The 54177-nt window shown below is 28.3% G+C and carries 38 protein-coding genes and 1 rRNA gene; 21 read left to right on the top strand and 18 right to left on the bottom strand.

Annotated elements, in window-relative coordinates; genetic code table 11:
* The first annotated feature begins 137 nt into the window (after nucleotides 1-137).
* From rrf to argH, 9 genes are all read left to right on the top strand, one after another.
* Nucleotides 138-254 (top strand): 5S ribosomal RNA (gene rrf / locus D9T19_RS13260).
* A gap of 301 nt (nucleotides 255-555) precedes the next feature.
* Entirely contained in the window at nucleotides 556-3132 is a 2577-nt protein-coding gene (locus D9T19_RS13255; RefSeq protein ID WP_121628728.1) for a TolC family outer membrane protein, read from the top strand.
* 13 nt (nucleotides 3133-3145) lie between these two features.
* On the top strand, nucleotides 3146-5305 hold the full coding sequence (locus D9T19_RS13250) for a type I secretion system permease/ATPase (protein ID WP_121628727.1): 2160 nt from the start codon (nucleotides 3146-3148) through the stop codon (nucleotides 5303-5305).
* Nucleotides 5298-6677: an HlyD family type I secretion periplasmic adaptor subunit gene (locus D9T19_RS13245; protein ID WP_121628726.1), complete on the top strand. Its 1380-nt coding sequence runs from the start codon at nucleotides 5298-5300 to the stop codon at nucleotides 6675-6677. Before D9T19_RS13250 ends, D9T19_RS13245 begins: the two co-directional genes overlap by 8 nt.
* Entirely contained in the window at nucleotides 6677-7276 is a 600-nt protein-coding gene (locus tag D9T19_RS13240) for a response regulator transcription factor (RefSeq protein ID WP_205588725.1), read from the top strand. Before D9T19_RS13245 ends, D9T19_RS13240 begins: the two co-directional genes overlap by 1 nt.
* A 123-nt stretch (nucleotides 7277-7399) precedes the next feature.
* Complete coding sequence (locus D9T19_RS13235; RefSeq protein ID WP_121628724.1) at nucleotides 7400-21496, top strand: T1SS-143 repeat domain-containing protein; 14097 nt, start codon at nucleotides 7400-7402, stop codon at nucleotides 21494-21496.
* Nucleotides 21497-21559: 63 nt separating this feature from the next.
* Nucleotides 21560-22162: a transglutaminase-like cysteine peptidase gene (locus D9T19_RS13230; protein ID WP_121628723.1), complete on the top strand. Its 603-nt coding sequence runs from the start codon at nucleotides 21560-21562 to the stop codon at nucleotides 22160-22162.
* Nucleotides 22159-24048 (top strand): bifunctional diguanylate cyclase/phosphodiesterase, encoded by a 1890-nt coding sequence (locus tag D9T19_RS13225; RefSeq protein WP_121628722.1) that lies wholly within the window; start codon nucleotides 22159-22161, stop codon nucleotides 24046-24048. The genes D9T19_RS13230 and D9T19_RS13225 overlap by 4 nt, the downstream gene beginning before the upstream one ends.
* 115 nt (nucleotides 24049-24163) lie before the next feature.
* Nucleotides 24164-25555: an argininosuccinate lyase gene (gene argH, locus D9T19_RS13220; protein ID WP_121628721.1), complete on the top strand. Its 1392-nt coding sequence runs from the start codon at nucleotides 24164-24166 to the stop codon at nucleotides 25553-25555.
* A 29-nt stretch (nucleotides 25556-25584) separates the two neighbouring features.
* Here the strand turns inward: argH and D9T19_RS13215 are convergent, their stop codons facing one another.
* Nucleotides 25585-26490 (bottom strand): chemotaxis protein CheV, encoded by a 906-nt coding sequence (locus D9T19_RS13215; RefSeq protein ID WP_121628720.1) that lies wholly within the window; start codon nucleotides 26488-26490, stop codon nucleotides 25585-25587.
* Nucleotides 26491-26552: 62 nt separating this feature from the next.
* Nucleotides 26553-27203, bottom strand: coding sequence for a tRNA threonylcarbamoyladenosine dehydratase (locus D9T19_RS13210; RefSeq protein ID WP_121628719.1), 651 nt, complete (start codon nucleotides 27201-27203; stop codon nucleotides 26553-26555).
* 60 nt (nucleotides 27204-27263) lie between these two features.
* Here D9T19_RS13210 and greA point away from each other — a divergent pair, with 60 nt between their 5' ends.
* From greA to nth, 7 genes are all read left to right on the top strand, one after another.
* Nucleotides 27264-27749: a transcription elongation factor GreA gene (greA, locus tag D9T19_RS13205; protein ID WP_121628718.1), complete on the top strand. Its 486-nt coding sequence runs from the start codon at nucleotides 27264-27266 to the stop codon at nucleotides 27747-27749.
* Nucleotides 27749-28753, top strand: a complete 1005-nt coding sequence (gene argC / locus D9T19_RS13200) for an N-acetyl-gamma-glutamyl-phosphate reductase (RefSeq protein ID WP_121628717.1) — start codon at nucleotides 27749-27751, stop codon at nucleotides 28751-28753. Before greA ends, argC begins: the two co-directional genes overlap by 1 nt.
* Complete coding sequence (locus D9T19_RS13195) at nucleotides 28743-29441, top strand: UDP-2,3-diacylglucosamine diphosphatase (protein WP_121628716.1); 699 nt, start codon at nucleotides 28743-28745, stop codon at nucleotides 29439-29441. Before argC ends, D9T19_RS13195 begins: the two co-directional genes overlap by 11 nt.
* 18 nt (nucleotides 29442-29459) lie before the next feature.
* Complete coding sequence (locus tag D9T19_RS13190) at nucleotides 29460-30320, top strand: DUF808 domain-containing protein (RefSeq protein WP_121628715.1); 861 nt, start codon at nucleotides 29460-29462, stop codon at nucleotides 30318-30320.
* A gap of 148 nt (nucleotides 30321-30468) precedes the next feature.
* Nucleotides 30469-31035 (top strand): YceI family protein, encoded by a 567-nt coding sequence (locus tag D9T19_RS13185; RefSeq protein WP_121628714.1) that lies wholly within the window; start codon nucleotides 30469-30471, stop codon nucleotides 31033-31035.
* 162 nt (nucleotides 31036-31197) lie between these two features.
* Entirely contained in the window at nucleotides 31198-33171 is a 1974-nt protein-coding gene (gene uvrB, locus D9T19_RS13180) for an excinuclease ABC subunit UvrB (protein ID WP_121628713.1), read from the top strand.
* Between the two features lie 10 nt (nucleotides 33172-33181).
* Nucleotides 33182-33829 carry an endonuclease III gene (nth, locus tag D9T19_RS13175; protein WP_121628712.1) on the top strand — a complete coding sequence of 216 codons (648 nt, stop codon included), beginning with the start codon at nucleotides 33182-33184 and terminating at the stop codon, nucleotides 33827-33829.
* 56 nt (nucleotides 33830-33885) lie between these two features.
* Here nth and D9T19_RS13170 read toward each other — a convergent pair whose 3' ends face one another.
* Together D9T19_RS13170 and D9T19_RS13165 are read right to left on the bottom strand one after the other, a co-directional pair.
* Nucleotides 33886-34284 (bottom strand): hypothetical protein, encoded by a 399-nt coding sequence (locus D9T19_RS13170; RefSeq protein WP_121628711.1) that lies wholly within the window; start codon nucleotides 34282-34284, stop codon nucleotides 33886-33888.
* Nucleotides 34275-34532 (bottom strand): hypothetical protein, encoded by a 258-nt coding sequence (locus tag D9T19_RS13165; RefSeq protein WP_121628710.1) that lies wholly within the window; start codon nucleotides 34530-34532, stop codon nucleotides 34275-34277. Before D9T19_RS13165 ends, D9T19_RS13170 begins: the two co-directional genes overlap by 10 nt.
* Before the next feature lie 149 nt (nucleotides 34533-34681).
* Between D9T19_RS13165 and D9T19_RS13160 the strand changes: the two genes are divergently transcribed.
* Nucleotides 34682-36631: a TonB-dependent receptor plug domain-containing protein gene (locus D9T19_RS13160; RefSeq protein WP_121628709.1), complete on the top strand. Its 1950-nt coding sequence runs from the start codon at nucleotides 34682-34684 to the stop codon at nucleotides 36629-36631.
* Between the two features lie 167 nt (nucleotides 36632-36798).
* Here the strand turns inward: D9T19_RS13160 and rpiB are convergent, their stop codons facing one another.
* The 3 genes from rpiB to folD are packed head-to-tail and all read right to left on the bottom strand — an operon-like array spanning nucleotide 36799 to nucleotide 38901.
* Nucleotides 36799-37254 (bottom strand): ribose 5-phosphate isomerase B, encoded by a 456-nt coding sequence (gene rpiB, locus D9T19_RS13155; protein WP_121628708.1) that lies wholly within the window; start codon nucleotides 37252-37254, stop codon nucleotides 36799-36801.
* Nucleotides 37255-38040 carry a signal peptidase I gene (gene lepB / locus D9T19_RS13150; protein ID WP_121628707.1) on the bottom strand — a complete coding sequence of 262 codons (786 nt, stop codon included), beginning with the start codon at nucleotides 38038-38040 and terminating at the stop codon, nucleotides 37255-37257.
* The gene (gene folD, locus D9T19_RS13145; RefSeq protein WP_121628706.1) at nucleotides 38041-38901 is read right to left on the bottom strand and encodes a bifunctional methylenetetrahydrofolate dehydrogenase/methenyltetrahydrofolate cyclohydrolase FolD; all 861 of its coding nucleotides are present in this window, start codon (nucleotides 38899-38901) and stop codon (nucleotides 38041-38043) included.
* Nucleotides 38902-39058: 157 nt separating this feature from the next.
* On the opposite strand from folD, the gene D9T19_RS13140 reads away from it, so the two are divergent.
* Genes D9T19_RS13140 through D9T19_RS13125 form a run of 4 tightly spaced genes read left to right on the top strand, consistent with a single transcriptional unit; the run spans nucleotide 39059 to nucleotide 41686 of the window.
* Nucleotides 39059-39595 (top strand): 50S ribosomal protein L25/general stress protein Ctc, encoded by a 537-nt coding sequence (locus D9T19_RS13140; RefSeq protein ID WP_121628705.1) that lies wholly within the window; start codon nucleotides 39059-39061, stop codon nucleotides 39593-39595.
* A 9-nt stretch (nucleotides 39596-39604) separates the two neighbouring features.
* Nucleotides 39605-40156: an aminoacyl-tRNA hydrolase gene (gene pth, locus D9T19_RS13135; protein WP_121628704.1), complete on the top strand. Its 552-nt coding sequence runs from the start codon at nucleotides 39605-39607 to the stop codon at nucleotides 40154-40156.
* 1 nt (nucleotide 40157) lies between these two features.
* Nucleotides 40158-41225: an LptF/LptG family permease gene (locus tag D9T19_RS13130; RefSeq protein ID WP_121628703.1), complete on the top strand. Its 1068-nt coding sequence runs from the start codon at nucleotides 40158-40160 to the stop codon at nucleotides 41223-41225.
* Nucleotides 41226-41239: 14 nt separating this feature from the next.
* Nucleotides 41240-41686: an NUDIX domain-containing protein gene (locus D9T19_RS13125; RefSeq protein ID WP_121628702.1), complete on the top strand. Its 447-nt coding sequence runs from the start codon at nucleotides 41240-41242 to the stop codon at nucleotides 41684-41686.
* On the opposite strand, the gene D9T19_RS13120 is transcribed toward D9T19_RS13125, so the two are convergent.
* The 11 genes from D9T19_RS13120 to D9T19_RS13070 all read right to left on the bottom strand — a co-directional run bounded on the left by D9T19_RS13120 (nucleotide 41683) and on the right by D9T19_RS13070 (nucleotide 54066).
* Nucleotides 41683-43293, bottom strand: coding sequence for an N-acetylmuramoyl-L-alanine amidase family protein (locus D9T19_RS13120; protein ID WP_121628701.1), 1611 nt, complete (start codon nucleotides 43291-43293; stop codon nucleotides 41683-41685). The two genes, D9T19_RS13125 and D9T19_RS13120, sit on opposite strands and share 4 nt — an antisense overlap.
* A 101-nt stretch (nucleotides 43294-43394) precedes the next feature.
* Complete coding sequence (locus tag D9T19_RS13115) at nucleotides 43395-44474, bottom strand: nitronate monooxygenase (RefSeq protein ID WP_121628700.1); 1080 nt, start codon at nucleotides 44472-44474, stop codon at nucleotides 43395-43397.
* Nucleotides 44475-44485: 11 nt separating this feature from the next.
* Nucleotides 44486-45694, bottom strand: a complete 1209-nt coding sequence (gene tyrS, locus D9T19_RS13110) for a tyrosine--tRNA ligase (protein WP_121628699.1) — start codon at nucleotides 45692-45694, stop codon at nucleotides 44486-44488.
* Nucleotides 45695-45712: 18 nt separating this feature from the next.
* Nucleotides 45713-47860, bottom strand: coding sequence for a RelA/SpoT family protein (locus tag D9T19_RS13105; RefSeq protein WP_121628729.1), 2148 nt, complete (start codon nucleotides 47858-47860; stop codon nucleotides 45713-45715).
* Nucleotides 47861-47899: 39 nt separating this feature from the next.
* Nucleotides 47900-48115, bottom strand: coding sequence for a DNA-directed RNA polymerase subunit omega (locus tag D9T19_RS13100; protein WP_121628698.1), 216 nt, complete (start codon nucleotides 48113-48115; stop codon nucleotides 47900-47902).
* Nucleotides 48116-48135: 20 nt separating this feature from the next.
* Nucleotides 48136-48843 carry a UMP kinase gene (pyrH, locus tag D9T19_RS13095; protein WP_121628697.1) on the bottom strand — a complete coding sequence of 236 codons (708 nt, stop codon included), beginning with the start codon at nucleotides 48841-48843 and terminating at the stop codon, nucleotides 48136-48138.
* 64 nt (nucleotides 48844-48907) lie between these two features.
* Entirely contained in the window at nucleotides 48908-49975 is a 1068-nt protein-coding gene (locus D9T19_RS13090; RefSeq protein ID WP_121628696.1) for an ATP-binding protein, read from the bottom strand.
* Between the two features lie 17 nt (nucleotides 49976-49992).
* Complete coding sequence (gene pdxA, locus D9T19_RS13085; RefSeq protein WP_121628695.1) at nucleotides 49993-50916, bottom strand: 4-hydroxythreonine-4-phosphate dehydrogenase; 924 nt, start codon at nucleotides 50914-50916, stop codon at nucleotides 49993-49995.
* A gap of 10 nt (nucleotides 50917-50926) precedes the next feature.
* Complete coding sequence (locus D9T19_RS13080; RefSeq protein ID WP_121628694.1) at nucleotides 50927-51703, bottom strand: pyridoxine 5'-phosphate synthase; 777 nt, start codon at nucleotides 51701-51703, stop codon at nucleotides 50927-50929.
* Between the two features lie 16 nt (nucleotides 51704-51719).
* Nucleotides 51720-53129, bottom strand: a complete 1410-nt coding sequence (locus D9T19_RS13075; RefSeq protein WP_121628693.1) for an anthranilate synthase component I family protein — start codon at nucleotides 53127-53129, stop codon at nucleotides 51720-51722.
* A gap of 13 nt (nucleotides 53130-53142) precedes the next feature.
* Complete coding sequence (locus tag D9T19_RS13070) at nucleotides 53143-54066, bottom strand: SPOR domain-containing protein (RefSeq protein WP_121628692.1); 924 nt, start codon at nucleotides 54064-54066, stop codon at nucleotides 53143-53145.
* Nucleotides 54067-54177 lie beyond the last annotated feature (111 nt).

Raw genomic sequence — 54177 nt, 5'->3', positions numbered from 1 at the left:
AAGTATACATTGTGTGACTTTAACATTAAAATATCTTTTACTCAACATATAAGTTGAGTAATGAGTATATTAGATTAAGATTTATAATTTTCATATTTATAGATTTTATTTTATATATATATTGATTACTCAGTTTTGCTGGTGGTTATAGAGAAGAGGAAATACCCAGTCCCATTTCGAACCTGGAAGTCAAGCTCTTCATCGCTGATAATACTGCAGGGTCCCCTTGTCGGAAACGTAGGTCACTGCCAGCTCTTGAGTATTTATTCAAATTAGCTTAGCTTTTTACACTTATTCTAGTGTTTTAAGCTAAGCTTTTTTTTTGCGCGCGGTTTCTAAAATTATTAAATTATTTATATATTTAATAATTTAAATAATAATAAAGTCTTTACTTATATACTATCTTCTATAATGTACCTAGTATTAAAATAATTAATATATGTCTCAGTATAAATATATTAAGTATAGATTTCCTTTATTGTATCTTAAATATTTCTCTTCTTTATTAGCTATTTTATGTTAAAGTAATAATAATTATTTAATCAAGGGTTAAAAATGAAACTAAAAAATAAAAAGAGGTTATTTAGTGTAATAGCTAGTAGTGTGTGCATATTAAGTATAAACGTACAAGCATTGACACTAAAAGAAAGTGTGTTAGAAGCATTACATACAAATCCTGTAGTTCAAGAAAGATTAAAAAACTTTAATGAAACACAACAAGATTTAGAAATTACAAAATCTGAATGGCTACCATCTTTGGATTATGTGGGTACATTTGGAATAAATAGTGCAGGAAATATAAAAGATTCAGCAGGTGGAAAATATGATCACCAAGTAACTGATGAAAGCTATAATAGCTATACAAATTCACTAAAATTAACACAAAATTTATTTAATGGATTTAGTACAACACATAAAATAGATTACCAAGAAGCAAGAATATTAGGTGCAGCATATAATTATTTAGAAAATGCAAATGATATAGCATTCCAAATGGTAGGAGCATATTTAGATGTAGTAAGAAGTTATCAATTGTATCAAAATGCAAAAGATAATGTGGTAGTGAATGAAAAGATATATGAAGATGTAAACTCACTTTTTAAACAAGGATTAACAACAAAATCAGAGATGACAAAAATATATGCATCCTTGTCATTAGCAAAATCAAATATGATTGTGCAAAAGAATAATACAGTAGATAAAGAGTTTAGATTTAAAAGATTGTTTGGACGAGATGCAGACGTGTCAACATTTACATTACCAAGCTTAAATTATGCGATGCCAGAGAGTATTGAACGTGCAACAATGTACGCAATAAAAAATAATCCTTCAATTTTAGTAAGTAATTTTAATATAAAAGGTGCACAAGCATTATATAAAGAGAAAAAAAGTAATTTTTACCCAACAATAGATTTAGAATTAGAACAAGTGTTTGATGATTCAAATCATACAAATAGCTTTGACTCTCCAGATGATAGATCAAAAGCATATGTAGTAGTAAACTGGAATCTATATAGTGGTGGAGCACATATATCAGATATACAAAAAAGTAAAAGTACAATAAATAAAGAAGTAGAAATACAAAGAGACCTAAAAAGACAAACAATTGAAGGACTAGAATTATCGTGGTCTGCATATAAATTAATAGGTAATCAATTAGAAGAATTATATAAATACTATAATTATTCACAAGAAACATTAGAAAGTTACCAAAGTGAATATGAATTAGGAAGAAGAACACTACTTGACCTACTATCAGCACAAAATGACTTAGTAAGCTCAAAAAGTCAAATAATAAATGCACAAATGGATAAATTATACTCACAATATAGAATATTAGATGCAATGGGATTATTAGTAAATACAGTAGTAGAAGATAGTGCAGAATATAATAAAATAGCAGCTCCAACATTAAAACCATTTACAATAGTAAAAGATAAATTGCCAGTAAATCAAGATGTAGACTCAGATAAAATAGTAGACTCTTTAGATATTTGTGATAACTCAATAAATAATAATGATATAACGCCATATGGATGTTCTCAAAAAGAAGAAGACTCAGACTTAGATGGAATAATTAACTCTAAAGATAAATGTCCAGAAAGTGCATTTGGAGTAACAGTAGATGAAAATGGTTGTGAAATAGAGAATTCAATTAATAAATTTACAGTAAATAAAGAAGATTATGTAAATGAAGTAGTTTCATATACAAATGAAAGCCCAAAAAAATCAGATAAATTAGGACTGTATGATTATGAATTTAATGTAGCAGCAAATAAGAATGTGAAATCAACAGCCTTAGATAATCACCTAATGTATGATAAATTTGCCTTGATAAAAAGATTTGAATTCTTAAATATGGATAAATTTGATTTTAATGATAAGGGTTTATCAATAATAGCTAATGAAATCTCAAAATATAAAGATCAAAATATAAAAGTAACAATAATCGGTCATACACAAGAGATGAAAGATAAAAATAGAAGTTATGAAAAAGCAGCATCTTATTCAAAAATAATAAAAGATGAATTAGTAAAAAGAGGTGTAAATAAAGATGTGCTAATAGAAGAATCAAGAGTAGATTATGATAAAGCATACCTAGAAATAAATAAAGAAGATAAGACATTAAATAATGTAGTAGCAATAGCATTATATGTACCAAAAGCAATAGACGCACCAATAGTATTAGATGATGATAAAGATGGAGTAGTAAATTCATTAGATAAATGTCCAAATACACCAGCAGGATATACAGTAGATGAAAATGGATGTACAAATAAAATAAACTTAGAAGTATTATTTGAAAATGACTCAGCAATAGTAAAAACAAATACAAAAGAGAAAGTATTAGCATTTGCGAAATATTTAAAAGATAATAAAGAGTTTAATACAGTAATAACAGGGCATGCAAGTAAAGATAATATTAGATCAGGTGTTATTTACAATCAAAAGTTGTCAGAAAGAAGAGCAGAAGCTATAAAAAATTTATTAGTAGAAAATGGAATTGAATTATATAGAATAGAAGCAATAGGAAGAGGTTTTAGTGAGCCAGTTACGAGTAATGATACAGTAGAAGGTCGAGCATTAAATAGAAGAATTGAAGCTGTACTTAAAAGAGTAGAAAATAAATAAAGAAGGTTAATTAATGAGAAAAAAAATTTTAAAAACTGAAGACACTTTATTGGAGTCTTTAGTTTTATATACAAGGTTATTCCATAAACCTTTTTCTTCAGAATCTTTATTATCTGGTTTACCAATGGATACAAACTTAAGTTCTCCAATGCTTTTTTCAAAAACAAATTCTAAATCTTTATTTTCAAGAGCAGCATCAAGAGCAGGATTAAAAACAACTATTATTCAAAGATCAATTAAAGATATTTTAGCTCTACAATTACCTGTAATATTACTTTTATCAAATGGGAATAGTTGTATTTTAGAAAATTTCTCTGATGATAAAACAAAAGCAAAAATTATTTTTGCAGGTGTTGAAGAACCTTTAGAAGAGTGGATAGATGTAGATAAACTTGAAGAAGAATATTTAGGTTTTGCTTTTATGTTAAAAAAAGCTTATGAGTATGAACATGAAAATGGTAAAAAAACACTTGATTTAAATAATCAAAAACATTGGTTTTGGAGTACTTTAGGTTTTTCAAGAAAAATTTATATGGATTGTATTCTAGCCTCAATTTTAATAAATTTATTTGTTCTTGCTACTCCATTATTTACTATGAACGTATATGATAGAGTTATTCCCAATAATGCACAAGAAACTTTACTTGTGTTTACAATAGGTATAGTTGTTGTCTTCCTTTTGGATGCAACATTAAAATTTTTAAGAACATATTTTTTAGAAATGGCTGGTAAAAAAAGTGATATTATTATGTCTTCTATTATATTTGAAAAAGTTTTAGATTTACAAATGGATGCACATCCAAAATCTGTTGGTTCTTTTGCAAATAATTTAAAAAGTTTTGATAGTATTAGAGGTTTTTTAACAAATGCAACGTTAAGTGTACTTATTGATTTCCCTTTCGCAATACTCTTTTTATGTGTGATTTTTTATATTTCAGGTATTTTGGTTTTTGTTCCTATGATAATTATTCTAATAATAATAATTTATGCATTAATTGTTAAAAAACCTTTACAAACAAGTATTGAAAGTACTTATGAAGCAAGTGCTAAGAAAAATGGGATACTAATTGAAGCTTTACAAAATATAGAAACAATTAAAGCACAAGGAATGTCAGGAAATATTCAGTTTAATTGGGAAGAATCCACAGGTGAGATTGCTAATAAAAGTCTAAAATCAAGATTATTATCCTCTTCAATTCCAACGGTTACAGGTTTATTAGTTGGATTAAATACTGTTTTAATAATTGTTTTTGGAGTTTATCTTATCCAAGAATTTGAATTAACAATGGGTGGGTTAATAGCTACAATGATTTTATCAGGACGTGCTATTGCTCCAATGGGACAAATAGCAGGACTTATAACTAATTATGAAGATGCAAAAACTTCGTTTAATATGCTTGATGAAATAGTTAATAAACCATTAGAAAGACCACTTGCTAGAGAGTTTGTAAAAAGACCTTCTTTAAAAGGAAATATTGAATTTAGAAATGTATCTTTTAAATATCCTGATAGTGAAGCATATGCATTAAAAAATGTAAGTTTTTCTATAAAAGAAGGTGAAAAAGTTGCATTTATTGGAAGAATTGGTTCAGGTAAGTCAACTATCGCAAAATTAATTTTAAAATTATATGAACCTGAAAGTGGTTCTGTATTAATTGATGGAATAGATATTTCACAAATTGATCCTGCAGATTTAAGAAAAAAAGTAAGTTATGTACCACAAGATATTCATTTATTTAGGAATAGTATAAAAAATAATATATTGGGATCTTATAAATTTGTTGATGATGAATGGATGCTTAAATGTTCAAAAATTAGTGGTACTGATGAATTTGTAAAATTACATCCTATGGGTTATGATATGCCTATTGGTGAAAGAGGTGCAGGACTTTCAGGTGGTCAAAGACAAAGTGTTGGAATAGCTAGAGCCTTGATAAATAATTCTAATATGTATTTGTTTGATGAACCCACAAATGCAATGGATCAAACTAGTGAAAGTCATGTTTTAAATAATTTAAGAAAAGATATGAATGATAAAACCTTATTACTAGTTACTCAAAAAATGAATATGCTTGACTTAGTTTCAAGAGTTATCGTTATGCATAATGGAGAGAAAGTTTTAGATGGTGAAAAGAAAGATGTTATAAAAAAATTAGGAGAAAATAATGGCTGATATAAAAGAAATTAATTCTGCATTTTTTCAAAAAACTCCTAAAAGACCTAAAAAGTCATTGAGTAAAGATGATTATGAATTTATGAGTAGTGTTAGTGCTTCTGTGCTTTATCATAGAAATAGAAAATTACATTGGGTATTGATTGCTTTTTTTATAACAATAACTCTTTTTATAGTTTGGGCTTCATATGCACAAATAGATGAGATTGCAAGAGGAAATGGAAAAATAGTTCCTAATGGACAAAATCAAATCCTTCAAAACCTAGAGGGCGGGATAGTCTCTGAAATTTTAGTAAAAGAGGGTGATTTCGTAAAAAAAAATCAAATTCTAATTAAAATAAGTAATGAAAAATCATCATCAACAGATGCTTCTAATAAATTAAAATCTTTTTATTTACAAGCACAAATACAAAGACTTACAGCAGAATTAAAAAGAGAACCTTTTGTTTATAAAAAAACTGATAATCAACAATTAAATGCTTTTTTAGATAATGAAAATGAATTGTATCAAATAGATCAAAATGAACTTAAATCAAAAGTTTTGATATTAAAAGAACAAATTAAACAAAAAAACAATGAATTAAAAGATGCAAGACAAACAATCACTCATATGAGATTCTCAGTTAATGCAATTAAACAAGAAGTTGATATGACAAGACCTATGGTTAAAAGAGGAATACGTTCTCAAGTTGATTTCTTAAAACTTCAAAGAGAAGAAAGTGATGCTAAACAAAAATTACAAAGTGCTATTTTATCTATTTCTAAAACAAAATCAGAAATCTTAGAATTAAATAAAAAAATAGATGAAACATATCAAATGAATGATTCAGAAACTAGACAAAAACTTAATGAAACAATTACATCATTAAGAGATTTAGAAGCAAATTCAGTTGCTTCTACAGATCAAGTTTTTAGAACAATTGTTAAATCACCATCTAATGGTATTGTTCAAAAATTACATATAAATACTATTGGTGGTGCTGTTAAACCAGCACAAGATTTAATTGAAATTGTGCCAACAGACTATAAATTAATTGTAGAAGTAAAATTATTGCCAAAAGATATTGCATTTATTTATCATGGGCAAAAAGCTATAGTTAAATTTTCAGCATATGATTTTTCAATTTATGGAGGATTAGAAGGAAAAGTTATAAATATAAGTCCGGATACAATAACAGAAAAAGACGATAAAACTTATTATTTAGTACGAATTGAGACTGATAGAAACTACATCGGGGATGAAGATAAGCAATTGAAAATTATTCCAGGAATGGTTGCTAATGTTGATATAGTTACTGGTAAAAAAACAATTTTAGATTATATTCTAAAACCAATTTTAAAAACAAAACAATATACATTTACGGAAAGATGATGAAAATAGCACTCTATAGCAATGAAATTTCACTTATTAATAGATGGGAATCTTTTTTAAGTGCGTATAAGATTAAAATTATTGAGGATTATGAAGAATTATTTACACTCAAGGACTATTTATTAATTTTAAGTGATTGTGTGAATTTAAAAGATAATAATTTTGTGATTGCAACATTGTTAAAAAATTCAAATAAAATTTTAGTATTAAAAAGAGTTCCTGAAATCAATAATGCAAAAAAATGGTTAGAAAAAGGTGTTCATGGATATGGTAATTCTTTGATGACTTCATCGTATTTAAATTCTGCTGTTGAAACTATAGTAGATAACTATATTTGGTTATTACCTGAGATCACAAGTGAATTATTAAAAAATATAATAGCAAAAAAGGATAATAAAATTGATGAAGAAAAACTTTTTGCTGATTTAACAAAAACAGAAAAAACTATTGCACTTTTACTAAAAAATGCTTATACAAATAGAAATATAAGTGAAGAATTAAATATATCTATAAATACAGTAAAAACACATATAAAGCATATTTATGAAAAACTAAATGTAACAGATAGATTGTCTTTTTCTAACTTATCTAGTAACTAAAATAATCAAATAATTAAAAACTACAAAATTTAATTTATATCACCCAGTTGGGTGATATAAAAACTACAAAAATTCTACTATAATATAAATATAATTTAATAATAAAGTCTTAAAGGACAAACTATGGCAACAATTGCAGGAAGTATAATAAGTTTATCAAATGGAACTTTTAATGTAAAAGATGAAAATGGAAATATTAGAGTTTTAAAAGTAGGTGATGAAATCTATGAAAATGATACAATCTATGGTAATAGTGACAATTCATCATCTTCACGAATAGAAATTCAACTTTCAGGTAATGATGTTATCGTTTTAAGTCAAGGACAAGAACAATTAATAGACTCTTCTTTAATTGAAACTGCATTCGGAACAGAAGAATTATTTTTTACGAGAGAAAGCTTAAATTTAAACGGTGAAGATCAATCTTCAAATGTTGATATTATAAGTGATTTAAGAGATGCAGAATTTGTTGATGAAAAACTTGAATTAGAAGAAGATGGTAGTATATCAGATAATGATGATAATATTACTGAAGAAGAAACAGCAGAAGGTGAAGAAGAAGCTGAAGATGAAGCACTTGAAAGTGGTGAATTTGAAGCAAGAGATGGAACTGCAACAGATATTAATACTGATTTGAGAAATACGCAATTTGTAGCAAGAACTCAAACTTTTGAAGATTTAACTCAATTTGAGAGTGAATCAGAGGGGAGATTAACTCCAAATAATGCTACAGAAAGACCAGATTATACAGATTCTATTGTTAATACTCCTTCAGTACCAACAGTTAATCCTACACCACCATCTGTTATTCCTGTTGATAATACTGAAGAAGAAGTTGTTGAAACACCAGTTTCTACACCGATAATAGGAAACTTAAGTATTAATAATGCAACTAATTATGAAAATGATGGATTTTTAATATTTACAGTTACTCTTGATAGAAGTTTAAGTTCATCTGTAACTTTTGACTATGATACAACAGCTATAACAGCATCAGCAAATGGTGAAGATTATTCTGATATTTCAGGCAGTATTACAATACCAGCAGGAAGTATAAGTACTACAATACAAGTTCCAATTATAAATGACTATATATCAGATAATGGAGAAACGGTAAGAATTAATATTTCTAATGTTGAAGGGAATGCAAATATTAGTAATTCTGAAGCTATAGGGACTATTTTAGATAATGTAGATACAGCAATAGTATCAATTAGCGGAGATGAATTGGTTGAAGAAGGTTCTGCTGCAACATATAAGATAGAAGTAGATCAAGTAATAGCATCAGGTGAAACAATAACAGTGCCTTTAACTTATAGTTATATATCAGCAAGCAGTGAAGATATAATAACAAATACAGTACAAATAATATTAGATGAAAATAATCAAAGTGTTAACTTTAATATAGAAACAATAGAAGATACTTTAGCTGAGGGAAGTGAAGTATTTAATGTAATAATCGGAACACCAATAGATACAGGAAGTTTTGAAAACATTGATTTAGGGAATGATACAGTATCGACAGTAATTGAAGATAACTTAGAAGATACAGCAATAGTAAGTTTAGTAGGACCAGCAAATGTAGTTGAAGGTGAAACAACAGCTTCATATACAGTAAGTGTAGATCAATTAGCAACAGATGTAAAAACAGATATTACAGTGACATTTACATATACAGGTGTAGCAGTAGATGGAACAGACTTTACAGGAGTATCATCAGTAATAATTCCAGCAGGATCAAACTCAACAACATTTGATATAACAACACTTGATGATGCATTAGCAGAAGGAACTGAAAGCTTTAATATTGCAATTAATGCTATTACAGATACAAACTTCGAAGCAATAACAGAACATGCAACAGATAATAATGTAACAACAACTATTACAGAAGATTTAGGCACAAACCCTGTAGATTCAGATATTACAGCAACAGTAGTAGTTGGTGATGCAGCAACTGTAACAGAAGCAAATAATACATACTTAACATATGATGTAAAATTATCAAACGCTGTAGGTGAAAATGTAGAAGTAACATTAGCTACAAGTGGAACAGCAACAGCAGGAACTGATTATGAATCAAACTTAGAGTTCTTTGATGGTACTTCTTGGGTAGCAGTTCCAGCTGATGGAAAAATCACACTTCCAGCAGATGCTTCAACTGTACAAGTAAGAGCAGAAGTAAAAGATGATGCAATCACTGAACCAAATGAAACAGTAGTTCTAGCTGCAACAACAACAGATTCTCAAATCACAGATTCAAGTGATACAGGTTCAGGAACTATTACAGATGATAGAGGAACAGATAATCCAAATGTAGATTCAGATATTACAGCAACAGTAGTAGTTGGTGATGCAGCAACTGTAACAGAAGCAAATAATACATACTTAACATATGATGTAAAATTATCAAACGCTGTAGGTGAAAATGTAGAAGTAACATTAGCTACAAGTGGAACAGCAACAGCAGGAACTGATTATGAATCAAACTTAGAGTTCTTTGATGGTACTTCTTGGGTAGCAGTTCCAGCTGATGGAAAAATCACACTTCCAGCAGATGCTTCAACTGTACAAGTAAGAGCAGAAGTAAAAGATGATGCAATCACTGAACCAAATGAAACAGTAGTTCTAGCTGCAACAACAACAGATTCTCAAATCACAGATTCAAGTGATACAGGTTCAGGAACTATTACAGATGAAATCAACCTCACAAATAAAACAGAAACAGTAGTAGAGGGTACACATACTATTACTAGCACAACAGAGTCACTTAATCTACTCGATAATGATGAAATAGGTGCAAATGGGAAAATAGTAAGTTTTGAGTATAAAGATGAAGCGGGAAATACTCAAACGGCTACATTATCAAATGTTGGAGGTGTCATAACTGCAACAGCCAATACTCAGTATGGTAGTGTAACAGTAAATGAAGATGGAACATGGAGTTTTACTTCTGATGCTACTGAAAACAATCCAACTGGCGTGGATGATGTTATTACTTATAAAGTTCAAGATTCTACAGGTGCAACAGCAACGGCAAAATTTACAGTTACCGTAACAGATACTGCTCCAACAGCTGTAGCAGATACAAATACAGTTATAGAAGATACAACATTAACAGCAAATGGAAATGTTATAAATAATACTACAGATGATACACAAGATGATATAAGTGGAGCAGATACCCCAATAGTAGTCTTAGGAGTAGCAGCAGGAAGTGATACAAGTTCAGATGTAACAGAACATGTAGGAGATGGTATAAATGGCACTTATGGAAGTGTAAAAATAGAGAGTGATGGAAGTTATATATATACACTTACTAATGATGATGTAAGAGTACAACATCTTATACCTGATGAAACATTAACAGATATCTTTACCTATACAATCAAAGATGCAGATGGTGATACAAGTACAACAACATTAACTATTACAATCAAGGGAACAAATGATGTTCCAACGATTACAGCAGTAGATGGTAACAGTAGTGATGCTCATCCAAATGGAGATGCAACCGTTTATGAATCAGGTTTGGCAGCAGGAAGTGATGCAAGTGCAACTACAGAGACAACATCAGGAACAATCACTATCTCAGCAAAAGATGGATTAGTAAGTGTAAACATCGGTGGAACTGATATAACTCAAGCACAATTACTAGATAGTGGAACAACAGCTATCAATATTGATACAGGTGAGGGTACTTTGGTAATTAATGGCTTTACTCCAAGTGATGGAACACATCAAGATGGTAGTGGAACTATAAACTACACCTATACATTAAAAACTGAACAAACGCATGCAGATGCAGATGGGAATAATGAAGTTACAGATGTTATCTCATTAACAGTGACTGATAGAAATGAAACAAGTGCACCAGCTACAAACTTAACTATTACAATAGTAGATGATGTACCAACAGCAGTTAATGATACAAGAGATATTAATGAGGGAGCAACAAACTCTATTACTGGGAATGTTGTAACAGGAACAACCAATGGAGATAATGCTGATCATGGTAATGCTGATGGATTTATTGGTAGTCCTGTAATTAAACTAATGTATGGTGCTACTGAAATAACACTTGGAACAAGAACTGAAACGGATGATGGATATATTACATTTAATAGTGATGGTTCATATACCTTTGAAGCAAAAAGTGATTTAGATAATCCATTAGGAGCTGATCTAGTAGAGACATTTACTTATACTATTGAAGATAAAGATGGAGATGAAACAAGTGCAACACTTACAATCAATGTGAAAGATTTAGATGCTACGATTAGTGGATCTACTGTTAGTATGTATGAGAATACACTTCCTGATGGTTCTGATACTGATGCACTAGCAACATCTGTTACAGGAGAATTAAGTGTTACTCCTGCAACAGATACATTTGATGTTCAGTTCGATGTTTCTACTCTTCCAAGTGAATTGAGTTCAGGTGGAGTGGATTTAGTGTACAAAATCTCAGTTGATGGGCATACGCTTACAGCAACTGCTGGAAATTCAGGACCAACTGTATTTACGACAGTATTGAGTGATACAGCAACAACAACACCAGATTATACTTTTACCCTAAGTGCTCCATTAGATCATGCTGATGCAGCAGGTGCAAATGAATTAGCAGTAACTTCTGGAGTAAAAGTGATTGAGTTTGATGGTGATGTGGCAACTACGACATTTACAGTAAATATTGTAGATGATGTTCCAGCTGCAAATGTAGATACAAATACAGTTATAGAAGATACAACATTAACAGTAAATGGAAATGTTATAGTTAATACAACAGATGATACACAAAATGATATAAGTGGAGCAGATACCCCAATAGTAGTCTTAGGAGTAGCAGCAGGAAGTGATACAAGTTCAGATGTAACAGAACATGTAGGAGATGGTATAAATGGCACTTATGGAAGTGTAAAAATAGAGAGTGATGGACGTTATATATATACACTTACTAATAATGATGTAAGAGTACAACATCTTATACCTGATGAAACATTAACAGATATCTTTACCTATACAATCAAAGATGCAGATGGTGATACAAGTACAACAACATTAACTATTACAATCAAGGGAACAAATGATGTTCCAACGATTACAGCAGTAGATGGTAACAGTAGTGATGCTCATCCAAATGGAGATGCAACCGTTTATGAATCAGGTTTGGCAACAGGAAGTGATGCAAGTGCAACTACAGAGACAACATCAGGAACAATCACTATCTCAGCAAAAGATGGATTAGTAAGTGTAAACATCGGTGGAACTGATATAACTCAAGCACAATTACTAGATAGTGGAACAACAGCTATCAATATTGATACAGGTGAGGGTACTTTGGTAATTAATGGCTTTACTCCAAGTGATGGAACACATCAAGATGGTAGTGGAACTATAAACTACACCTATACATTAAAAACTGAACAAACGCATGCAGATGCAGATGGGAATAATGAAGTTACAGATGTTATCTCATTAACAGTGACTGATAGAAATGAAACAAGTGCACCAGCTACAAACTTAACTATTACAATAGTAGATGATGTACCAACAGCAAAAAATAATAGTGCAACAGTAGTTGAAGGAACAACAGCTGCAATTACTGGAAATGTGATAACAGATGATGATACAAGTGGGGTAGATATTGTAGGTGCAGATGAAGCTATTTTAAATAACTTTACATATACAAAAGCAGATGGAACTGCTGATGAAACACTAACATTTAGTGATTCAAACACAACTTATACTGTAATTACTCCAACAGGTGAATTAACTGTAAATCAAAATGGTTCATGGAAATTTACTCCTATAGCTTCAGTTGACCATGATGATAATTCAACAGCAGTTGGAACAGAAAATAATAGTAATACAAGTGGAAGCTTCACATATACACTTATTGACGGTGATGGTGATGTGTCAAGTGAAGCTACAAACACAATTACCGTAACAGATACAATTGCAACTGTAGCACCTATTGATACTGTAATTATTGATGAAGATGATTTAACAAGTGGAAGTGAATCAATAAAAGAATCTTTAACATCAGAAAATAATTCATTAGGAATAACTACAGGAAAAGATGATATCACAGATGTAGTATTTGATATATCAAAAATTAATGCAGATACTAATATGACAAGTTTAAAATCAGGTGGACAAGCTTTAACATTTAGTTTAAGTGATTCAAATCATGTTTTAACAGCTAAAGATAGTATTGGTAATGATGTATTTGTAGTAACTATTAATAATAACGGTACAGCTAATGATTATGATGAAAATAGTACATATACTTTTGAACTTAAAGGTGTACTTGACCATACAACGGCAGATGGTGAAAATAATCTTGATATAGATATCCCATTTAGTGTTGTTGAAATAGATGATACTGTTGAATCACAAATAAAAGTAAATATTACAGATGATATTCCAACAGCAGTTGAAGATACAAGTGTAGTTACAGTTAATGAAGGAAATGTCCCTTTAACTGGTGTTAATTTACTAGATAATGATGTAACAGGTGCAGATGGACTATCAACTGTAACAGGTTTTAAATATACTGATGAAGAGGGTAATGAACAAACAGGAACACTAGGAACACAAGTAGATACTCAATATGGATTACTTACTGTAAATAGTGATGGTTCATGGTCTTATATATCAGATGGTAGTGAGATTAATAATACAGCTGCGGTTACTGATAACTTTACTTATACTATCACTGACTTTGATGGTGACATTTCAAGTGCAATTCAAGAAATTAAAGTAACAGATGGAGCTAATCCTACAAATGATGGAGCAACTTCTGCAAGCCTTGATGAAGATGATTTAAGTTCAGGTAGTGATACAGTTAAAGAAACACTTGTTGCTACAGGGGATTTAAATATTGGATCTGGTACAGATGCACTTGATACTGTATTTGATACTACAGGAACAGAAACTCTTACTTCAAATGGAAAAGCTATTGTTTATACTCTAAGTGATGATGGACATACTATTACAGGTAAAGTAGGTTCAAAAGAAATTTTTGTTGCAACTATTACAGATCCTGATAATGAAACAGCTTCAACAGGATATACTTTTGAGTTAAAAGGTACTATAGATCATGATGCTGCAAGTGGAGAGAATAGTAAAGATGTTGTACTTCATTACATAGCTACAGATGCAGATGGTGATACTGCAGCAAATGATTTAACAGTAGCTATTATAGATGATATACCAACTATTGGTACAGCTGATACAGCTACTGTTAATGAAGCGAATTTAGCAAGTGGTAGTAATCCTGATAATGCTGCCTTAACACAAACAGGTTCACTAGCAGTTAATAAAGATGCAGATAGTTTTGACACTACATTTAGTACAAGTCAAACTACTTTAGATGCTCTAAATTTAACTTCACAAGGTACGCCTTTATCTTACACTATTAGTGCAGATGGGCATAAACTTACAGCAACAGCTGGAGGAGATACTATATTTACTGTTAAGATTAACAAGTTTAGTACTTCTTCGGCAAAATATAAATTCACTCTTTCTGGTGTTATTGATAATTCTGAAGAAACAACTGCGCTGCCTTTTAGTTATCAAGTAGTGGATTATGATGGAGACAGTGTTACTAAAACCTTTACTATTAATGTAGTAGATGATAATCTATCTATACAAGATTATACAATTGATGAAGATAGTGGAGAAGCTACTTATGCTACACAAGCAGGGGCAACTTCAAGCAATACTAGCATTCATACAAGTCCAGTACATGGTATAGCTACGATAGATACCGATGGTAAGTTACATTACACTCCTAATGATGAATATAGTGGAGTAGATACTCTAACTTATACAGTAGAGGAGATAGATGAAAATGGAGTTTTACAAACGACAACTACAACAGTTACTTTCACTGTCAACCCAATATCAGATGCTCCAGGTGTGACAGTTGATGCTGATACTGTTTATACTCTTGAGGATACACCTGTAGCATTAGGTCTTAATGCTCCAACTATTACTGATACAACAGATAATAATGGTGCTGCGTTAGGTGATAATCCTGAATTATTAGGTTTAGTTACTTTAAGCGGTATTCCAAGTGGGGTAGAATTATCATATGGTGGAAATACTTTTACTTCAACTGGTGGAGATATTACAATTAAATTCACTGATAACGATACTCATCTTAATGGATTAAGTGGTGAGACTTTAAGTATGTCAAAAGACGATTTTAATTTAATGGAAGTTCGTCCATCATCTCAAGATGCGAAAGATTTTAAAGTTACAATGAAAGTAACAGAATATGAAGTTGATGAAAGTGGTAATATATTTGAAATATCTGGTAATCCAGTTGCAGGTGCAGAATCAACAATTACTGTAGATGTAGATGTTTTAGCAGTAACTGACCCAGTTGATATCAAAATTAACAATTCTGACACTTCATATGAAACAACAATAGATGAAGATAGACCTTTAGATTTACAATCACTTCTTACAGTTACATTTGCTGATATGGATGGAAGTGAAAATAGAAGTATTGTGTTGAGTGATTTACCATCTGGTACTATTATCAATGGAAATACAATAACAACTGGAACTTATACTATAGATTTAAATAGTGATGGAACAATTCCAGCATTATCATTAACTCCACCAAAAAACTTTAGTGGTGATATGTCAGATATTACGATTACTTTAGTTGCACATGACACAGATACGGATTCTACTCATAACGATGAATCAAGTGTTGATACTACAACGCTAGCAAATAAAACTATTTATGATTCAAAAGATAGCGTAACTTTATCTTTACATGTAAACCCTATTGCAGATGATATTGCTGATATGGTGGCGAAGACTACAGATGAAGATACAGCAGTAGCATTTTTAAGTGATTTTGATTTGACAGATAAAGATATAGCTGGAACTGAAAGTGTCATGAAAGTTGTTATAACAGGACTAGATGAGGGAAGTGTAGTTGTTTATGGTGGAGTAACTACTACTATTGATAGTTCTGGTACATTTACTATTGGTGATGGAAGCTCAATTTTGGATATAGCAACAATCCAAGCAGCAACAATTACTCCACCTGCTCATAGTAGTTTAGATATGAGTATTACAGTAACTGCAACAGTACAGGATGTGAATGTAATTGATGGTATTCCTATTACTAATACAGCGACGGATTTAGTGAAAACATTTGATTTAGTAGTAAGTCCTATTGCTGAAAGCACTGAGACAAATACAGCAGGAACTATTTCTGGGACAGATGGAAATGACATTATCACTCAAGGAACTCACAACTATGCAACAAAAGCAAATGAAGATGAATTTTTCAATTTAAATATAACAGAAGGTACATTTACAGGTCTTACTTTAATAAATGAAGATAGTGCATCTGAAACAACAACTGTACTATTTACTGCAAAAGATGAAAATGGTGCTGATTTAATTGGAACAATCTTTACTTATGGTGGGGAAACTACAGAATTTATATATGCAGGAACAGCAGTTGAAATTCCAAGTACTGCTTTAGATACTTTACAAGTAAAAGCACCTGCTGAATATAGTGGAACAATGATTCTTACTACACAAATCAAATCTATAGATTATGATGATGATGCTAGTAATAAAGAATCTCCAAGCACAGCTATTAGTCAAGGAGATACTTTAACTATTACAGTTAATCCTATTGCAGATGATGTAACAGTTGCTATAAAACAATCATTTGGAAATGAAGATGCAGGAATAGATCTAAATGTAGGTGTAAGTTCATCAGATAAAGATGGTTCAGAATCATATACTTTAAAACTTAGTGATATTCCAGATGGTGCACAGATTTATTATAATGGGCAATTAGTTACACTTTCTAGTGGTACAATTACAGTTGGAACTTCAGATTCAACTACAGGTCAATTCTCAGATGAGAACTTTGAAATAGTAGCAACAGATTCAAATAGTTCTGATGGAAAATGGGAATTAGAGATTAAAAATTTTGATAAATCAAAATTATTTACTTATGTTCCTGAAGAGGATTCTAATGAAAATATAACTTTAAAAGTACAAGCACAAGCAGTTGATGGAAGTGATGTTAATCCAGCAGATTTAAGTACAGCACCAAAATTAGATATTTTAGTAAAAGTTACAGGTGTAGCAGATACTCCAACTTATGATAATCCTGTAGATAGTGTTACAGATGATACATATAATGCAGTAGTGACAGAAGATACAAGTTCTATTTCTTTATATACATTATTTCCATCAGATACTCCAAACTTCTCATCTGTTGATATATCAACAGTAGGAGATGATTCAGAAACTCTTTTTGTAACTATTTCTGATTTACCTGCAGGTTTTGGTATTACGGGAACAGATGTTGTTAAAATAGGTGATAATTGGGTTGTAGAAGCGAGCAATTTTAATAGTATTAAATTAACAATTCCTTCAGACTATAGTGGAGAAGTAGAACTTAATTTAAAGCTTCAAACTATTGAAGATGATGGAGACAAATCATTAATTGAAATTATTCCTTTAAAAATACTAGTTACTCCAGAAGCTGAAAGTACAGTAAATATTCATGATTCACAAGAGGAAGATTCGGGAGATAATGTACTTGACTTTAGTTTTACTCGAGCAGATAGTGGTGAGAAACTTGAAAGTATTTGGATAAACACAGAATCAATTGATGCTGGTGTATCTCTTATAACAAATAATGCTACATTAACTCAAACTTCAGTTGGAAGTGCTCAATGGGTAGAATTAACTGTAACCAATGATATCGTAGAAACTGTTACAGCACAACTTGATAGTTCATGGGCTGATAAATCAGGAGCTTATAACTTTGATATTAGATATAGTGTTTCAGATACTGTAGCAGATGGTGGTGTAACTTATACTGATTACAGCACAACTACAAGTGGCAGTGATATCTATAATGAAACTTTTAGTGATCCAAGTGATTATATTACAAAAACATATACAGTTGGCGTAACTCCTATTACTGATGCTGCAATATCATCTATAAGTAATATAAACTCAGCTGATACAAGTAAAGCTTTAGTAAGTGGAGATGATACAGTTGGTTATGCTGTAACTGCCGCGAAAACAAATGTCATTATAAATGTACCATTTGAACTTGACTCAGTTTCTGATAAAGATGGCAGTGAGCAAATTACAACTATTACAGTTTCAGGAGTTCCTGAAGGTGTTAGTGTTGTTGGTGGGACTTATTTAGGAGATATACTTTCTGATACAGGGACTATCATAAACTCTGGTAAATGGAGTCTTCCTATAACAGATAATACTCTTGATTCAGATGGCACATCAAATACTATTGAATTTAACATTAATGGAGAAGCAGTTAATTTTAATGGCGAAACAACTACTGAAACAATATCTATAGGTGTATCACACCAAGATTCGCAAGATGAGGAACTAACTAATGTGAAGTCATTTACTTTAGTAATTGATGATAACTTTGATGGAACTGATGGAACAAATGATAATGTTACTGATGTTCAAATGGATATGGTATTAACACCAATCGCTGATGTTCAACTTACTGAAGATGTAGACTTTAATTTAGCACAATTAGTAACTGCAACTGACGGAACAACTACGGCAGATAGTAGCAACTATGCAATTCTAGTTTCTAATTTACCAAGTGGATATAGTGTATCAGGAACAACAGAAACTAAAAATGTAGATGGAACTACTTATTATGTGTTATATGGAGAAGGTAATGTATCTAATATAAATACATCTCTTGGAAATATAATAGTGAGTCCAAATGAAAATGAAAATACTTTAGAAATAGATAAAGTTGACTTAGACATTAAGGTAATAACATATACTAGTGAAACGAATCAAAATAGTTATCTAGTTGATGGAACTACTTTGGATGCTGAATTAGCACCAGTAAGTGATGAAACTACTATTGCTATATCAGGAAGTGATGTTGCAGAAAGTTCAAGTCCAACTTCTCAAACTATTACATTAGATTTAAGTAATGACGCAGATGGAAATAGTAGAACAATTATAAAGGGTGGAACAGTTTATGTTAAGTTTGCAGAAGACTATACTGATGACAGTACAGATACTGTAATTGGAACTATAACTTACAATGGTACAAATATTAATACTCTTACTCCTGACGGGGATGGATATTATGCAATTACAGGTATTACTGATTTAGATACTAATATATCATTTGTTTACACACCTCCAGAAAATCATTATGGAACTTTAGTAATAGACTCTAAAGTGACAACACAAGAGGATGTGAATGGTGCAACAGATCAAAATGGAGACATTTATGAAACTTCTGAAGTTGAATCTCCAATAGCAAGTAAAACTATAACAATTACTCCAGTAAATGATGGTATTACTCCATTTACACCAATAATGTCTGGAAATGAAGATGAGATAGTGTTATTAGATTTTGGAGAAGGACATTTAATTGATATAACAGAGGATATAATTAGTGCGAAACTTACAGGTATTCCTTTTGGATATGAAGTTACTAATAATGGAATAGCAGTAACTGGAACTATAATAGGTCAAGAAAACGGCGAATATATTTATGAATACAACTTTAATGTTTCAAGTGTTGCCGAACTTGAGAAAATTGGAGTAAAAAAAATAGGAGTAGAAGACTTTAGTGGTGAAATTACTGGTGTTACATTAAGTGTAACAAGTGGTGAACCAGGAAATGAAACTGCACAAACTTCTGATTCTTTCAATATTACATTTAATGCAGTTGCAGATGATTTAATCTCTTTTAGTCCAACAGATGCAATTGGTGATGAGTATGTAAATAGTGAGTCAGCATGGACTCAAATTAATCTTAATATTAATGTTCAAGATACAGATGGTAGTGAAACTATTTCTGTGACATTTGATGGACTTCCAGAAGATAGTTCGTTTAGTTTAGATGGAGGGACTACACCAATAGCTAGTAGCTATGATGACACTACAGGGATATACACTATTTCAGGTATAGATTATGAAAAAGTCAATGACCTATCTGTCTTAACTCCAACAGGATATAAAGGTGGTACCATAACAACAACTGCTTGGACAGTTGACGGTTCTAGTACAAGTGCCGTTCAAACAACAAATACATTTGATATAATACTTGAATCAAAAGCAAGTGGTGTTACTAGTTTTACAAGTAGCATTGATAATCAAATTGATACTAGTAAAAACAATATAATAAGTAGTTCATATACTATTGCTCTTTATGTAACAAGTTTAGATTTATTAGACAAAGATGGTAGTGAATCTTTATATCTAAAAGTAAGTGGCTTAGGTGATTCTTTTGATCTTGATGTTTCAAGTATCGCAGGAGTTTCAGCTACACAAAATACTGATGGTGATTGGATAATTAATATTGGAAATGCAAGTGATAGTACTTATGAAGATGCTTTAACAGCACTTGCAAATGGAGATATAAAATTAATCTCAACTACTACAGATGGAAGTGTTGAAAATATTGATATTAGTGCATATTCACAACTAGAAAAAAATTCAGATGAAAAATCTGATGAAGTAACAGTTAATGATGTAGCCTTAAATGTAACAGTTGATACAGGCACTATAGATGGAACAACTGGTGATGATAATATTATAGGAAGTGATAATGCTGATACAATTAATGCAGGTGCAGGAAATGATACGATAAATGCGGGTGAAGGTGATGACACTATTTATGGAGAAAGTGGAGATGATATCATAAATGGTGAAGCAGGAAACGATACTATTGATGGTGGAATTGGTACTGATACTATAAGTGGTGGTGAAGGTGATGATATTATTGATGGTGGTTCAGAAAATGATATAATTAATGCAGATGCAGGAAATGATACTATTATTACAGATGGTTTAGATACTATAAATGGTGGAACTGGATATGATATCATACAATTAGAAGCAAGTGCTAGTTTTGATTTCTCAAAACTTGACAATATTGAAGAACTTGATTTAACAAATGGTACGCATAATATTAGTTTATCATTACAAGATGTTATTAATATGACAGATGAAAATAATGACCTTAAAATTACAGGTAATAGTACGGATTCTGTTTTATTTGAAGATGGAGCAGATAATAATAAATGGTCTACAACATCAACAGTTACTGAAGATGAAACAACATTTGATGTATATACAAATACTGATAATGCAAGTGTTCAAGTAAAAGTTGAACAAATAATCACAGATGGTATAACTAATTAGTTAAAAAAAGTGCAAGGAGATGAAATTTATTTGTCTCTTTGCCTATTTTGATACAATTTACTTATGAAAATATTTATAATCATTTTATTACTAATTTTTACTAGCTACTCAGCTGATTTTGCAAGTTCTTCTCTTATAAAAAAAGTGGAAAAGAAATATAATAGATTTGCAAAAAATAGATTTGTGGCACTAAATAGGTTATTAAAAAGATTACAAAAAAGTAGTACAAAGAAAAAACTTGAAAGAGTTAATGAGTTTTTTAATTTTGTAAAATATAAAAGTGATAAAGAAGTCTATGGTATTAGTGATTATTGGGCTTCTCCTTCTGAATTTTTAGCTCGAGATAAAGGGGATTGTGAAGATTATGTAATTGCTAAATATTTTGCATTAAAGAATCTTGGTATTCCTACTTCAAAAATGTTTTTAACTTATGTACGAGTTGCTGGATTAAAAGATGCTCATATGGTCTTGTCTTATTTTGAAACTCCAAATTCAGAACCATTAATCCTAGATAGCATTAGACGTATAATATTCCCTGCATCAAAAAGAACTGATTTAACACCAGTTTATAACTTCAATCCAAATATCTTAAGAAATGGAAAAAGAACATCAGCACATAAAAAATGGGATGTGTTATTAAGAAAAATCAAAAGGAACAAAATATGAGTTTATTTAAACAAGTTTCAATTGTAATATTATTTATTTTTACAATATTATTTATATTAATTACTGTAGTTTCATTCAAAATTATAAAAGACTCTAGTGAAAAATCTTTATATGAAAATGTACAAAATAGTGCAACAAGTGTAAGCTTATCAATTACAAATGCAGGTTCTGATATATCTTCAATAAAAACTGTTATAAATGCTAGTTTTGATAATGGTAATTATGAAAAAATCATTTTTAAAGATAATGAAGAAGTAAGTATTTATGAAGTATCAAAAGATATATCAGAAGAAAAAAATGATATTCCTTTGTGGTTTATAAATCTTATAGATATTGGCGAAATATCTGCAAAATCAACTATTTCAAATGGTTGGAATGTTTTAGGAACAATTGAAATTTTTAATGATAGAACAATATTTTATCATCAAACATATTCAATTTTTAAAAATCTTATTTTTTCATTATTAATAAGTTTTGCAATTTTGACAGTAATACTGTTCTTCTTATTTGCTTATATTCTAAAACCTCTAAAAACTATTAAAAAGCAAGCTCTAGCTGTTATGAGAAATGAGTTTATTATAGAAAAAGATTTACCTTTTACTTCTGAATTTAAATCTGTAACATTAAGTATAAATAGTATGATAAGTAAAATTGAAAAAATGTTTGAAAATACAAATAATGTTTTAAAATTAAATAAAAAACTATTATATTTTGATGAAGTAAGTAAGTTACATAATAGAAAATATTTTATATTAAAAGCAAATGAGTTTTTAGATAAAGACAATTCAAATAATCAAGGTTTTATTAGTATAGTTTCTTTAAAAATAGATGAATTAAACAAAAAATTTGGTTATGAAAAAACAAATACTATTTTAGTAAATTTATCAAATTTAATGAAAGAAGAGTTTGGTGGTGGCTCAAATTTAATTGCAAGAATGAATGGTTCAGAATTTGTTTTAGTAATTCCTAACATAGATGAATCAAAAATGAAAAAATCTATATCAAATTTTATAAAAAATATAAATGATAATTTAGAAATATCATTTGATGATATATTTGTTGGTTTATTCAAATATGAAGAAGAACAAAGTGTAAAAACACTTTTAACTAAAATGGATTATGTTATTTCTCAAGCAAAAACATTTCCTGATAAAGATTATTTCTTTATAGAAGATATTGATAAGTGTTTAACAAAAGAAGAATGGATAAAAATAATTAATATATCATTAGAAAAAAATTATTTCAAACTCCTTTATCGTGATGTAATAGATATAAATTTAAAAGATATCTTACATAAAACTATAAGTTTTGAATTAAATTATGAGGATAATAATTTTTCATATAAAGGCTTGATTCCTGCTATTTTGGCACAAGGTCGATTAAGTGAAGTTTATTTACATATTATAGAAAAAATATTAAAAAATAATGAAACAAATAGTAAAATCACAATCCAATTACCCATAGTATTTATAATAGATTTTAATAATTATTCAAAATTAAAAGTCTTATTTGAAAAGTATCAAAACATAAATAATCAAAATATCATATTTGAAATAGAAGAAGAATCATTTAATCAAAATCTTAATAACACAATTATGTACATTAATTTGTTTGAAGAGTTTAATTTCAGATTTGCTATATTCAATTTTATTGCAAATAGCAATGATTACTCTTATTTAAAAGAGTTAAAACCTTTATATGTTAAAGCTTCAAAATATTTCTTATTAGAATCAACACAAAGTTTAAATATGTTAAAAATTTTAACACAGTCTTTAGATATAAAATTAATAGCAACTTCTGTGAATAAAGAATCAGATATTAAAATATTATCAAATATTGGGATCAATGCAGTTTGTGGACCAGTTATGGAAAAAATAAAAAAATAAAATTAATATGCATAGGTCTTTGGCTTTTACTTATTATAAAGCCATTGACTTTTAAATAATATCACTTATGATATAATACGCAAAATCACGCTTTTCATAGATAGGAATATATATAATGTCAAACCAAAATAATCAAATATTAAAAAATACAAATGCACAAATTTTAGATGAGTTTAATGCTTCAATTATGTTCGATAAAGAACTTTATTCACAAGATATAAAAGGTTCAATAGCTCACTCTCAAATGTTATGCGAACAAGGTATCTTAACAAAAGAAGAACAAGAACTTATAGAATCAGGTTTATTACAAGTAAAAGAAGAAATAGAATCTGGAAAATTTGAATTTTCACTAGCATATGAAGATATTCATATGGCAGTTGAAAATAGACTAACTGAAATAGTAGGAGAACCTGGAAAAAGACTTCATACAGCAAGAAGTAGAAATGACCAAGTAGCACTAGATTTTAGACTTTATGTTCAAGAAAAATCACTTTCTATAAAAGAACAATTAAAACAAATAGTTGAAACATTTGTAAATGTTGCTTCAAAACATACTGATACTTTAATCCCAGGAATGACTCATTTACAACACGCACAACCTCTTAATTTTGGTTATCACTTACTAGCTTATGCAAATATGTTTAAAAGAGATTTTGAGCGATTTGAAAGCTCTTATGAAAGAAATAATTATTCACCTCTAGGAAGTGCTGCACTTGCTGGAACTCCACATAATATTAATAGACAAAGTACATCAGATAAATTAGGGTTTAGTGCACCTACATCTCATGCTATGGATAGTGTATCTGATAGAGATTTTGCTTTAGAAATTTTATTTAATATCTCAACTTCAATGATGCATATATCTAGAATTTCAGAAGAGCTTGTAACTTGGTCTTCTTACGAATTTCAATTTGTTAGAATGAGTGATGAGTATGCTACAACTTCATCAATTATGCCACAAAAGAAAAACCCTGATGTTCCTGAATTACTTCGAGGTAAAACAGGTCGAGTTTATGGAAACTTGATTTCATTATTCACTGTTATGAAAGGTTTACCACTAGCATATAATAAAGATACACAAGAAGATAAAGAGGGTGTTTTTGATTCAGTAAAAACTATTGAAATTTCATTAAAGATTTTAAATGAAGTAATTAAAACAATGATTGTAAATGTAGATAAAATGGAATTTGCTTGTAAAATTGGACACTTAAGTGCTACTGATTTAGCAGATTTTTTAGTTCAAAAACAAAATATGCCTTTTAGAACTGCTTATTATATTACAAAAGATGTAGTAGAAAAAGCAAATAGTTTAAATAAAGATATTTCAGAACTTAGTGTTGAAGAAATTAGACAATCAAATGATGAAATTAAAGATATTGATGAAGAAATTGTTATGTATTTAGATTTAAGAAATTCAATGAATGCAAGAACATCAAAAGGTGGAACATCAACAGAACAAACAAAAGTTCAAATAGAAGAGTTCAAAACTTGGTTAGATCAAAACTAAACTAGAAGAATTTCTTCTAGTTTAGTTTTTTATGCTAAGAATTTTTTTGTTAATTTAAACAATGCAGGAATATCTGTTTTCCCTACAAATCCATCAACACCAATTTGATTCATTTTTCCCTTAACTGCATCTGTTGTCATTGATGAGTTTACAATAACTGGGATATTTGCATATTTTGAATTTGTTTTAATAAATGATGCAACTTGATACCCATCAGTTCCAGGCATTTCAATATCAGTAAGTATCATTCCTATGGAATCTGGATTAATTTCTTCTAATCTTTTTAAAAGAAGTGTTCCATTTGTATATATTTCAAATCTAACACCTGTTTTTTTAAAAAAACTATTCAGAACTTCTCTAGCAACTCCTGAATCTTCTGCTGCTAATATAATTTTACTTGAATCAAGAGTACTTTCTACATATTTTTGTACATCTTTTTCTCCATCATCAGTCCAACCAATATCTCTTAATAATTGTTCTGCATTAAATACTGTACAAAGTTCGTCTTTGTCATGAGCTTTAATATAAGTTGTATATGTTATTTTTGAATTAGTCTCTTCTGTATGTCTTAATTCATCAGTCGTTTTTTCAACAATATCTAACATATCTTTTATTAAGAAACCAATTTTTTTATGATTAAATTCACAAAAGATGATTAATTTATATTCATGAACATCTAATGCTTTATGTCCTAACCAAGCATCTAGATTTATTAATGTAACAGGTTCTCCTCTAATAGTTGCAATTCCTGCAATTATATCAGAGTCTGTAGGAGTATCATTTATAGCTACTTCTTCTGTAATTATAAAAGCTTTTACCTTTGCTATATTAATTGCGTAAATATTATTGTGACCAGTGTAAAATACTGCTAATTGCTGAACATTTCTCAAATGTGCTTGTGTCATTTGTTCAACACTACCACTAATTCCGCTCATATTAATCCTTTTGTAGTCTATGACATTTATTATATATGTTTTATTCTTTAACTAACTTTAAGTTATTTTTTAAGTTTATTTACAATTTTTTGTATAGTTACAGATGCCATCATTAAACCAAAAGAACCCGTAACTCCCTCAAAACTTCCTTTTTCAATACACATTGGATTTTCAGATGAAAAAATTACTTTAAACTTTTTCTTAAAACCTTTTTGCTTTAATTCAGTTCTTATTTTTCTTATAAATGGATCATTATAAGTATCCCAAATTGATTTATATTCAATCTTACTAGGATCTATTCTTTTTGCTCCGCCACTTGTTGTAATAATTTTTTTATAATGTCTTTGAATCAAATGAACTTTTGGTTTTATATCATCAATTGCATCTAAAATATAATCATAAGAAGAAAAATCAAAGTCATCAATCCATTCAGGTGTGATTTTTTCATTAATTGCAATTACTTCTGGGTATCTTTCTTTCATTACATCAACTTTAACTCTTCCAATATTCCCAACACTTCCTAATTGTCTATTCATATTTGAATCTTCATAGGTATCAAAATCTACAATTGTGATATCTGTAATTCCTGTATTATAAAGTGCATCTAGTGCAAAACTTCCAACTCCACCTACACCTAATAAAATTAGTTTTGTATTTTGGAATTTATTAAAAGTTTCATCACCAAATAGCTTTTTTGTTCTATCATATTTCATATAAACTACTCTTTTAAAAATTTTCGCTATTATAACATAAATTAAAGATAGGAGATATTGATGGATAAAGAACCCATGACAAATATCGGATACGAAAAAATTACAGGCGAATTAGAGTTTCTAAAAAAGAAAGAGAGACCAGAAACTGTAATTGCATTAGAAGAAGCTAGACAACTAGGTGACTTAAAAGAGAATGCAGAGTATCATTCGGCAAAAGAGAAATTAGCATTAATAGATATACAAATGGCAGAAATTGGTGCAATAATTTCTAAAGCTGTAATCATAGATCCAACAACTCTTCCTCATACAAAAGTAAGTTTTGGTTCAACTATTGAATTGGTTGATGTAGATACAGATGAAGAATTCAAATATGCAATTGTTGGTGGAGTTGAATCAAATGCTGATAATGGATTAATCTCATTTAACTCACCTTTAGCAAAACAACTTTTAGGAAAAGAAGAGGGCGACGAAATTAAAGCTACACTTCCAGGAGGAATTAAAACTTTTGAAATACTAAGTGTAGGATATAAGGAGTTAAAAATATAATGAATGTAGCAATTATAGGAGCTAGTGGATACACTGGTTTAGAATTAATTAAAATATTATTAACACATCCAAAATTTAATATTACTTATATTGCAAATACAACAGGTGATATTAATGTAGAAGATTTACATCCTTGTTTAAAAGGTGTATTAAATATTAAAGTAGAAAAAGCAAGTGCTAGTGATGTTGCTGCTAAGGCTGATTTAGCTTTTTTAGCACTTCCTCATAAAGCATCTATGTCTTTTGCAAAAGAGTTATTAGCTTTAGACATAAAAGTTGTAGATTTATCAGCTGATTATAGACTTGAGCTTGATACTTATGAAGAACATTATTGTGCTCATGAAGATAAGGAAAATATTCCTAATTCTGTTTATGGATTACCTGAATATTATAAAAATGAAATAAAAAATACTAATTTAGTTGCAAACCCTGGATGTTATCCAACTGCTTCATTATTAGGATTATTACCTTTTATTGATTATATAGAAGAAGGAAGTCAAATTTTTATTGATGCAAAATCTGGAATAAGTGGAGCTGGAAAAAAATTAACAGAACTAGCACATTTTGCTAATTTAAATGAAAATATGATGGCTTATAATCCTTTTAAACATAGACATATGCCTGAAATTGAAGAGAAAATTAAATTAGTAAAAAATAAAGAGTTTCAAATTAATTTTGTTCCTCAACTAATTCCTGTTACAAGAGGTATGTTAATTTCTATTTATGCAACACTAAAAGAAGAAGTGAATGTTGAAGAAATTTTAGAAGAAAGATATAAAAATAATGAATTCGTAAGAGTTAGAAAAAGTGCAGTTGATATTAAATCAACAGCAGGTACAAATTTTTGTGATGTTTTTGTAGCTAGAAATAAAAAAGCGTTATTTATAAATTCTTCAATTGATAACTTATTAAGAGGAGCTTCATCTCAAGCTGTTGTAAATGCAAATATTATGTGTGGCTTTGAAGATAATGAAGGAATTCCAAAAATAGCCTATGTTCCTTAATCTAGAAGATAATGCAATTTTTGTAGCAGATTCTCATTTTAACTTAAAAAATAGAGAATTTTTAATCTTTTTAGAGCAGCTAGACTCTAAAAAGATTGAAACACATCAACTCATCTTAATGGGTGATAACTTTGACTTTTTATCAGGTGAAAGTAAATACTTTATAAAACAAAACAAAATCCTAATTGATATTCTAAATAAATTATCTTTAAGCATACAAATAGTTTATTTAGAAGGGAATCATGATTATAATCTACAAAAACTATTTCCAAATATAAAAGTTTATAAAAGAGAAGAACAACCCTTGATTGGAAAATATAAAGATAAAACAATTGCATTATCACATGGTGATAATTTTATTAATTGGCAATATGATTTATATTGTTTTATTATAAGAAATCCAATTTTATTAAAATTTTTAAATATGATTGATTTTGGAAACTTTATTTCAAAAAAAATTGATTCATCTCTTTTAGAAAAGAATATTTGTCATGAAATGAAAAACTTTAAAACTTTAGTTGAAAAAAGAATGAAAAACTATAAAAGCGATATTGTAATTGAAGGTCATTATCACCAAGGTTCAATACATAATTTTAAAGATAAAATATATGTAAATATCCCTTCTCTTTGTTGCGATAAAACATATATCAAACTTAAAAATCACGAATTTTCAAAAATAAAAATATAATTTTAAAAGGTAAGATTAATGGCATCAGGAATGTTCGCATTATTAGATGATATTGCTGTATTAGCAGATGATATTGCATTAAGTACAAAAGTAGCTACACAAAAAACAGCTGCAATATTGGGTGATGATTTAGCTGTTAATGCTGAAAAAGCAACTGGCTTTAAACAGGAGCGAGAATTAAAAGTAATTTGGGAAATAACAAAAGGTTCTTTAAAAAATAAAGCTATTATTTTACCTATTGCTTTTGTATTAAGTGCATTTGCTCCTTGGTTAATTTCTATTATTTTAGTTTTTGGTGGATTATATCTTTTATATGAAGGTGCTGAAAAAATCGAAGAATATTTTTTAAAAGATAAAGATGAAAAAAATGAAAAGATTTTAAAAAATTCTACAGTTGAAAATATTGTTGATATTGAAAAAGCAAAAATAAAATCTGCAGTTTTTACAGATTTTATTCTTTCAATTGAAATCATAATATTAGCACTTACAACAGTTTTAGATAAACCTTTGATTACGCAGATTATATCAACAACAGTTGTTGCCATTGTTGCAACTATTGGAGTTTATGGAATTGTAGCTTTAATTGTTAGAATTGATAATTTAGGTTTTTGGTTTATTAAAAAAGAGAAAATAAGAATAGGAAACTTTTTTATTGCACTAATGCCAAGACTTATAAATGTATTATCTATTGTTGGAACTATTGCAATGATACTTGTAGGTGGTGGAATATTAGCTCATAATATTGATTTTATCCATCATATTTTTATTGAATCAATTCCATTTATTGTTAATGAATTAATCCTTGGAGTTGTTGTTGGTTTTATTGTCTTATTTGTTGTTCATAAGAGTAAAAGTTTAATAAAAAACACATATTATTAAATAATAATATTTTTTATGCTTTTAATTTGACTTTTTGTATTATTTATTAGTATAATCATCTTACGAGTTATTTTATAGATAATTCTAGGCTGAAATAAGTAAATTAAGGCATCTAAAACAAATTTAAATATTATTAAAAGGATTAAATATGAAATTAGTAAAATTAGGATTAGCATCACTTTTAGCAGCAGGTGCATTATACGCAGGTACATACAAGGTTGATACAAGTCATTCAAATCTTGGATTTAAAGTTAAGCATTTAATGATCTCTAGTGTTAGAGGTAACTTTAATGACTTTTCTGGTTCATTTGAATATGATGAAAAAACAAAAACGATTAAAGCACTTAGTGGTGAAGCACAAGTAAGTTCAATTAATACAGAAAATGAAAAAAGAGATGGACATTTAAAATCAGCAGATTTTTTTGATGCAAAAAAATATCCTACATTAACATTTAAATTAACTAAAATTGATGGTGATGATGCTTATGGTGTATTAACAATGAAAGGTGTTTCAAAAGATATCAAATTAGATTTTGAAAACAATGGAGAAATCACAGATCCATGGGGAAATAAAAGAGTTGGTTTAGAATTAGAAGGAAAAATAAATAGAAAAGACTTCGGACTTAATTGGAATAAAGCCTTAGAAGCAGGTGGAGTTGTTGTTGGTGAAGAAGTTAAGCTGACTATTGAATTAGAAGGTATCTTAGCTAAATAGTTTTACACAAACAAAATATGAAATATCAAGTTTATTACCAAAAGGTAATAAGCTTGATTTCTCTTAAAATTTCTACTCATAAATTTCATATATAAAACTCATCATAATAAAATCTTAGATACAATTACAATAAAATTTACAAAAAATATCTAAGGATAAATTATCGCAAAGTTTGAAGTAATAAGTGATTATAAGCCAGCAGGTGATCAACCAGAAGCTATAAAAGCATTAAGTGATTCAATAGATGCAGGGAATCAATATAATACTCTTTTAGGTGTTACAGGTTCAGGTAAGACTTATACTATGGCAAAGGTAATTGAAAAGACTCAAAAACCAACGCTAATAATGACTCATAATAAAACTCTTGCAGCTCAATTATATTCAGAGTTTAAGCAATTCTTTCCAAATAATCATGTTGAATATTTCATTTCATACTATGATTATTATCAACCTGAAGCATATATTCCACGATCTGATTTATTTATTGAAAAAGATTCTTCTATAAATGAAGAACTTGAAAGACTAAGACTTAGTACAACAGCATCGCTACTTTCTTTTGATGATGTAATTGTAATAGCATCGGTTTCAGCAAACTATGGTTTAGGAAATCCTGAAGAGTATCAAGCGATGGTTCAAAGATTGGATGTAGGATTTGAATATTCTCAACGTGAGTTATTATTAAAACTTGTAGAAATGGGATATAAAAGAAATGATAAGTTTTTTGATAGATCAGATTTTAGGGTAAATGGCGATGTAATTGATATTTATCCAGCATATTATGAAGATGAATTTATTAGAGTTGAGTTTTTTGGTGATGAAGTTGAATCAATCACAAAACACGAATATATGACTAATAATAAAACACAAGACTTAAAAGAAGTGATAATCTACTCAGTAAATCCATTTGTTGTATCAAATGATAAGCTTTCTGTTGCAGTAAAAGAAATAGAAGAAGAGCTAGATATTAGATTAAAGAACTTAAAAGAAAATGATAAATTAGTTGAATATCAAAGACTAAAACAAAGAGTAGAATTTGATTTAGAAATGATTGAAGGTACAGGAATGTGTAAGGGAATTGAAAACTATGCACGACATTTAACTGGTCAAAAACCAGGTGAAACACCATACTCTTTGATGAACTACTTTGAACAAATAGGCAAAGACTTTTTATTAATTGTAGATGAATCACATGTTTCTCTTCCTCAATTTCGTGGAATGCACGCAGCTGATAGGTCAAGAAAAGAAGTATTAGTTGATTATGGATTTAGACTTCCAAGTGCTTTGGATAATAGACCTTTAAAGTTTGATGAGTTTATTAAAAAAGCTCCTAGTTTTCTTTTTGTAAGTGCAACGCCAAATGAATTGGAATTAAATTTAAGCTCCGTAGTTGCAGAGCAAGTAATAAGACCAACAGGACTAATTGAACCAAAAATTGATATTATGGATTCAGAATTTCAAGTTGAAAAATTATATGATGAAATAAAAAGAGTAGTAGAAAAAAATGAAAGAGTTTTAGTAACTGTTTTAACAAAAAAAATGGCAGAAGAATTAGCTTCATACTACAGTGATTTAGGAATAAAAGTTAAATATATGCATAGTGAGATAGATGCAATTCAAAGAAATCATATAATAAGACAATTAAGACTAGGGGAGTTTGATGTACTAATTGGTATTAACCTCCTTAGAGAAGGTTTAGATATACCAGAAGCTTCACTAATAGCTATTTTAGATGCAGATAAAGAAGGATTTTTACGTTCACGTACAGCTCTTATTCAAACAATGGGAAGAGGTGCAAGAAATGAAAATGGAAGAGTAATCCTTTTTGCAAAAAGAATAACAGACTCAATGCAATTTGCAATAGATGAAACAAATAGAAGAAGAGAAATACAAGAAGCACATAATAAAAAACATGGAATAACACCAAAATCAACAAAAAGAAAATTAGACGGAAGTTTAAAACTAGAAGAATACGATGAACTAGCATGGAAAAAAGAAAAAGTAGAAAAAATGCCAGCTGCTGAGCGAAAAAAAATATTAATAGAACTAAATAAACAAATGAAAAAAGCATCGCATGATTTAAACTTTGAAGAAGCAATAAGATTAAGAGATGAAATAGAAAAAATCAAAAAAATATAAAAGATATAAAATGAAAAAAGCAACAAAAAAAGAAATAGAAATATTAAAAGAAGCCTTTATAGGAAAATACTCAGATGCTGTTACAGAACTTGCTTATAAAAATGATTATGAGTTATTAATAGCTATTATTTTATCAGCACAATGTACAGATAAAAGGGTAAATATTATAACTCCTGCACTTTTTGAAAAGTATCCTACTGTTTATGAACTAGCTGATGCATCACTTGATGAGGTAAAAGAGTTATTAAAATCATGTTCATTTTTTAATAATAAATCAAAAAATATTATAAAAATGGCACAAAGTGTAATAGAAAATTATGATGGAGAAATTCCACATATTCAAAAAGAGTTGATGAAACTAGCAGGGGTAGGTAATAAAACTGCAAATGTTTTTATGATTGAGTTTGAGGGGGCTAATTTAATGGCTGTTGATACTCATGTATTTAGAGTTTCTCACAGACTTGGTTTAAGTGATGGAAAAACGGTTGAAATTACTGAGGCTGATTTGGTTAAAAAACTAAAAGGTCATGATTTACATATTTTTCATCAGGCAATGGTTTTATTTGGTAGATATATTTGTAAAGCAGTTAAGCCTGACTGTGATAACTGTTTATTTCCTCATGTTTGTAAAACAAAGAAAAGTTTTAAGCCAGGTTGATTTTAAAATTATGGGTTTATAAAATAAAGTATTTTTAATACTTTATTTTACAGTGCTTATTTTAATCTACATTTTTCTGTATATTTTTTGAAAACATATTCATCTTCAATCTTTTGAACTTCTACATTTTTAGCTTCACAAACAAAATCTTTTCCATTTTTGTTGATAATATATAAAAAATCATAAACAGCTCTTGTGCTACTTAAATCTTCAATATTAACCTGTGTTAACGTTAGTTTTTGAATTTGTATATTTTTTTCTTGCATATAATTTGCTTTAAAAAGATTTGGGATTTTATCTTTTTGAACTTTATTATAATAAGTTATTGCTGCTAATATTATTGCGATTATTGCAAAAAAAGAAATAACATCTTTTTTTGTAAATGACTTTTTAATTTTAAGTATTAAATATATTAATACGGCGAGAATTATTAATGAAAATATAATTATTTGCATCCTTTTCCTTTATATAATTTATTTTTATAACCAGATTTTGATAGATACTTACCCATACTTGGTGTATTACTTATAAATTCATCTTCTTCTATAATTTGTTGTTTTAATACTTTCTTTGCTTGTAGTCTAGAATTTAAATTATTTGTATTTGTTGATAAATTTTTAATTAACCCTGGTTTTAAATTATTTAAAATTGTTAATACTGTTTCAATATTTCTATCTTCAACATCTAATATTATTTTACTCAATGTATATCCTTTTTTATTTATGTAATTATAGCTCATATTTATAAAAAAATAAAAAATAGCCAAAAGAATCATTGTAAAAACTTATAAGTTAACAAATAATTAACAGCTTTTTGTAATAATTACGCAAAATATTATTACAAGGAATTTTTATGAAAAAAATTGTCTCATTATCTTTATGTTGCGCTAGTATTATCTTGCATGCGTCAGAAACTAAAACTTTAGAAGCTATTAATGTAGTGGAAAAAGAGAATGCGCAAATAGTAAAAGATGTAAGTAATGAGCAAATCAAAAGTGCCGATTTAGCCGAAGCACTTACAAAAAACATCCCTTCTATATCAATTGTAAGAAGAAGTGGAATTGCAAATGATATTATTCTTAGAGGACAAAAGAAAGATAATATCAATATTATTCTTGATAATGCAAAAATTTATGGTGCGTGTCCAAATAGAATGGATCCTGTAACTTCTCATGTTTTAACAAATAATATTGAAAGTGTAAAAGTTATTGAAGGACCTTATGATGTTGAGAATTTTGGAACTTTAAGTGGTTTAGTACAAGTAAAAACTAAAGAACCAACAAAAGATATTCACGGTGAAGTAAATCTAAATGCGGGAAGCTTTGGATATAGAAAAGCTAGTGCAACAGTTAGTGGTGGAACAGATAGATTTAAATTACTTGTTTCTGCTTCAACAGAAGAGGGTGATCAATACGAAGATGGAAATGGAAATAACTTTTTAGAACAACAACTTGAAAAAGGTGTTATGTCAGGGAATCAATATTCAAGAGATGGGTTAGATGCCTTTGAGAAAAAAACAGTTTTAACAAAAGCAATATTTAATATCACAGATGATCAAGAAATAAAACTTTCATATACAGCAAATAGAAGTGATAATGTGTTATATCCAAATACTCCAATGGATGCTGACTATGATGATTCAGATATTTATACTATTGGATATACAGCAAGAAATTTAGGGACTTTTTCAAAAGAATTAAATCTTGATTATTACTATTCTCATGTTGATCATCCAATGAGTACAAAGTTAAGAAATGGTGGAAGTATGATGTATATGACTAATCATATGAAATCTTCAATTTGGGGAACTAAATTAAAAAATAGTTTTGAACTTGCTGATTCATTAGTAACTATAGGTTTAGATACAAGTGTAAGAAATTGGAGAGGTCAAAAGTATATGACTAATGTAATGTCTGGAATGCAAATGCCATCATTTGCTAGTTTAGATTCAACAGATACTACAAATAAAGCAATTTTTACAGAAGTAGCAAAATCATTTGGAAAACTAGATTTACAGTTTGGTGCTAGATATGATTATACTGATATTGATTCTGTAAATGCTTCTAAAACAGATAAAAAATATACATCATTAAATGCAAATGTTTTTGCAACATATAATGCAGATGAAAATACAAAATATTTTGCTGGTATTGGTAAATCTTCAAGAGTACCTGATGCTAGAGAGCTTTATATGGGGTCAACAAATAATAATTTAGATGATACACAAAATTATGAAGTAGATTTAGGATTTGATAAAACAATTGGTAATTTTAATATTAAATCAAAAGTATTTTATTCTGTGTTAAAAGATTATATTTATAATACTGGTACTTTTGAAAATATTGATGCAAAGATTTATGGTTTAGATATATCAGGACTTTATTTAATATCTGATAATTTCTCATTTGACTATGGTGTAGCTTATCAAAGAGGTAAAAAAGATGATTCTTCATTAGATAAAGATTTAGCTGAAATACCACCATTAAAAGCTAATTTGGCATTAAATTATGAACATAATAATGCTAAGTATACAGCTGAAGTTATAGCAGTTGATAGATGGGATACTTATGATAGCAGTGCAAAAGAACAAGAATTAGGTGGATATGCAGTTATGAATCTAAAATATAATAATCAATTACATAAAAATGTTGGTTTTACATTTGGTATTGATAATTTATTTGATAAAAATTATGCTTCAACTAATACATATCAAGATGTTACATATGTTGAAACAGGTGGAGATAGAGTATTATTAAACGATCCAGGAAGATATTTCTACGCAAACTTAAAATATAGCTTTTAAAAGCTATATTTTAATTAAAATATATTTATTTTTTATTCTTTTTATCATCTTCTTCACTATTAGAAAAGAACATCATTTTCTTGCCAAGAAGCATTAAAGCCACAACAATAAACATCATTAAATATATTTGCCAAGGCTCTCTCATAAATTATCCTTTTTAACTAAAATTAAACTCTACAGCTTCCCATTTTACTTAAGGCATTAATTTTTTCAACTCGACCTTCATGTCTTCCACCTTGAAAAGATGCATTGTCCCAAGCATCAACAATAGCTTCAACCATTCCAAATCCAGAAACTCGCTCACCTAGACAAATAACATTTGCATCATTATGTTCTCTTGCCATTTTTGCAGAATATTCATTGTGACAAAGTGCAGCTCTAATTCCATCAAATTTATTAGCAGACATACTCATACCAATTCCAGAACCACAGATTAAAATACCCTTACTCCCTTCATTTTCTAATACACTTTTACATACTTTTGCTGCAAAATCAGGATAATCAACTCTATCTTTTGTATATGGCCCTAAATCAATTACTTCATGACCTCTTTTTTCAAATAAATCTTTTACATAAGCTTTAATATCAATACCTGCGTGATCTGCTCCAATATAATATTTCATTTAATAGATTCCTTTTTCATGTTTAATTTCCATATCTTTTATATTTGTTTTTTCTTCTATTGTGCTAACTTGCTTTAATACTCTATCCCATCTAATTTCTTTGTTTTTATCCCATGAGAAATAAATAAACCAAGGAGTTCCAACTACAAATTTATAAGCTACAGTTCCCCAAAATCTTGAATCATTAGAATGGTCTCTATTATCACCCATCATAAATGTTTCATCTTCAGGAACAATTCTAGGCATCATATTAAATAATTCACTAGGATTTAAACCATTATCTACAACACTTGGATCATTATGAATACCAGGATGTGCTTTTCTATATGGATCTACAGCCCATAATTTATCAGCAAACTCTACAATACTATTTTTGGGATAATTAGCTTTTACATATTCATTACCTTCTTTTGGATGAAGTAATAAATGCTTGTCTTTTATTGCAACAATGTCACCACCTGTTGCTACTGCTCTTTTTACATAATGAATTGTTTCATTATTTGGATATCTAAATACAACGATATCTCCACGTTTAGGTCTATCACCTTCTAATAAATGACCATTATCATTAAAATCAGGAAGTATTTTAACTTCTAGCCATGGGATTCTAGGAATTGGCAAACCATAAGTGAATTTCTTTACAAAAAGCATATCACCTATTAATAATGTATTTTTCATACTTCCGCTAGGAATTACAAAGGCTTGTGCAATAAAAGACATGATAACAAGAACTATTACAATAGTTCCTGTCCATGTTGATGACCAGTTATAGAGCTTTTTTACCATCTATTTACTTTCTCTTTTATCTCTTAAAATTGCAGCTTTAACAGTATTTTTAAGAAGCATTGCAATTGTCATAGGTCCAACTCCACCTGGAACTGGAGTTATAAATGATGACTTTTCTTTACAATCTTCAAAATCAACATCTCCTGTTAATTTTCCTGTATCTAATCTATTAATACCTACATCAATTACAACTGCACCTTCTTTAATCATATCAGCTTTTAAAAGATGAGGAACACCAACTGCAATAATAATTATATCCGCTGCTAAAGTATGTGATTTTAAATCTTTTGTTCTTGAATTACATACAGTAACTGTCGCTTTTGCATTAATTAGAAGTGATGCCATTGGTTTACCAACAATATCTGAACTTCCAATTACACATACATTTTTACCGGATAATTGAATATTATATTCTTCACACATTCTCATAATACCAAAAGGTGTTGCTGGTAAAAATGAATCAAGGTTTGAAACCATTCTTCCTACATTATAAGGATGGAAACCATCAACATCTTTTGATGGGTCTATTGCTTCAAGTACAATAGTTGTATCAATATGTTTTGGCAATGGCAACTGAACTAAAATACCATCTAAAGATGGATTTTCATTCATTCTTTTAATTGTTTCAAGAAGCTCTGCTTGTGTAATAGTCTCTGGCATTTCATGTACAACAGAGTAAATGCCTGCATTTTTACAAGATTTTGCTTTACTAGCTACATACGTAGAACTTGCTGGATCATTTCCAACTAAAATTACAGCTAACCCTGGAGTTATGTGTTTTTCTTTTATAAGTTCTTCAACTTCAACTTTTACTTCGTCTTTAATTTTGTTTGATAATGCTTTTCCATCTAGTAATGTCATGGGATTGAACCTTCTATTAATATGTTTTATAAGTAGATGATAATAGCTAAAATACAATTACAAAAAGTTAAATTATAAATATATTAATAGCTTAATGAAGAATTTAGTATAACTTAAATATAATTGCGCCCTAAAATAAAAATATAAAAGGATCGTTATGTTAGAGGGTATCGTAAGAGATAGTATGACAAAACAAGCAACTAAAGCTTTAAGAAAAGATGGATATATTATTGCAAATATCTATGGAAAAGGTTTAGAAAATGTTTCAACTGCATTCAAAAAGAATGAGTTTATCAAATTTTTAAGAAATAAAGAATCATTAGCATTTGATGTTACTGTAGCTGGAAAGTCTTTTAAAGTAGTAGTACAAGAGTACCAAAAATGTCCATTAACTTCAGATTTATTACATGTTGATTTAATGGTTGCACAACCAGGTGTTATTGCAACTTATAAAGTTCCTGTTTCAATTACTGGTTTAGCAATTGGTATTAAAAACAAAGGTCTTTTAATGATTCATACTAAAAGAGTACCTGTTAAATGTTCAATTGAAAATTTACCAGAAAATATTGTTTTAGATGTAACTGACTTAGATGTAGGGCATAATATTTTAATTAGAGATTTATCTTTCTCTGACAATGTTAAATGTTTCTTAGATCCAAGAGTTCCAGTTGTTGGTATAATTAAAGCTAAGTAATTTAACTTTATGCATTTAATAATTGGTCTTGGAAATATTGGTGATAAATACCATCTAACAAGACATAATGTAGGATTTATGGTTATCGATGAGATGACCAAAAATCTTGCAACTTCAAATATAAACAAATCAAATTTTCAATCAACACTTTTAAAATCAGCTTATAACTTATTTTCAAAACCAACAACTTATATGAATAACTCAGGTGAGGCTGTTCATGCTATTATGGAGTATTATAAAATTCCTATTGAAGATATAATTGTAATTCATGATGATTTAGATTTACCATTTGGTACAGTTAAGTACAAATTAGGTGGAGGACATGGTGGACACAATGGTTTAAGATCTATTGATGCACATTGTGGTAAAGAGTATATTCGTGTTAGAATTGGAATCGGAAAACCTCAAATCAAAGGTGATGTTGCAAATTATGTATTAAGCAACTTCTCAAAAGAAGAATTGAATAAACTTCAAGATATAATAACTCATACTATTAAAGCGATTGAAGCACTTAAAACTGAAGAAATTGATCAAGTAAAATCTAAATTTACATTGAAATAAAATGAGCATATTAACAAAATATATTTTAAAGAAATATCTATTAAACTTTATTATTGTCCTAATCTCTTTGGAGCTATTTTTTGTAGGAATTGATTTCTTGCAAAATTTTAAGAAGCTACCAGATTCTGCCAACTTACAACTTTTATATGTATTATATAATGGTTTTTTTACTCTTACATTAGCCTTGCCCTTATCTATTGTTTTTGGATGGATTGTTACTTTAGTAATATTTATTAAAAATAATGAATTAGTTGCATTTAATGCTTTAGGAAGTAGAAGCAAAGATATTTATGCTCCTGTTGTAAAAATATCACTATTTTTAATAACATTATTAATTTTAATGCAAGCTACACCTCTTGCTTATTCTTATGAGCAAAAGAGAAAAATATTGCATAATGAATACTTTACAAGTACAAAAACAGATATTTTTTTAAAATATAATAATAACTATGTATATTTTAAAAAGCTTTATCCCTTAGAAAAAAAAGCAGAGGGTATATATATTTACAAAATTGAAAATAGTGATATTATTCAATCAATTGTTGCTAAAAATGCATACTTTCAAAATAATAAATGGTATGTTGTTGATGCAAAAGTTATGAACAAACCATCTAATCTGAAATTAGATACTGCAAAACTAGAAATTAAATATGAAAAATTTTTAAATACACTTGAAGGATTTAAACCAAAAATTCTTGATAATGTTTATGAAGCAAAATCAAATTTTTCAATATTAGATGCAGTTTCAGCTTTGATTTTATTAACTAATCAAGAGATTAATACAGATAAAATTAGAGGTGCATTATATAATCAAGTAATAGTTTCTTTTTTTGTAATACCAATACTTTTACTTATTTTTGCATATGCATCATTAAATAGTAGGTTTTTTAATATAGGGAAATTTACTTCAATATCAATTTTTGGAACGCTTATCATTTGGGGAATATTTTTTATGCTCTTTAAATTTACTAACGGGGGAATTTTAATCCCTGAGATATCTATTTTAGTACCTTTTATTCTATGGATAGTTGGTTCTTTAGTATTTTATAAAAAGAAAATTAATTCTTAAAAGGTAAACGATTTATGAAATCACATATAAAAGCGTACGGTGTTGTTCCTTACTTAGTTACACAAAATGATATAAAAATATTATTATGTAAATCAGTTAAAAGTAAGGACAAATGGGGCTGTTTAAAAGGTCTTAAAGAAAAAGATGAAAATGCTTATGAATGTGCGCAAAGAGAGTTATTTGAAGAGAGTAGTATTAAAGTCGAGATTGGGATTTTTGAAGATTACTTTGAACAAATTAATCTAGAAAAAGACATTGGTGTATGGCTAGTTAATGCTTCAAATATTGAAGGTTTAGAATCAATGTTTGTTAACGAAAAATTAAAAAACAATTATTTATCATGGGAAAATTCTAAGGTTAAATTCTTTTCAATATATGACCTACCTGATATTAGAAGTAAACAAATAATTCTAGTAGAAGAGATTACTAAATCTTTAAAAAATAGTAAACTTTCTTCTTAATCAAATCTTGCTTTAAATTCAAAATAAGCATCAATTCCATTAGCCATACCTCTTGCTAATAGTTTTTGATAAGAACTCGTATATAATCTTCTACTTTCAATTGGATGGGAAATATAACCAACTTCAACTAAAATTGATGCTTGTGGTGCATCTAGTAGTACCCAAAATGGTCCAGGTCTAGAACCCTTATCTTTTACTTTATGTTTAGTTCTAACTTCTGCTAACATCTCTCTTTGTACATCAATAGATAATAATCTTGAATATCTAAGTTTTGGACTATTTAAAGATGAAAGAAATGCTTCAGTATTAGAATTACTCATTTTTCTTATATCTGATCGGTTTTCTTTAGCTGCAACTCTTTTTGCTCTTGCTGTTTTAGCAGGACTTAAATAATAAGTTTCTATTCCACTTACTTTAGCTGCATCTTTTTTAGGAACTGAGTTTGCATGAATAGAAATAAATACATCAGCATTCTTTTTTAATGCTAAATCTGTTCTTTTCCCAACTTTTATAAAAGTATCAGTACTTCTAGTTAAATATACTTTATGTCCACGTTGTTTTAAAATAGAATATAGATATTTTGCAATTTTTAAAGTAACCACTTTCTCATATCTTTTATTTGGTCCAACAGCTCCTGGGTCATTAGCTCCATGCCCTGCATCTATTACAATAGTTTTACTTTTGAAATTTGAATATGGTAATGTTGAAGTTGTAACTTTTTTACTATTCTTTGAAATACCAGAAATTTTTATAGTTAATTTTCTTTTATTTAAAATATAATAAACTTTTAAATCTTTTCTATTTGAAATTCTAATTCTTGTTGTATTTTTATCTTTTGAAGAAACTGTAATTTTTTTAATTCCATCAATAGATAATTTAATAGGTTTTGTATATTTAAACTTTCCCTTTAAATCAAAAACATCATCATAGTTTCCATTATTTTTATATGTTGAATAAGACAAATCTTTTTTTGTAAAATTTTTATTAAATTCTATTACTATAGAATTATCTTTTGTATTTATTGTTCTTATTTTATTATTTTTATCTATATAATTATTTGAATTTTTATTAGTTACTGTTTTTTTTGCTATTACTTTTCTTTTATTATTTAAATTACGTATATTTATTATTAATTGTTTTTCTTTTATTGTGTAGGATGTATTTAAATTTTTTTCATTTGCTAATACTATTCTTAATACTTTAGGTTTAAATTGACCTATTGTAATCTTCTTAATATTATTGATTTTTAATACAGTAGGTTGAGCATCTTTAAAATTACCTTTTATATCAAAAACATCTTTGTGTAAATTATCACGTTTAAGCTCGAAAAATTTAATATAATTTTTTGATATTTTAGTATTAAAATTAACAATGATTGAATCATCTTGAGTGTATACAGATTTTATTGAGTATTTATAATTTATTGTATTAGTCTGTTTTTTAGAGCTATTTTTTGAAGTTTTATGATTTCTTTTTTCTAGGACTTCTAATTTCTTTATATCAGGACGAGTGTCTTTGTTTAACTTTTCACCTATTTCAATTAGTTTTTTTAGTTCATGAATTTTTGCAGAATTATCTTTTCTTAAAATTGCTTTTAAATAATTCATTTTAGCTGTACGATATTCTTCTTTTAAATCTACAGCAGCAAGTACTGAGATCGAAAAGATTGAATATGTAATAATAAGAATTAAAAATTTATTAAAAATTTTTATTCTCCCTTAGTTAATTTTCCCATTAACTCTTTTACAGAAATGATTTTTTGAATTCTATAACCATTAGATCCTGTAAAAAATAATCCAGTATCAACATCACCTTGATAAGCAGCACCTAATCTATCTGCAATACAGTATCCAACAATTTTAGCTTCAGTTCCTCTATTACAAGGAGAAACACAATTTGAAATACATTGAACTTTTGGCGCTGTTTTATTTTCCATAGAAAATTGTAAGTTTGTTCTAACACCACGTGCTGGTAAACCTACTGGTGATTTCATTAATGTAATATCTTCTTTTTTAGCATCTAATAATACACCTTTGAATTTTGCATCAGCATCACATTCATATGTTCCAATGAATCTTGTTGCCATTTGTACACCTTCACAACCCATATCAAGGAATTTATCAATATCTTTTTTATCCCAAACCCCACCTGCAGCAATAATAGGAATATCTCCCCAATTTTTTGCTTCTTCTATAACAGGACCTACAATATTTTCTAATTGATACTCTTCTTGCATACATTGATCATATGTAAAACCTTGGTGTCCACCACTTAATGGTCCCTCAACAATTACAGCATCAGGAATTTTATTATATCTTTTCCATTTTTTACAAATAAGTTTTAAAGCTCTTGCACTTGATACAATTGGTATTAATGCAACATCTGGAAATTCTTTTGTAAATTCAGGCATATTTGTAGGCAGTCCTGCACCTGTGATAATCATATTAAAACCAGCTTCACACGCATCACGTACAACTCTACCATAATCATTTATAGCATATAAAACATTACACGCTAATGGTGCATCTCCACAAATTTTTCTAGCATTATTTATTATCTCAGTTAATGCATCTTTACTATAGAAGTTTGCTACATCTTTAGGTTTATCTTTTTTTCTAACAATATGTACTTTTTCTGTTATATTTTTATAATAACCAGTACCAACGCTTGAAATTACTCCAAGTCCACCTTCTAAACTAACATTACCAGCTAATTGATCCCAGCTAATTCCTACACCCATTCCACCTTGGATGATAGGGTGCTTTATCTCATATTTTCCTATTCTCAAATTTAGCCCTTTTATTTTATAATTATTCTAGCGAAATTCTTTTTACCTTTTTGTAAAATGTATTCACCAATTTGTAAATTTAATTTATCATCAGATATTTTTTCTTGGTTTATTGATACAGCATTAGATTTTATATCTCTTCTTGCTTGTGAAGTAGAGTTTACAAGTTTAGAATCAACTAAAGCTTGACAAATCCAAGTTTGACCTTCAAATGTGTATTCATCCATATCTGTTGGAATGTCTTTTTTTGCAAAAACTCTTTTAAATTCAGCTTTTGCTTCTTCACCTTTTCCCATTCCATGAAATCTATTTACTATTTCAATAGCAAGTGAATCTTTTACTTCTTTTGGATGAAGAGTTTTATTTTCTACACCAATTTTTAATTCTTCGATTTGTTTTAATGATTTAGAAGATAATAATTCAAAATATCTCCACATTAATTCATCTGAAATTGATAAAATTTTACCAAACATATCAAAAGGTTCGTCCGTAACACCAATATAATTACCTAGTGATTTAGACATTTTTTGAACACCATCTAAACCTTCTAGAATTGGCATCATTAAAACAGCTTGTTGTTTCTTACAGTTATAAGCTTTTTGTAAAGTCCTACCCATTAAAAGGTTAAACTTTTGATCTGTTCCACCTAACTCTATATCAGTACCCATAGCAACTGAATCATAACCTTGAAGTAGTGGATATATAAATTCACTTACTGCAATTGGAGTATTTGATTCATATCTTTTTGAGAAATCATCTCTTTCTATCATTCTAGCAACTGTTAAATTTGAAGTAAGTGTAATTAAGCCTGCTGCTCCTAATTCTTTTAACCATTTAGAGTTAAATTTTACTTCTGTTTTAGATTCATCTAATATTTTAAACACTTGTTCTTTATAACTTTGTGCATTATCTAATACATTTTGTTCACTTAAAACTTTTCTTGTTTCACTTTTACCTGTTGGATCTCCAATAGTTGCTGTAAAATCTCCAATTAAAAACTGAACAATTCCTCCAAATTTTTGGAATAATGCTAATTTTTGAATTAAAACTGTATGTCCTAAGTGTAAATCAGGTGCAGTAGGATCAAAACCTGCCTTAACATAGAAGTTTTCACCCGTTTCATAATATCTTTTAATTAATTTTTCAATTGATTCAATATCAATAATTTCAGATGTCCCTCTTTTTATCTCTTCTAATGCTTCTTTTACTTTATTTTCCATTTATATCTTTACCTTTTTTTACCGCTTAGTATAAGCATCCTTTTTTGAGAAGAATTCTATAACTTTTACTTTTCTTTCAATAATTTTTCTTACTTCATCTATATTAGATTTATTTATTTCAAATTCTATATCACAATATTGTCTATACAAGTGTTGTTGTCTTCCGTACTCAACTGAAAGAATATATCCTTCATATTGTGACATGTACATTAAAACTCTTGCTAGTTCACCTTTTGTATTTGGCATACTAACTACCATTTTATATTGGTATAAAGTATCTTTTGTCCATGTACAAAAGAGCATTTGCTGTTTTGCTTTTATCTTATCATAGGCCTTATCACACATTTTGTGATGAATTACCGCTTCATTTCCATTTCTAAATGCTACCATATCGTCGCCAAATTTAGGGTGACAACAGTGGTCAAATGATACAGAATTTATACTAAAATTAGAATATATTAAGATATTGTCAAACTTAAATTCTTTAATTTTACTAGTTAGAATTTTAAATCTTGTAAGAATACCTCTATCTTTAACAATTTTTTTCTCAATAGTTTGCTTAACATGTTTAAAATAATCAAGAATTTCAGAAATTTTATAAGGTGTATCTATATTATAAATCTTTGAAACTTCTAAATTATATCTTGAAAAAACAGTATCAATAATATTTCTACCGTACATATTATCAATTTCTCTTTGTCTATGCAAGCATAAAAGTCTAATTTGCTTTTTTGCTCTTGACGTTTTTACCATATCAACCCATGAACACCTAGCAATTGAGACATCACCAGTTTCAATATTTACAATATCAGTACTTTTTAATTCAGTTAATAAAGGCTTTTTTATTTTATTAATAATACAAGAAACAGCATTTTTACCTACATCTGTATGAACAGCAAATGCAAAATCATAAGCTGTTGAACCAGTTGGTAAATTGTATATTTTACCCTTTGGAGAATAAACAACTATTTCTTCTACATATAAGTTTTCTTTTGTTTCTTGATAGAACTCTTCTACATTTTCATTTGAAAATTCTAAAGATTTTAACCAATTTAAATTTGTAGTATGTTTTACACCTGATTTATATTTCCAATGTGCAGCAATACCAAATTCAGCGACTCTATCCATTTCAAATGAACGTATTTGAATTTCATAAATCTTAGAATTATAAAAAACTGTTGTATGTATCGTTTGGTAACCATTTTCTTTAGGAGTTGCAATATAATCTTTGAATCTAGTGATTAATGGCTTATATTCTATATGAATACATCCTAAAACATTATAACAATCAATATCATCTTCAACTAATATTCTAATTGCAAAAAGATCAAGTACTTCTTCAATAGAAATCCCTTTTCTTTGCATTTTAAGATAAATAGAGTAATGATGTTTAATTCTACTATAGATTTTTATTTTATCTAAGTCATAACCATTTTTTGCTAATAATTTTTTAGTTGTAGATATAAATGTATTAAATGTTAATTGAATAGCATGCTGTTCTTCTTTTAAAAAGTCATCAATTATTTTATATTCTTTAGGATATATATAATAAAAAGCTAAATCTTCAAGTGCATTTTTTAGAGTAGAAATACCTAATCTATTTGCAATTGGTATATAAACAACAAGTGTTTCTTCTGAAATTCTTTTTTGCTTAGCCGGAGCTAAAGCATCAAGAGTAAGCATATTATGTAATCTATCACATAATTTAACAACTAAAACTCTAACATCATCAATTGAAGCAATTAACATTTTTCTAAAAGTAAGTGCTGATGAGATTAATTTTGAATCATTTACATGATCAGAAGGTATAAATTCATTCTCTCTTATTTCAACAATTTTTGTAAGTCCATCAACCATATGAGCAATATCACTTCCCCATCTTTGTTCAACATAATCAAGAGAAAAATTTGTATCTTCTACAACATCATGAAGTAGGGCAGTTGCTATAATTGATTCTTCCTTAGAAAAATGTGCTGTAATAGAAGCTACAAGTATAGGATGTACACAATAAGGTTCACCACTTTTTCTATATTGGCCTGAATGTGCTTCTATAATAAAATCAATTAAATCTTTTAGTTTTGGAGTAATTGTAGTTTGAGCTTCAAGCTCTTTGATAGCATCTTCGATAGTATTAATATATCGAACTTTTTTAATAAACGGATCCATATTAGGAGTAGACAAGTTATAAAAGCTAAGCTTTTATAACTATTCTTTGTCTACAAAACCTTCAATAACTAATAAACCACTTGCAATTTCATCAATAGCAATATCAGTATATTTCATTTTTTGAGTATTTTGTGCTAATAAAGGTTTTGCCCCTCTACTTAACTCATCAGCTCTTTGTCCAACAGCAATAGCTAAAATATATCTATCATTATTTGTTTTTTCTAAAGCTTTTGACATTCTTTCTTCTAATCTCATATTTCTTCCTTATTTAATTTCTATTTAACGATTGAACATTTACTCATATCACCATTAATGATTTTAAGTAAGTTCCCTTTTTCATTCATATTAGCAACAACAATTGGTAGTTTATTGTCTTTTGCTAATGCAATAGCTGTATCATCCATAACCTTGATTCTATCTTCTAAAGCTTGATCATAAGTTATTGTTTCTAATTTTACAGCATCTGGATATTTCATTGGATCTTTGTCATAAACTCCATCAACTTTTGTTGCTTTAATTAATAATGAAGCACCAATTTCTGTAGCTCTTAACGTCGCTGCTGTATCAGTAGTAAAATATGGGTTACCTGTACCTGCACTAAAAATAACAACTCTATTTTTTTCTAAATGTCTAATTGCTTTTCTTACAATAAATGGTTCAGCAATTTGTTCCATTTTAATAGCTGTTTGTAGTCTTGCTTTTAAACCTTTATATTCTAGGGCTTCTTGCATTGCAATACCATTAATAACAGTACCAAGCATTCCCATATAATCACCACTTGTTCTTTTTATAATACCATCAGCAGCAGCACTTACACCTCTAATAATATTTCCACCACCAATAACAATACCAACTTCCACACCATTTTCAACGAGTTCTTTTATCTCTTCAGCTATATAATCTAGTATCTTAGTATCAATACCATATCCTTCAGCGCCGGCTAATGCTTCACCTGAAAATTTTACAAGTACTCTTTTGTTCATTTGTGTGTCCTTTATAGTTTTGCGATTTTATCCTAATTTTGTTTAATTTCTAATTAATAAAGTTTTAACTAAGCGCCCATTCATAAAATGGGATTACATTTATTTTAAAATTTTCATGTGAAATTTTCTCATCATTAGAAATTGTGATGATATTTAGTTCTTTTATTTGATACTCATCCATTATTTTATAAATTTTTCTTAAGGCTGAATTTACTAAAAGAGTATTAAAAAATGGTATCCCAACTATTGCAATATTTTTTGACTTAATATAAAAATCAATATTATCTAAATAGTAAATATTCTTATATTTATCAATTAATTCTAAAAAAATCATATTTGTAAACTCATTCTTAAATTTTTTATTATGACTTATTGCATTTAAAAAAGAGTGATTGTATGAATATATTTTTTTATTTGCTTTTTCTTGATTATATTTTGATACAAAATAGATTGTTTTATTATTCTCAAATATTTTACACGTTTCATAAAATTTATCTTTAGAAATTTTTATTTTATTTTTTAATGTTGTAAATAATTGATATAAAGATTTTTTTTCATCAATATTTTCAAATAATAGTTTTAATATCTCTAATTGAGTTTCATTTTGAACTTGTAATTTTATTATTTCTTGTAATCTTTGTACTTTTTTATGTTCTTCAATATTTATTACTTCTGATAAGTTCCCATATTTAAAAAAATTATTGAAACTTTGTAGCATATTTTGATGTCTATTATCGTGCAATAAATACTCTTCAAAATCTAAAGCACTTACTGTAATATTTTTAAAACCTCTTATACTTTTAGGAATACTAGTTGAAATAATAATATTGTCACAATATGGAAGTTCAAATTCAAAAGAAAAGTTTTCTAATACTAATACTGTGATTTGGTTTTGTCGTAAAAAAAGAGCTAAATTATCTTTTACTTCTTCCAAAGAATTTCTTGGGTCTTTTAGGTCAATATATATATAATCTTTGGTTTTGAAATTTGATAAAAAATCATAAATAAGATAACTCTTACCCGTTTTACTAGCACCTGTGATAATAGTCTTTGGATGAGTTATTCTTATTTTTCGTTCTACAAATGTAATTTTTGAAAAGTTAAATTCATAGCAATTTTCAAGTGTTTTCATTTTAACTTGTCTAATTACTATTTATTTTTTATAAGTATAATTGCTTCTTTTATTGCATTAAGATAACTTTTTAAATTTACTTTTTCATTTTTATAAGCAATATTAAATGCAGTTCCATGATCAACAGAAGTTCTAATAATTGGTAAATTTAAACTAACATTTATACTTTGATCAAAATATAAAGCTTTTAATGGAGCTAAACCTTGGTCATGATACATTGCAACAAAATATTTATAGTTTTTTCTTGACATTGGTGAGAATGCTGTATCTGGTACTAAAGGACCTGTAAAAACTTTTTCATCAAGTTTTTTATTTGCATTTTTTATTGCTTTGAATATTTCTACTTCTTCATCACCTAAAACACCATTATCACTTGCATGTGGATTTAAACCTAATACACCAATATTTTTAGAATTAACACTTTTTTGAAAATCAAGTAAAAATCTTGTTAAATCTTCTGTATTTATTTTTTTAGGAACTTTTTTTAGTGGTATATGCTCGGTAAATAAACCAACAAACATCTTTTTACAGCCAAGCATCATTATTGCATTTTGTCCAAAATAATCTCTTAAAACTTCAGTATGACCTTTGTATGAAATATCTGCTTTATTCCAAGCTTCTTTATTTATAGGTAAAGTACAAATAGCATCAACTTTTTTCTTATCTGCTAATTTAATTGCATCCATAAATGAATTATAAGAGTATCTTCCAGATTTTTTAGTAACATAGCCTGGCTTTAATTCAAATATGCCTTTTGTATCAAATGTTTTAAAATCATTTGGTATATCTAATTTTAATTCATTGGCTGCTAGTTTTAACATTTTATTGTTTATACAATATATTGGTTGACAAATTTTAGAAATTTTTTCATGAGAGCGTAGAGCAATTTCTACTCCAATCCCATTTATATCTCCAATACTTATTGCTATTTTTGGTTTCATTTTGAACCTTTTATATTAATTCTTTCATATCTATAATTGCTTTTTCTAATCCTGTAAAAACAGATCGTGCAATTATACTTTGACCTATATTTAATTCGCTAATATTTTTAATAGAAGAGATTTCTTTAACATTTTGATAATTTAAACCATGTCCTGCTGCTACTTTTAATTTATTCTTTTTAGCAACTTTACAAGCAGTTTTTATCTCTTTTATTGATTTTTTTAATTTATTTTTTAACTCTTTTCTTGGAAGTTCTAACTCTTTAATTGTATGATGAGTTGTCGATAATCCTGAGTTTAACATTGCATAAACATTAGCAAAAGTCCCTGTATGAAGTTCAATCCATTTAACATTTAATTTTGATGCTAATTCAATAATCTCTTCTTTTGGGTCAATAAAAAGTGAAACTTCTATCTCTTCATCATGAAGTTTTTTTATAACTTTTTGAAGTTTTTCAAAATTTCCTTTTACATCTAATCCGCCTTCTGTTGTAACTTCAGCTCTATTTTCAGGAACTAATGTTGCACGTGCAGGTTTTAGTTTGCAAACAATATCAATAATATCTTCATTTATTGAACACTCCAAATTTACAGGAAGAGAAGATTGTTCACAAATAACTTTTGCATCATTATCATGAATATGTCTTCTATCCTCTCTTAAATGAATAGTGATTTGATTAGCACCTGCAATTTTACAAATTGATAGGGCATCAACTGGATTTGGATCGTTTATTTTTCTAGCTTCTCTTAAAACCGCAATATGGTCTATATTTACACCAAGTAACAAAATTATTTCCTTTAATTTAAGATAAATCTTTTAATGTATTAATATTAGCCGCTAATTTATTTTGAACTTCTAAATATTCATCATCAGGATTTGAATCAGCAACAATTCCTGCACCAGCTTGGAAAATTAGAGTATCATCTGTTAGCATAGTAGTTCTAATTGTAATTGTAGAATCCATATTTCCATTAAAACCAAAATATGCAATACTTCCAGCATAGAAATTTCTTTTAATTCCTTCATACTGTGCTATTAATTCCATTGCCCTAATTTTTGGAGCACCTGACATTGTTCCTGCTGTAAAAGTTGCTGCAAATAAATCAAACATATCATATTTATCATCAATAACTGCCTCAACATCAGAAACTATATGCATTACATGTGAATATCTCTCAATTCTCATTAAATCACTTACTTTAACAGTACCTGGTTTAGCAACACGACCTACATCATTTCTACCTAAATCAACAAGCATTAAATGCTCAGCTCGCTCTTTACTATCATTAATAAGCTCTTTTTCCATTGCTAAATCTTTATCAATAGTAGAACCTCTTTTTCGTGTACCTGCAATTGGTCTTAAAAGTAAATGTCCATCTTGAAGTTTTATCATTACTTCAGGTGAAGAACCTGCAATTGAAAAGTTTTCATACTCTAAAAAGAAAAGATAGGGACTTGGATTTTTACTTCGTAAAGCTCTGTAAAAACTAAAATGGTCAACTTTTGCTTTTTGAATAAATCTATTTGACATTAAAATCTGAAATACATCTCCTGATTTAATCATTTCTTTTGATTTTGCAACCATTTCAAAAAACTCATCTTTTGAAAAATTAAATTTACCTTCATCTAAAATTTCAGCTTTTTTAGGTGCATTATATTTATAAGGTGTATAAAGTTCTTTTTCTATTTTATCAAGTTCATCTTTTTTTGATTCAACAGATGTAATCATTACAAGTTTTGATGTTTTATGAGAAAAACCTAAAATTATATTAGGTCTGATTAAATCTAAATCAGGAATATTTAATTGGTCAACAAGATTACTCATTGAATCTTTTAATCTAGGTTCAAACTCTTTACCCATATCATAACCGACATTTCCAATAAAACCATCAACTAAACCAATTCCAAGTTCACTAGCTTTTTGCTTATAAAATTCTTTATCAAATTTTTTATAATACTCTTGTAAAAATTTTAATGGATTAGAGTTTACTTTAGATACTACACCTTCTTCATTTTTATGAAAACAAGTATTATTTTCATACCATACTCGTTCTCTTTGACCTATAATAACAAATGAATAGTTTCCCTCACTCGAATTAATTGTACTTTCAAAAAGAAATGTTATTTCATTCTTGTATAATACTTTTATTTTTTCATAAATTGAAACAGGTGTAAATTGGTCTAAAAAAAGTTCTTTACTATAAAAATTCATATTAACTCAGCTTTTAAAATTTAAGAATATAAGCACTTGATACATTAAGCTTATTCTTGATATTTTTTATATTCTCACTAGCACTTGCTCTTGATGAATATGGTCCTATTAAAACTTTATTGAAAAGTTTTCCTTTTATATTAACTTGATAAATTTTATATTTTAAATTTGCATTTCTAATTCTATTAATATATGAATTAGAAGGTTTTTTTGAAAATGCACCTATTTGAACAAAATATCCTTTTGGAGCACTACTTGAAATATCTTTTACTAAATCTTGTACAGATTTTTTAGGGGCTTTTTTAACTACTTCTTTTTTCTTAACTATATTTTTAACTACTTCTTTTTTTACAACTTTTTTTTCTGGAGTAACCTTAGCTTCAATTTTTTGAATTGTTTCGTCTAAGATATCATCTGAAATTTGTTCTTTATTATTTTCTGCAATCTCTTTTTGTTCATTTATTGCATTTATTTTTTCTTCAGAACTAACTTCTTGTTTTTGATTTTCAGTAGCATCATTTTTGATTCTTTCATTCATAATCTTTTGAAAGTTCTCTTCTATATTATTATCTTCAGTAGTTGTTCTTGTTTCAATTGGATCAGTTTTGTTATTTGTAAAAGCATCTTCTTTTGAATCATCAGTTAAAAGACGTATTATTATAATTGTAAATAAAAATAAGATAACAAGAACAAGACCTAATATTAGGTACTTTTTCTTGTTGTTTTCTTCATTAGTATTTGGTTCATCAAGCATGATATTCCCTAATTGGGTATCATTTTCTTTATTAATATTTTTATCAATATTTTCATTAGAGATAGTACTGTTTTCTCCAATTGAAGATTGAACTTCTTCTAATTCACTTAATTTTTGTTCTAACTCTTCTCTTTCTTGTTGAAGATGAACTTTCTTTATAAACTCTTCGCCTTTTATTTCCATAACTGATCCTTATTTAATAAATTACCTAGTAAATATTCTTAATACGTAGATTGAGTATAAATCACAAAATTAGATGCTAGTTCTTTTAACTCTTGTGCTATTGTTTCTTGT

It is taken from the genome of Poseidonibacter antarcticus (genome assembly GCF_003667345.1).
Lineage (GTDB): Bacteria > Campylobacterota > Campylobacteria > Campylobacterales > Arcobacteraceae > Poseidonibacter > Poseidonibacter antarcticus.
The sequence above is the reverse complement of the archived record's forward strand: the minus strand, read 5'-3'. Positions and strand labels throughout refer to the sequence as shown.

Coding starts and splice junctions, on each gene's coding strand:
- D9T19_RS13255 (WP_121628728.1), top strand. CDS start 556: ATGAAACTAAAAAATAAAAAGAGGTTATTTAGTGTAATAGCTAGTAGT.
- D9T19_RS13250 (WP_121628727.1), top strand. CDS start 3,146: ATGAGAAAAAAAATTTTAAAAACTGAAGACACTTTATTGGAGTCTTTA.
- D9T19_RS13245 (WP_121628726.1), top strand. CDS start 5,298: ATGGCTGATATAAAAGAAATTAATTCTGCATTTTTTCAAAAAACTCCT.
- D9T19_RS13240 (WP_205588725.1), top strand. CDS start 6,677: ATGAAAATAGCACTCTATAGCAATGAAATTTCACTTATTAATAGATGG.
- D9T19_RS13235 (WP_121628724.1), top strand. CDS start 7,400: ATGGCAACAATTGCAGGAAGTATAATAAGTTTATCAAATGGAACTTTT.
- D9T19_RS13230 (WP_121628723.1), top strand. CDS start 21,560: ATGAAAATATTTATAATCATTTTATTACTAATTTTTACTAGCTACTCA.
- D9T19_RS13225 (WP_121628722.1), top strand. CDS start 22,159: ATGAGTTTATTTAAACAAGTTTCAATTGTAATATTATTTATTTTTACA.
- argH (WP_121628721.1), top strand. CDS start 24,164: ATGTCAAACCAAAATAATCAAATATTAAAAAATACAAATGCACAAATT.
- D9T19_RS13215 (WP_121628720.1), bottom strand. CDS start 26,490: ATGAGCGGAATTAGTGGTAGTGTTGAACAAATGACACAAGCACATTTG.
- D9T19_RS13210 (WP_121628719.1), bottom strand. CDS start 27,203: ATGAAATATGATAGAACAAAAAAGCTATTTGGTGATGAAACTTTTAAT.
- greA (WP_121628718.1), top strand. CDS start 27,264: ATGGATAAAGAACCCATGACAAATATCGGATACGAAAAAATTACAGGC.
- argC (WP_121628717.1), top strand. CDS start 27,749: ATGAATGTAGCAATTATAGGAGCTAGTGGATACACTGGTTTAGAATTA.
- D9T19_RS13195 (WP_121628716.1), top strand. CDS start 28,743: ATGTTCCTTAATCTAGAAGATAATGCAATTTTTGTAGCAGATTCTCAT.
- D9T19_RS13190 (WP_121628715.1), top strand. CDS start 29,460: ATGGCATCAGGAATGTTCGCATTATTAGATGATATTGCTGTATTAGCA.
- D9T19_RS13185 (WP_121628714.1), top strand. CDS start 30,469: ATGAAATTAGTAAAATTAGGATTAGCATCACTTTTAGCAGCAGGTGCA.
- nth (WP_121628712.1), top strand. CDS start 33,182: ATGAAAAAAGCAACAAAAAAAGAAATAGAAATATTAAAAGAAGCCTTT.
- D9T19_RS13170 (WP_121628711.1), bottom strand. CDS start 34,284: ATGCAAATAATTATATTTTCATTAATAATTCTCGCCGTATTAATATAT.
- D9T19_RS13160 (WP_121628709.1), top strand. CDS start 34,682: ATGAAAAAAATTGTCTCATTATCTTTATGTTGCGCTAGTATTATCTTG.
- rpiB (WP_121628708.1), bottom strand. CDS start 37,254: ATGAAATATTATATTGGAGCAGATCACGCAGGTATTGATATTAAAGCT.
- lepB (WP_121628707.1), bottom strand. CDS start 38,040: ATGGTAAAAAAGCTCTATAACTGGTCATCAACATGGACAGGAACTATT.
- folD (WP_121628706.1), bottom strand. CDS start 38,901: ATGACATTACTAGATGGAAAAGCATTATCAAACAAAATTAAAGACGAA.
- D9T19_RS13140 (WP_121628705.1), top strand. CDS start 39,059: ATGTTAGAGGGTATCGTAAGAGATAGTATGACAAAACAAGCAACTAAA.
- pth (WP_121628704.1), top strand. CDS start 39,605: ATGCATTTAATAATTGGTCTTGGAAATATTGGTGATAAATACCATCTA.
- D9T19_RS13130 (WP_121628703.1), top strand. CDS start 40,158: ATGAGCATATTAACAAAATATATTTTAAAGAAATATCTATTAAACTTT.
- D9T19_RS13125 (WP_121628702.1), top strand. CDS start 41,240: ATGAAATCACATATAAAAGCGTACGGTGTTGTTCCTTACTTAGTTACA.
- D9T19_RS13120 (WP_121628701.1), bottom strand. CDS start 43,293: ATGAATTATTTAAAAGCAATTTTAAGAAAAGATAATTCTGCAAAAATT.
- tyrS (WP_121628699.1), bottom strand. CDS start 45,694: ATGGAAAATAAAGTAAAAGAAGCATTAGAAGAGATAAAAAGAGGGACA.
- D9T19_RS13105 (WP_121628729.1), bottom strand. CDS start 47,860: ATGGATCCGTTTATTAAAAAAGTTCGATATATTAATACTATCGAAGAT.
- D9T19_RS13100 (WP_121628698.1), bottom strand. CDS start 48,115: ATGAGATTAGAAGAAAGAATGTCAAAAGCTTTAGAAAAAACAAATAAT.
- pyrH (WP_121628697.1), bottom strand. CDS start 48,843: ATGAACAAAAGAGTACTTGTAAAATTTTCAGGTGAAGCATTAGCCGGC.
- D9T19_RS13090 (WP_121628696.1), bottom strand. CDS start 49,975: ATGAAAACACTTGAAAATTGCTATGAATTTAACTTTTCAAAAATTACA.
- pdxA (WP_121628695.1), bottom strand. CDS start 50,916: ATGAAACCAAAAATAGCAATAAGTATTGGAGATATAAATGGGATTGGA.
- D9T19_RS13075 (WP_121628693.1), bottom strand. CDS start 53,129: ATGAATTTTTATAGTAAAGAACTTTTTTTAGACCAATTTACACCTGTT.
- D9T19_RS13070 (WP_121628692.1), bottom strand. CDS start 54,066: ATGGAAATAAAAGGCGAAGAGTTTATAAAGAAAGTTCATCTTCAACAA.